Consider the following 55,706-nt stretch of genomic DNA (forward strand, 5'->3'; position numbering starts at 1 on the left):
TGGGGCAGGACGAGGCGCTGTTTCCCCTTCTTACTTCGGTGAACCTGGCCTGCGGATTTCACGCGGGGGACCCTAGGACCATGCTCCGCGCGGTGCGGCTGGCCAAAAGCCACGGCGTCCGCGTGGGGGCGCACCCGGGGTTTCCAGACCTTGTGGGGTTTGGGCGGCGCGACCTGGACGCGAGCCCCGAGGAGGTCTACGCGGACGTGCTCTACCAGATCGGGGCGCTTGCGGCCTTCCTGCGGCTTGAGGGGATGCCGCTCCATCACGTGAAGCCGCACGGGGCGCTCTACCTGCGCATGGCTCGGGATCCCGAGATCGCGCGGGCGGTGGCCCAGGCGGTCAAGGACTACGACCCCGAGCTGCCCCTCGTGCTGCTCGGGGGCACCGCGATGGAGGAGGCGGCGCGCGCGGTGGGGGCGCGGTACGTGCGCGAGGCTTTCCCTGACCGGGCTTACCTCTCAAACGGACAGCTGGCCCCCCGGCGGATGGAGGGGGCGCTGGTGCACGATCCTAAGCGCGCGGCCGAGCGAGCCGTGCAGATGGTGGTGGAGGGGAAGGTCAAGGCGCTTGACGGAGGATGGGTGGAGGTTAAGGCCGAGACCCTCTGCATTCACGGGGACAACCCCGAGTCGGTCGCGATTGCCCGGGCCGTGCGGGAGGCGCTTTTGGCCGCGGGGGTCGAGGTCCGCCCGTTCTAGCCGATGTACCGCGGATTTTACCTGCGCTACGCGGAGCGGATGGACCCGGAGGCAAACGCTCGGGTTCACGCCCTTACCGCGCGGCTCGTAGAGGACCCCCTTCCTGGCGTTACGGACCTCATTCCCGGGTACGGCACGCTCTACGTGGAGTACGATCCCCGCTGCACCCACGTCGCCCGGGTGCGCCGCTGGGTGAAAAGGCACGAGGAGGAGCTTGAGGGCTCCCGCGGTGCGGAGCGGCTGGTGGAGATCCCGGTGCGCTACGACGGGCCGGACCTAAAGGAGGTTGCTCGGCACACCGGCCTCAGCGTCAAGGAGGTTGTCCAGCGCCACAGCGCCCCCACCTACCGCGTTTACGCCGTGGGGTTTGTCCCGGGCTTCCCCTTTATGGGGGAGGTGGACCCCAGGCTCCGCGTGCCGCGCCGCCCGACGCCGCGCCAGGCCGTTCCCGCGCACGCGGTGGGCATCGCCGGCGCGCAAACGGGGGTGTACCCCCTTCGCACCCCCGGTGGGTGGCACCTTCTCGGATATGCCCTGGTTCAGCTGTACGATCCCAAACGCCCCGAGCCTTTTCTCCTTGGGCCGGGGGACCGCGTGCGGTTCGTGCCGCGGGAGGGGGAGGTCCCGCCGGAACCGGAGGCGCTCGAGCTGTGGCCCACCGAACCCGCCCATCCCGTCCTCAGGGTTGAGGAGGAAGGGTTGCTCGACCTGTTGGTGGATCAGGGGCGTTTTTGCGCGGGGCGGTTCGGACTGGCCCGCTCAGGGGCGCTCGACCCGCTCGCCGCCCGCTACGCCAACGCGCTCGTGGGCAACCCCCCGGAGGCGCCCCTCCTCGAGCTCACCCTTAAGGGACCGGTCCTGACTGCGCTGCGGCCGGTCGTGGTGGGGTTTGCCGGGTGGGGGATGGTGCCCGAAGTGCGCAGCGAGCGGGTTCCACCGTGGCAGAGTGTTGCGCTCCGGCCGGGGGACACCCTCCGGTTCGTGCCGACCGGAGAGGGGGTGCGGGGGTACCTGGCCGTGGCCGGGGGCCTTGAGGTCCGGCGGTTTTGGGGGAGCGCGTCGGTGGACCTCAAGGGCAAGATCGGCCGTCCCTTGCGGGCCGGGGACGTGCTGGGCGTGGCGGCACCCCGAGCGGTGCGCGCGGGGTACGCCCTTTGCCCCCCTTTCGTGCCCGAGGATCCGGTGCGGCTCCGCGTTCTGCCGGGGCCCCAGGCCACCCCGGAGGCCTTGGAGGCGCTCACGCGAGGGGTGTTCGAGGTCACAAGCGCCAACCGGATGGGGCTGCGCCTTGGGGGGCCGAGGGTGCCGGGGGGGGAGGTCCTCTCCGAGGCGGCGCCTATCGGCGCGGTTCAGGTTCCGCCCAGCGGGGCACCTATCGTGCTTCTCGCGGACCGGGGAACGCTGGGCGGGTACGCCAAGCCCGCGGTGGTGCACCCGGCGGATCTTCCGAAGGCCGCCCAGGTGCGCCCCGGCCAGCGGGTGCGGTTCGTGCTGGGAACCCCGGGACCGTAGCTTGGCTTCTGGAACCCACCGCGCCCGGGTGGGACCGGGGCCCCTTACCCCACAGCCTTACCTTCCCATCCACGCCGGGACAAATGTCCTATACTGGGCCGCTTCAGGCATCGGGTAGTATGATTCCATAAATCCGAAGGTTTAAAGGCCCTTAGCGCGTCGCCGAGAGAGCTGGAAGGAGCCAGCACATGCTCAAAGGGCGAAGGCGAAACGCGATCGTTAAAGCACTGTTTTATGGTGCTGTATCCGCGTTCGCGGCGTTGCTCTTGGTGATCTTCTCGGGCGCGGCGGTGGGGCGGTTCGACCCCCGGCCGGGCAACCCCGTGCCTCAGCCCGTACCCTTCAGCCACAAGCTGCACGCCGGGGAGCTCGGCCTGGACTGCCGCTACTGCCACGCCGCGGTGGAGCAAGCCGCGTACGCCGGCATCCCCCCCACGGAGACCTGCATGACCTGCCACACCCAGATCAAGACGGACAGCCCGCTCCTCGAGCCGGTCCGCCAAAGCTGGGCAACGGGCGAACCCATCCGCTGGAACCGGGTGGTGCAGGTCCCGGACTTCGTGTACTTCAACCACAGCATCCATGTTCAGAAAGGCGTGGGGTGCGCCACCTGTCACGGCCCGGTGCAGGAAATGGACGTGGTGTACATGGATCCCCAACCGGTCCGGATGGATCCCAACGCCCAACCGTTCCAGATGCTCTTCTGCCTGAACTGCCACCGCGCCCCCGAACGGTTCATCCGGCCCAAGGAAGAAGTCTTCAACATGAGCTACCGGCCTCCCGAAAACCAGCTCGAGCTTGGGACCCGGCTTGTCGAGGCCTACGGCATCCGGAAAGAGGGACTCACGAGCTGCTCGGTCTGCCACCGCTAGGGAGGGGTCCGCATGCACGAGTTTGACGCGCTGCGCAAACGCTTACAACGCAAGAAAGGACGGGCCTTCTGGCGCAGCCTGGAGGAGCTCGCGGAGAGCGAGGCCTTCCAGGACTTCCTCAAGCACGAGTTCCCCCGGCAGTTCTTCCCCTGGGAGGCCAGCCTCGACCGCCGGCGGTTCCTGAAGCTCGCGGGGGCCTCGCTCGCCCTCGCAGGGCTCACCGCCTGCACGCCCCAATCGGCGCGCAAGGTCGTGCCCTACGTCAAGCAACCCCCCGAGATCCTCACCGGAGAAGCCCGGTTCTACGCCACGGTCTTCACTCACGGCGGGTTCGCCGAGGGCCTCCTCGCTAAAAGCCTCGAGGGCCGACCGATCAAGCTCGAGGGCAACCCCGAGCACCCCACCAGCCTCGGGGCGACGAGCGCCTTCGCCCAGGCCTCCCTCCTCACCCTCTACGATCCCGAACGCTCCCAAGAGGTGCGGCACCGGGGCCGGCCCAGCACCTGGGAGGATTTTGAGGCGTACCTAGCGCGCGTGCTCGCGGCGCAGGAGGCTCAAGGCGGGCGCGGCCTTCGCATCCTCACCGAGACGGTCACCTCCCCCACCCTCGCCGCGACGCTCCGGCAGGTGCTCGAACGTTTCCCCGAAGCCCGATGGTACGCCTACGAGCCAGTCAACCACGACAACCTTTACGCGGGCGCGCGCCTCGCGTTCGGGGAGGAGGTCTGGCCGGTCTACCGGGTGCGCGAAGCCCGGGTCATCGTGAGCCTGGACGCGGACCTTCTCTACGCTTTTCCCGGCAGCGTGCGGTACGCACGCGAGTTCGCGGACGGCCGCCGGGTCCGCGCGGGCACGCACGAGATGAACCGCCTCTACGTCGTGGAGAGCGGCCTCACCCTCACCGGCGCGGCGGCGGATCACCGGCTGGCCCTCCGGCCCAGCCAGGTTCAGGCCTTCGCCCTCGAGCTCGCCCGCGCCCTGGGCGTCGTTGAGGGCGGCCCCTTCCTGCTCGAGCACGCCGGGTGGGCCGAGAAGGTCGCGCTGGACCTCGCCGAGCACCGCGGGCAGGGCCTGGTCATCGCCGGACCGCACCAGCCCCCCCTGGTGCACGCCCTCGCGCACGCGATCAACGCCGCCATGGGCAACGCGGGCCGCACGGTGGTGTACCTGGAGCCCATCGAGGCTAACCCCCGGCCGCAGCAGGCGGGCCTCGAGGCCCTGGCGCGCGAGATGGCGGAAGGGCAGGTCGAGGCGCTCTTCATCCTGGGGGGGAACCCCGCCTACACCGCCCCGGCGGATCTGGGCTTCGCCGAACACTTAAAGCGCGTGCCGTTCAGCGTGCACCTGGGGGTGTACCAGGACGAGACCGCGGCCCTGTGCCGCTGGCACCTGCCCGAGGCGCACTACCTCGAGGCCTGGGGGGACGCGCGCGCGCACGACGGCACGGTCTCGATCATCCAGCCGTTGATCGAACCCCTGTACGGCGGGCGGTCGGCCCTGGAGCTCGCCGCGGCCCTCGCGGGGGAGGCGCGGGAGGGGTACGACCTGGTACGGGCCTACTGGCAGGCGGCCTTTACGGAGGGTGGGGGTGGGAATTTTGAGGCCTTCTGGCGGCAGGCCTTGCATGACGGGGTGGTGCCGGGCACCGCAGGCCGCCCCAGACCGGTCGCGCTCCGGTCGGACTGGGCACCCCGCGCCTGGCCGCAGCCTGAGGTGGGCGAGGGCCTCGAGGTCCTCTTCCAGCCAGACCCCACGGTCTGGGACGGGCGGTACGCGGCGAACGCCTGGCTGCAGGAGTTGCCCAAGCCCATCACCAAGCTCACCTGGGACAACGCCGTGCTCATCTCCCCCAAGACCGCGGAGCGGGTGGGGGTGGCCGAGGCGGTGCGGCGGGCCTGGGCGCGGGACGACACGCGCATGCCGTTGGTCCGCCTCACGCTCTCGGGGCGGCACCTTGAGGCGCCGGTCTTCGTGGTGCCCGGCCTGCCCGACGACACGGTCACGGTGCACCTGGGGTACGGGCGTACGCGCGCCGGCGTGGGCAGCAACGCCGGGTTCAATGCCTACGCCCTGCGCACCAGCGCATCCCCCTGGTTCGCGAGCGGCGCGGAACTGGTCCCCGCGAAGGGCACGTACACCCTCGCCACCACGCAGAACCACCACAGCATGGAGGGGCGGGACCTCATCCGGGCAGAGCCCCTGGAGGCCTTCGTAGCGGGGCGGGTGGGGGAGGAATCGCCTATCCCCGAGGCCTCCCTATACCCCGAGTTCGAGTACGAGGGATACGCCTGGGCTATGACGATCGACCTCACCACCTGCATCGGTTGCAACGCGTGCGTTGCGGCCTGCCAGGCGGAGAACAACATCCCTGTGGTGGGCAAGCCCGAGGTTCTGCGGGGACGTGAGATGCACTGGATCCGCATCGATCGGTACTTCGAGGGGGCGCTCGAGACCCCCAGGGTGTACCACCAACCGGTGCCCTGCATGCACTGCGAGCGGGCCCCCTGCGAACCGGTCTGTCCGGTAGGGGCGACGCTGCACGACAGCGAGGGACTGAACGTGATGGTGTACAACCGCTGCATCGGCACCCGGTACTGCTCAAACAACTGCCCCTACAAGGTCCGGCGCTTCAACTTCTTCGATTACGCGAATCGTTTCCTCGCCCCGGAAGGGGAGGTCACGCCCCTCACGCTCCTGATGAACCCTGAGGTGACAGTGCGCAGCCGCGGCGTGATGGAGAAGTGCACCTACTGCACCCAGCGCATCAACGCGGCGCGCATCGCGGCCAAGAAGGAGGGCCGCCGCATCCAGGACGGCGAGGTGGTACCCGCGTGCCAGGCGGCCTGCCCCACCCAGGCGATCGTCTTCGGGGACCTGAACGATCCCCAAAGCCGGGTGCGCGCGCTCAAGGAGCAACCCCATCACTACACGTTTTTGAGCGAGCTCAACACCCAGCCGCGCACCACATACCTGGCGCGCATCCAGAACCCCAATCCCGCCTTGGGGATGGGGGAGGAGGTGGAGGGCTGATGGAACTCCCGTTCAAACCCCGGCCGGCCTCGAGCGCGCCCGACACCCAGGAGGTGCTGATCGAGGGCGAGCACACCTACACCTCGCTGGCCGACAAACTCGCCGCGATCGTCGAGAACAAACCCCCGCCCCAGTGGTACCCGGTCGTGTGGATCGGGTTCCTCGGCTCCCTCCTCCTCCTCACGGCCGCCGTGGTCACCCTCTGGAAAGGTGTCGGGATCTGGGGGCTCAACCAACCAGTCGCCTGGGGGTTCGCCATCATGCACTTCGTCTGGTGGATCGGGATCGGGCACGCGGGCACGCTGATCTCCGCCATCCTGGTCCTGGCACGCCAGGACTGGCGTGACTCCCTGAACCGCATCACCGAGACGATGACCCTCTTCGCCGTGCTCGCGGCAGGCCTCTTCCCCATCCTACACCTGGGCCGCCCCGAGAACTTCTACTGGATCATCCCATACCCGAACAACCTGGGCCTATGGCCGCAGTTCAAAAGCCCCCTGACCTGGGACGTGCTCGCGGTCATGACCTACCTCACGGTCTCCACCCTCTTCCTGTACCTCGGGCTGATCCCCGACCTGGCCCTCCTGCGGGAACGCGCCAGGAACCCGGTGCTGCGGTTCGTGTACGGTGCGCTCTCCCTGGGCTGGACCGGCTCGGCCGTGCACTGGCACCGCTACCGCGCGGCCTACGTCCTCCTCGCAGGCCTCGCCACGCCGCTCGTGATCTCGGTGCACTCGGTGGTCAGTCTGGACTTCGCGTACTCCCTCATCCCCGGCTGGCACCTCACCCTCTTCCCGCCCTTCTTCGCCTCAGGCGCGATCTACTCGGGGTTCGCCATGGCCCTCACCCTGGTCATTCCCTTGCGGGCCTGGTACAAGCTCGAGGACGTCATCACCCCAACGCACCTCGAGTGGATGGCACGGATCCTCCTGGCCGCCGGGCTGGGGGTGACCTACGTGTACGTCTTCGAGTTCTTCACCGGCTGGTACAGCGGGGAGCCCTACGAGCTCGGCCTGATCAAAAACCGCGTCTCCGGTCCGTACGCCCCGTACTTCTGGGCGGAGATGACCGCGAACGTCGCCGTATTGCAGCTCCTTTGGTTCCCCAGGATCCGTAAAAGCGTCTGGGCGCTCTTTGTGATCTCCATCATCGCGAACGTCGGCATGTGGCTCGATCGCTTTGATATCGTGGTGATGAGCCTGAACCGCGACTTCCTGCCCTCGTCCTGGCAGCTGTACTTCCCCACCTTCTGGGACTGGGCGCTTTACATCGGCACCCTGGGGTTCTACCTCTTCGGCCTGGCGCTCTTCGTCCGCTTCTTCCCCCCGATCGCCATCGCCGAGCTGCTGCACCTCCTACACAAGAAGAAGAGACACCACTAAGGAAGGGGTGACCGCGTGGCACGGCTATTCGGTTTGGTCGCGGAGTTCGACGACCCGGAACGGCTCCTCGAGGCTACCCGGCGCGCCCGCGCCGAAGGGTACCAACGCCTCGACGCCCACACCCCATTCCCGGTGGAGGGGCTTGTGGAGGCCTTGGGCCGGCGGGACGAGCGCATCCCCTGGATCGCCTTCGTTGTTGGGATGCTCGGCGCGGCCTTCGGGTTCTGGATGCAGGCCTACATCCAGACGGTGGACTACCCCCTGAACATCGGGGGCAAGCCCCTCCTCGGCTGGCCCGCGTACGTCCCCATCACCTTCGAGATCACGATCCTCTCTATCTCGATCGCGCTCTTCTTCGCTATGCTGCTCATGAACGGCCTGCCCCTGGCCCACCACCCCCTCCGCAACACCCCGGTGTACCCGCGGATCTTCGCGGACCGGTTCGTCCTGGTCGTGGAGGCCACCGACCCCAGGTTCGACCCCGAAGCGACCCGTACGTTCCTCGAGGGCCTCGGAGCCCTTTCCGTCACGGAGGTTCGGGAGGCATGAAGGTCACGCATCGCGCCTTTCTGCTCCTCGTCGCCCTCCTCACCGCGGGTTGCGCGCGGATGTGGACGCAACCCCGCGCCGAGCCGTTCTCCGAGACATACACCCAAGCCCTGCCCCAGGCCCGCCGCCAACCGCCCGCACGCACGGTAGCGCGGGGGGCGCTGGCGCGCGACGCGGCCTTTTACACCGGGATGGATGCGGGCGGGTTCGTGCAGGAGGTACCCCTCCCCATCGCCGCGGCGGACCTCGCGCGGGGCGGGGAGGTGTACCAGGTCTTCTGCGCGGTCTGTCACGGCTCCACGGGTGAAGGAGACGGCATCGTCGTGCAGCGGGGGTTCCCCGCCCCGCCGTCCTTCCGGCAGCCTCGCCTCGAGGCCCAACCCCCGGGGTACTTCTTCTGGGCGGCGACCAACGGGTTCGGTCGCATGTTCAGTTACGCCTCCCGCATCACCCCGGAGGACCGTTGGCGCGTCGCGGCCTACATCAAGCGCTGTATGCACGGCAGGGACCCCGCCTGCCCCTTGGAAGGAGGTCGGGTAAGCCATGGAGCGCGTTAAGGAAGCGCTGCCGATCGGGGCGCCCAAGCGCCTCGCGCTCGGCGTGGGGGTCGTGGGCCTCGTAGCCCTCTTCGCCAGCGGCCTTCTGGGCACTCCCGGCGTGGTTCAGTCCTATCTGTTCGCCTACACCTGGTGGTTCGCCCTCAGCGTGGGGGCGGTGGGCGGGCTGTTGCTGCACCACCTCCTGAAGAGCTTCTGGGGGCGGCCCATCGCGCCGTTCATGGAGGCCTCGGCCCTGACGCTCCCCCTGCTCGCCGCGCTGTTCGTGCCCGTGCTGTTCGGCCTGCAAGAGCTTTACCCTTGGGCACGGCCGGAGGCGGTGGCCGAAGACCCGATCCTCCAGCACAAGGCGGTTTACCTCAACCCCGGCTTCTTCGCGTTGCGCTTCGCCCTGTACTTCGCCCTGTGGATCGGACTCACCACCCTTTTGGTGCGTCTGGGGCGCGCGCACGAACCGAGCCGCGTGCAACGGCGTACCGAGCTCAGCGCGGCCGGGATGGTCCTCTTCGTCTTCACCGCGAGCTTCGCCGCGGTGGACCTGTTGATGTCCCTCGAACCCCACTTCTTCTCGGCCTCGTTCGGGGCGATCTTCGTGGAGGGGCACGTGCTCACCGCGTTGGCCGCGGCCGTGGCGGGAGCAGTACTGCTGGCCCCTAAGCTTCCCGGCTTAAAGTCCCAGCTTACCCCTACGAACCTGCAAAACCTCACCAACCTTCTGCTCGTCTTCCTCACGGTGTGGGCCTACCTGGCCTTCGCGCAGTACCTGATCATCTGGGGCGCGAACCTGCCCGCGGAGGCTATCTACTTCGTGGAGCGCAGCCAGGGGCCCTGGCGCGGGGTCAGCCTGGCCTTGATGGGACTGCAGTTCGCCCTGCCCTTCCTCCTCCTCCTCACCAACCCCCCCAAGCGCACCCCCTGGGTACTGGGGGCCATCGCGGCCTGGCTGGTCCTCATGCGGCTGGTGGACGTCGCCTGGACGGTCGTGCCCTCCCTGGAGCGCGTCGCGGCCCTTACCTGGACCGACCTCCTCGCCTTCCTCGGCGTCGGTGGGCTCTGGAGCTGGTGGTTTCTGGGCCGGCTCGAGGAGCGCATCCAGGCCCACGCCCTGCAGGAGGCCCCTGCCGAGCGCGGGCCGGAAGGGTGAGGGCTAGGCCTGCTGGGGCAGGGGCTCGGCTTCGAGGGTGCGGATCAGCCCCTCGAAGACCTCGAACCCCCCCTGCCAGAACGCCGCATCGCGCACGTCGATCCCTTCCCGCGCGAGCAGCTCGGCCGGAGCGACCGAGCCGCCCGCGGCGAGGATGCGCTCGAGGCGGGGCTTGAAGGCCTCGCCCTCGGCGCGGTACTGGCGGTAAAGCGCGAGCACGAGAAGCTGGCCGAAGGCGTAGGCGTACACGTAGAAGGGCGTGCCGTAGATGTGGGGGATGGAGACCCACTCCCACCTAAACTCCTCGCCGACCTCCACCGCGTCGCCGAACTGAAGGGCGAGGTTCTCGAGGTAGGCCTGGGCGAGGGCTTCGGTGGTCGCGCCTTCGGCGATCATCTCGTGCGCGGTCTGCTCGAACAGGGCGAAGAAGGCCTGGCGTAGGATGGTGGCGTAGTTATCGTCCACCTGGGCGAAGAGGATGTCCCGCCGCACGGCCGGGTCCCGTTCCTCCTCGAGGAGGTAGTCCACGAGGAGCATCTCCCCAAAGGTCGAGGCGGTCTCCGCGAGGGGGAGGGGGGCGTGGAAGGTGAAGATCGAGTGGTGCCCGGCGAGCATGGCGTGGATCGCGTGCCCCAGCTCGTGCGCCATGGTGGAGACGTCCTCCACCCGCCCCTGGTAGTTCAGGAGCACCCAGGGCACGAGGCGCGGGCTGGGGCTCCAGCAGAAGGCCCCGCCCTGCTTGCCCTTGCGTACCTCGCTGTCCACGTGCCCGGCCTCGAAGACCCGCAGGGCGAGCTCGGCAAACCGCGGGTGGAAGCGCTCGAAGGCCACGCGCACCATCTCCACCGCCTCCGCGAAGGGGTAGGTGCGCTTGCTTTCGGAGACCGGGGCGTAGATGTCGTAGCGGCGGAGCCTCTCCATGCCGAGCCAGCGGGCCTTGAGGCGGAAGTACCGCTGGAAGAGGGAGGCGTTCTCCCGGCAGACGGTGAGCAAAGCCTCCACCGCCTCGTCGGGCAGGTCGTTCATCTTGTTGCGCGCCGCGATGGGCGTCTTGAACCCTCGAAGGCGCACGTACTCGTTCCGCCAGTCCTGCACGATGCCCTGGTAGATCTGCCCCAGGATCGGGCCGTCCGCGCCGTACACCCGGTAGAGCTCCCGGTAGGCCGCCGCGCGCACCTCAGGTCGCGCGTCCCGCGCGTACACCATCAGCTCGCCGCGCGTGAGCTCCTTGGTCTCCCCGTCCACCTCGAGCCGGAAGGTGTAGCGGTTGGTGATCGAGTCGTACAGGGTATCCAGCGCCTGCCGTCCGGTCACGTTCTTCAGGTTGATGATCCGTTCCTCCGGCTCGCTCAGGGTGTGCGCCCGGAAAGCGCGCAGGTGCTCGAGCCAGTAGCGGCGCGTGGTCTCGCCTTGCATCAGGCGCGCAGCCGCAGCATCCTCCAGGTTCTTCCACCACAACTCGAAGAACAGGGTGCGGTTCTGGAGTTCCGCGATCCGCTGCCGCACCCGCGCGAGCGCGGCCTGCGCCTCGGGGTCCTGGGTGTCCTCCGCGAAGCGAAGCCCGGCGAGGGCGTAGGCGCTGTGCGCTAGCTCGGTGATGGCCTCGAGCCGGTCCAGGATCTCGCGGAAGCGGGCCTCGGTAAGTTCCGGCCCGAGTTCGTCGCGCACCGCCTCGAAGGCTGTGACGGCCTCGTCCAGGGCCCGTAGCGCCGCGTCGAGGTCGGGGTGTCCGGTGCCGGCCAGCAGGTCGTCCAGTCGCCAGCGGGTCTGTGAGTACGCGCTCATGACCTTGATCATACCGCCCCTGCCGGTCGGGCAGGGGCGGTCGCGCACCGGCTTTTGGGCGGGGTTAGCGCACCGGGTTCTCCGGCCCCCGCCCGCGGTAGGCGTCGATGAAGGCCGCGGCCGCCGCTGGGTCGAAAGACTCGAGGCGCAGGCGTTTGGTCCACGCGGTGAGGACCACGGCCTTCCCAAGCTCCGGCTTGCGCACCACCACCACGCCTGCCCAGGGCTCACCGGCATAGAGGTCGGCCCACGCCCGGAGCAATCGGAGGGCGTCCTCGCCCGGCGCATCGTAGTAGATCACGACGTGGCCGTGCTCGAGGGAGTGCACCAGCGCCTCCGGGCGGCGCTCACGGGTGTAGAACCCGGGCTCTACCGAGCTCGGCCAGTGGCTGCCGGAGGTGGGGAACTCGTCCGGGTACTGGATGCGGCTCCCGGTTGGGGCGTGCCGCTGCCCGTAAGAGGGGAGGTCCTCCACCTGGGCCAGGGCCGCCTGCCCCTGGCGTACGAGCGTGGCGAATTCGGCGGCTACTTGCCGCCCCTGCCACCAGGACCACCCCCCCCACGCCACACCCAAGACCGCCGCAGTCACCAGCAGCACCCCCCACGGGCTGCGTCGGCGCGCACGGTCCGGGACCCGCCGCTTTCCGCTGCCTTCGCGTCGTTTAGACTTGGCCATGCCCTTCCTCCCTCACGCGCTCCAATCCTCGCCCGGTCCTTAAGGGCGCAGTGCCTCCGCGATCGCCTCGAGAAGGGCTTCCTTCTCCCCGTAGCTCGGCCGGAGGAAGACCAGGGTGCAGTTCGTCCAGTCCTGCACCGCGGCGATCTCCAGCCCGTCCGGTTGCTTGAGGTGCGGGTACGCCCCGTACTCCACGTACATGCCGAACCGTTCCGCGACGGCCTCGAGGCGCTCGAGGTTCTCGCGGTTAAAGCGCACCACGTACGGCAGGAGGAACGCGGGTTTGCCGCAGCTCCCGCCGAGGCCCACCATGGGAAAGCCGGCAAGGCTGGGCGGCTGGTACTTGCGCGCGCAGCGCTCGAGGAAGGCCTCCCGGTCGCGCACCCGGTCTTTCGTGGTCTTTAGGCTGGCGACGTAAGCGCCTAGGGATACTGGTTCCGTCGGCATCGTGCACCTCCCTCGCTAGTATAAGCCCTTCCCTCCTGGGGAGGGTTTTAAAGTACTCCACGTAGCGTTCACCGCGGGGAGGCTCTTAAGGAAACCGTGCTTCAAGCTCATCATAGGTGCTCTGTAGGAACGGAGGTTCCCGTCCCATGGGATACCCAGCCGGGTTCCTGCACTTCCCCTCTTTCAGCCCACCCGATCACCGGGTAACCTGGATGGGGTATGGACGCGATCAACCTTGGCCCCTTCCTGATTCCGCTCACCCGGGCATATGTTGCCCTGGCGCTGGCCGGACTGATCCTCGCCGCGGAGGTGCTAGCGCGCACCGTGGATAAAAGGTTCGCCCCTTGGGGATGGAACACGGTACTCCTAGGCCTCGTTGCTGCTCGTCTGGGGTTCGTCCTGAACAACCTTCCGGCTTACGCTCCGGATCCCTTGAGCGTCCTGTACGTCTGGCAAGGTGGATTCTCCCCTCTTTGGGGCATCGCAGGCGGTACAGCGTACACGCTCTGGTTCTTCCGCAAACATTGGTTCCTTTTGCAGTGGGCCCTCGTACCCGCGGGCCTTGCGGGCGTGGTCTGGCTCGCCCTCGGTAGCCTCACCCCCAAGGCCCCGGACTCCGCCGAGACCCTTCCCCCCCTCACGTTTACACGACTGGACGGTACGCAGGTTACGCTCACAGAGTACCTGGGTCAACCGGTGGTTCTGAATCTCTGGGCTACCTGGTGCCCCCCCTGTCTGAGGGAACTTCCCCTCCTGGCCGAGACCGCACAGGCCCGCCCAGAAGTGGCCTTCGTCTTTCTGGATCAGGGAGAAGGCCGCCTTGTGGTTCAGACCTTCCTCGAGGAGAAAGGGTTCGACCTCCCCGAGGTGCTCCTCGATCCCACCAACCAGGCGGGCCGTTACTTCCGCATTATCGGGCTGCCCACCACCCTGTTCTTTAACGCCGAAGGCCAGCTCGTCGCACGGCACGTGGGTGAGCTCTCTCGGGCCGCGCTCCTAGGGTACCTCAACCAGATCACGCGCTAACCGCGCGCGCGAAGTGCTTGAGCACGAACCCCCCCCACGCCAGGGCCAGCCCCGCGAGGACCGCGAAGACCGCGTACCCCAGGGGTTGCGCCCACCCGGGCACGTCCGCGCCCTGCGCGCGTCGGAGCGTTCCGAGCGCCACCACCTCCTGCGGAGCCGCGCCTAAAAGAACGCGCGTGGAGGTCCCAGATACAAAGTCGATCCCGGACCCGTGGCGCAAGTACACTGCGTACACCCCTTCTTCCGCGAAGCGGTACGTGAAGCGAAACCGCCCTCCGCCCTCCGCGCGCAGCACGCGCCGGGCTACGAGCTCTCGCCCCGTCCCGTCAAAACGCACCAAAGCCGCGAACACCTCCTCGGGGGGCGGGTCGGCCAGCACCTCGAGCACGACCTCGCTCTCCGCGCTTACGCCGCGGTAGTTCAAGGCCACCTCGAACGCGCCCGCCACACTCCCGTTACGGGCCGGCTCCTCGTGGGCCCAGACCCCGGCAAAGCCGAGCAGCAGCGCGCCCACCGCAACCGCCCACCTCACGCCGTTCCCTCCAACGGACGCAGCTGGCGCGCGACCCATCCTCCCAACGCGCCCCCCAAGAGGGCCGCTGTGAGCGCGAACGGCCAGGCCGCCCCCAGCACCCAATCCGGCCAGAGCGCCTCCGCGAAGACGGGGTAGCTCGCGGCGAGGGCCGTCCCCCCGACGAATCCGCCGAGGAGCCACGGGGGAAGCCAGCGCGCCAGGAGGTCCGCCACCACCCCGGCCGGGAGCAGCACCGCGATCAAGGGCCGCGAGACCCCCGCCAAGTCCAGCTGGGCGGTCAGCATCAAGCCGCCCGCCAGTGCGGCGCGAAACAGGGTGTACCCCAAAGCCGCCGCGCTCGCCGCGAAAGGCAAGGGCTCCAGCCGCGCCAGCAGCACCAAAACGAAGGCCCCGAGCCCCGCGAGGATCACCGGGTGGTAGACCGGGCTGAAGGCCGGTACCACGTACTCGTACTCCGCGAGGAGCAGGGTGCTCCAGCCCAGGAGCAGCCCCCCAAACCCCACGCTCAGCCAGGCGTACGCCGGCCCCGCCGCCCACCACCGCTCGATCTCGGCCGTGACGAGCCCCCCAAAGCTCGCGAGCCCCAACCCCAACAGGCCGATCAGGTGCATCGGGGCCCACAGCGAGATGTCCGGCCCGAACAGGCGGTGCCACAGATCATCCGCCGGAGCGAAGATCAAAACCAACAGCGCGCCCGCCGCGACCGTGAGGATGCCCGGGTGCAGCGCGCGCCCCGCCACCATCAAATGCCAGGGGGTGCGGCGACGTTCCCGGAACATCCCCACCCCGGCCACCAGGACGCTCGCGAGCATCGCGCCGTAGATCAGATTGTGCGGGGGCGAGAAGAAGGCATCCCGCCCCCGGTCGATGTGCCAAGCGATGTCCCAGTACACGCCGAAAAGCCCCGAAAGCCCCCCCAGCATGAGCCCGGCCAACACCCTCGCGAGGTTCAGGCCGGGCCGCGCCATCCCCCCCGCTCCTAGCGCTCGCCGAGGGCGGCCTCGAGCTTCGGCCGCTGCTCTGCGAAGGTGCCGTAGAAGACCTCCCGGCCGATCACCGTGACCGGCGCGACGCGCACGCCGTACTTCTTCTTGACCATCTCGGCCGTGCGGGGGTCGCTCAGATCCCGTTCCTCATAGGGCACGCCGCGGGATTCGAGCCAGGCCTTGAGGGCCCGGCAGTCCGGGCAGGTGGGGGTGGTGTACACGATTACTTGGGGCTTGCGCTTTCCGAAGAGCATGTCCTCCCCCCTTTCTCACGCAGCGGCGGGTTGGAGCGGCTGGGCCTTAGGCTCATGCGCCAGGGGCGGGCGGAAACCACGCAGGCGCAGGGAGTTCATGAGAACGAAGATGCTGGAGAAGCTCATCGCCGCAGCTGCGAAGATGGGGTTGAGCAGGAGACCAAAGGCAGGGTAGAGCACACCAGCCGCTACGGGAATCAGCGCGGTGTTGTAAGCATAGGCCCAGAAGAAGTTCAGGACGATCGTCCGGAAGGTGCGCTTGGAGAGGGCCACCGCGTTCACGATGCCGCGCAGGTCTCCGGACATCAGGATCACGTCGCCGGCTTCGATGGCGATATCGGTCCCAGTGCCGATGGCGATCCCCACGTCGGCTTGGGCTAGGGCTGGTGCATCGTTGATCCCATCCCCTACGAAGGCGACCTTCTTCCCCTCGGACTGCAGACGCTTGACCTCCTCGGCCTTCTGGTCCGGAAGCACCTCGGCCAGGACCCGCTCGATGCCCACCTGACGGGCAATGGCCTGGGCGGTGCGTTGGTTGTCCCCGGTGAGCATCGCGACCTCGATGCCCATGGCCTTGAGGGCAGCAACCGCTTCCGCGCTACCTTCCTTAAGGGGGTCGGCCACCGCGATCACCGCGAGGAGTTTTCCGTCTACTGCGGCGAAGATCGGGGTCTTGGCTTGGTCGGACAACTCCCCTACCAGAGCCTCGGTACCACTGATGTCGATACCGAGCTTTTTCATGTAACGGTCAGCGCCTACATGAACGGTCCGCCCCTCTACCTCGGCCTTCAGGCCAAACCCAGGAATGGCTTCGAAGGCAGCAACCTCCGGCAGGGTCATCCCGCGGGCCTCGGCGGCCTGGCGGATGGCCTCAGCGATGGGGTGCTCGCTCTTCTGCTCGGCGGCCGCCACCAGGCGAAGGGCTTCCTCTTCGCTAAAGCCGTTAAAGGGCTTGAGGTCGGTGAGTTCTGGACGCCCCTTGGTCAGGGTGCCGGTCTTGTCAAGCACCACGGTCTGCACCTTGCCCAGCATTTCCAACGCGGTACCCTTACGGAACAGGACGCCCATCTCAGCCCCTTTACCGGTGCCGACCATGATGGCTGTCGGTGTGGCCAGGCCCATGGCGCAAGGACAAGCAATGAGCAGCACGCTCACTGCGGTCACAAAAGCGTAGGTCAGCTGCGGGCTCGGCCCGTAAATATACCAGATCGCAAAGGTGAGGGCAGCGATAACGAGCACTACCGGCACGAAGACCCCGGCAATCTTGTCAGCCAGCTGCTGGATCGGAGGCTTCTGGCTCTGGGCCTCCTCCACCATGCGGATAATCTGGCTGAGCACGGTGTCCGCACCCACGCGGGTGGCCTTGAAGACGAAGGATCCAGTCTTGTTAACCGTTCCGCCTACGACTTCGTCACCGGGGTGCTTGGCGACCGGGATCGGCTCACCGGTGATCATCGACTCGTCAACGTACGACTCCCCTTCGGTGACCTCGCCATCCACCGGGATGCGCTCACCGGGACGCACCACCACGAGATCCCCAGGCACCACCGCTTCAACGGGGAGCTCGATCTCCTTCCCGTCGCGCAGGACCCGAGCGGTCTTTGCCTGAAGCTGCATCAGCTTCTTGATGGCCTCCGAGGTCCGCCCCTTGGCTACATGCTCCAGGTACTTTCCGAGCAGGATCAGGGTGATGATCACACCGGCGGCCTCAAAGTACGTGTTGGCCGTGCCCTTTGGGAAGATGCCCGGGACCAGGGTGGCCAGGACCGAGTAGGTGTACGCGGCGCTGGTACCGATCATAACCAGCGAGTTCATGCCGGGGCTTCTGTGTTTCAGCTCCGCCCACCCCACGCGGAAGAAGCGCCACCCCGAGATGAACATCACCGGCGTGACCAGCGCGAACTCGATCCAGCGCCAGACGGTCTTCGGCAGCAGGGCGTGCATCCACTCCTTCAAGAAGAAGCCGTCCGGCGCGTAGGGGGTCATGGCGATGATCACAAGCGGTACGGTGAGCACCGCGGCCAGGGTCAGGTCCCGACGATAGGCCTTGAGTTCCTTCTCCTGGGCCTCATCCTGGGCCTCCGCCCCAGCAGACCCCGTATCCTCAAGGGGCTCGTACCCGGCCTCTTGAATGGCCGCCTTGATCCGGGCTAGGCTGACCATCTCCGGCAGGAAGACCACGGTAGCCTTCTCTGTCGCCAGGTTCACGCTGGCCTCGAGAACGCCGGGGAGCTTCTTAAGGGAACGCTCCACTCGGGAGACGCAGCTCGCACACGTCATGCCCCCCACCCGGATCTCGACCCGTTCCGTGACCGGGGTGTACCCCGCCTCCTGAACCGCCTCAAGGAGCGCCGATAGGTCACCCTGGCCGGGATCAAAGGTCACCGAGACCTTCTCCGTCGCCAGGTTCACGCTGGCCTCGAGGACCCCTTTCTGTTTCTTCAGAGCGCGTTCCACCCGCGCGACGCAGCTCGCGCAGGTCATGCCTTGGACACCGAAGCGGACTTCCTGGGGCATCCTCGCCTCCTTCCCCGCCGAGGAGTGGCTAGCGGTACTTCAGGACCTCCATCAACTCCTCGACGATCGCTTCTACGTCGCCGCGTTCGTGGGCGGTGACCACGTGGTCCTTGAGGTGACTCCGCAGCACCAAGTCCCCCACCCGGTCCAGCGCTCCCTCCACGGCCTTGATCTGTTTGAGAACGTCCACGCAGTAGACCGACTCGTCCTCGAGCATCCGCAGGATGCCCTCGACGTGCCCCTTGATCGAGAGGAGCCGCCGGCGGGCATCCTCGCGGGCCTTGGAATCTAGGTGCAGGGTATGCGTCCGTGCCATCACCCCACCTGGGCCTGGTACCCTTCCTCCTCAACCGCCGCGATGAGCTGGGTGGGTTCGGGACTTCCCTCGACGATGGCCTCGCCGCGCTCGAGGCTGACCTCGACGACCTTCTCCACGCCGGGCACCTTCTCGAGGGCCTTGGTGACCGCCATGACGCAGTGATTGCAGCTCATGCCTTCGATCTTCAGCTTCACCATCTTCGCACCTCCCACCCCCCCTGGGGGGGGACACCTCCAGCCTAGCCCGCCCCCTGCCCCCCTGTCAAGGACCAACCCGCACCCAAAATCAGTGACTCATGTAAAAAAGTCGGTTGACTCAAAACTTGCACTTATGCACCCTGGGGATACCTATGCGCCAGGACCACTTGAAAGGGGCCGCTGGTTTCCCGTCTGATGACGGGTGCCATGACCCAAGCGGCCCTGTCCCTACTTTGGACCCTCCTGGCCCTTTTGCCAAGCCCCCACCTCCAGGAATCCCTCAAGGCCCTGCTCTTGCTCCTCCTCCACGGCCACGGCAAGGCCAGACCCCAGCACAGCCAGGTCAAGTCCCCCTCCGCCCTCTCTCGCTTCCTCAACCGCTACCCCTGGCCCACCCGCGCTCTCATCCGCCTGGCAAGAAAAGAGGCCGAGAAAGCCCTGGACCGGGCCAGAAAGAAAAAAGGCCCCAAGCCCCGTCTCCTGGTGGTCCTGGACCTAGTCACTCTGGAGAAGCGGGGCCGTTTCCAGGCCCTGCCCCTCTCCTTTTTTCACGGCAAGTGGGGACTCCATCTGGTGGTCCTCTACCTCGTCTACGGAGACCTCCGCATCCCTTGGGCCTACCGCCTCTGGCGGGGCAAGGGGGAGAAGGCCCTCTCCCGCCTGGCCCTAAGCCTCCTGGCCTCTCTGCCCCCCTGGATGCGCCGGGCCTTCCGGATACGGGTGGCCGCGGATGCGGCCTTTGGCACCACCGGTTCCTTTTCGGGGTGAAGCGGTTGGGTTTTGAAGCGGTGGTGGGGATGCGGCGGGACCGGAGGCTGCGGGAAGGGGGGAGGCTTGGGGACCTCAGGCGGCAGGGGAGCCGGGTCTACCTTTGGGGGCTTTCCTTCCCGGTCTGGGTGGCCTGGTACCGCTACCCCCTGCCCCAAGGGGGCTGGGAGTGGCGGTACGTGGTGGCCACCTTTCCCGCCACGCCCCGGACGGCGCTCACTTGGGGAAAGAGGCGGTTTGCCATAGAGCACTTCTTCCGCGCCGCGAAAAGCGAGTTCTCCCTGGGGCAGTTTGGGCAGCGGACGGCTTTGGGGGTGCACCGTTTTCTGGTGCTTTCCCTTCTGGCCTACCTGTTGGCCCACTGGGTGGGCATGGAGGGGGAAGGAAGCTGGCGGGAGGCCAGGGAGCGGGCGGCGCGGGTTCTCTTGCCTGAGCTCGTGGTGCAGGTCGCCCTGCGGGAGCTCTATGCCCTGGGTCTCTGGCCGCCGGGGGGAGGGGGTGAAGGTTTATGCGGGATATGCGGGAGGTGCAAGTTTTGAGTTGACCCTTTTATCCTCCCCACCAGGGGCCTCCACCAGCACTCTGGGGAAAGAGTTCCCGTAAGCCTTTCCCAGGGGCTCTTTTCCCCAATCCGCCGATGCCGCATCCGGTAAAGCCCCACCATCAACCAGGATTCCCCCACCTCCAGGCTCCGCAACACCCTCCGCCTGCGCCGCCGCCACAATCGCCCATGCCCTACCTCCGCCACGTTGTTTGTCCAAGGAGGCGGTACCTCGGCCCCCCAAGCCTCCTGCAACCCCTCCCAAGCCCGCACCCAGCCCTCCAAGGCCTTACCCCACCGGGGCAGAAGCTCCTTCCAAAAGAACGCCTCCCTCTCCCCAGGCCCAAGCCCCCGCAGCACCCTCAGACCCTCCCGTATCTCCCCCCACGCCTTCCGGTCCACCTTGGCCCGTACCTCCCGCATCAGGTGGAAAGCGCACCGGGCCCAAAGCAGCCTCCGCCCCAACCAGCCCAACGCCTCCCCTACCTCCTGCGCCCCGTCCGAAACCACCCCCAGCCTTGGAGGTAACCTCCAAAGGAGCTCCCGCACCCGCTCGTAACGCCGCCGATGGCCAAGGTCTCCCCACAGCGGGCAACCCGTCCAAGCCTCAAAGTAAAGGTACCCGTACCCCTTGGGGCCCCGGCCAAAGGCCCATTCATCCACACTCCCCCAGTACACCCGCCCTCGGAGAAGACGGTTCTCCCGCTGAAGGAGCCGTTTGGCCCTGGCCCCCGCGGACCTGAGCCAGCGGAGGCGGGTGGGACGGGTGAGGGGGAAGCCCAGGTTCTTGGCGAGATCGTTTTGGACGCTTTCAGGGGCGCGATGGCTTGCGAGGATGAGGAAGTGCTCCTGGATGGAGATCGCGTACCAGCGGCTTCTAGGGCAGTCCTCCGGGTAGAGAGCTCGTTTCTGGCGCTTGCATTGGGCGCAGCGGATCCGTTTGACTCTGACTTCCTGGATGCCCCGAAAGGTGCGCAGCTTGCGTCTGCGGTAGCCCCCGCTCTCCTCACGGGTGGCTCCGCAGTGGGGACAGGGTACGATGGAGCTCGGGGAGTCCTCAGTCGGCTTCATGGCAGAACCAGACTAAGGGCTCCCCTCTTACTCAACCGAGTTTTTTACATGACCCAAATCAGTCCATGCATCTTTAATCCTACTGACCCACCGGTATAATAAGCCCAATGCTGTGCAAACGACCCGGCGAACTCCCGGAGAACCGAGAGGACGCGTACCGCCCCCACCCCCTGCTGTTCTTCCTAACCTGCGGCGTCACCCTGAACTGGGACGGCCCCCCAGAACCCTCACCCCCCTACGCCGAGCCCCCCTCTCCCCTAGCGCACAAGCTGCGCACCCCGCATCCCGAGGGGGAGGACCTCGCCCTTTAACGCACCCGCACCCGAACCCGGTGGTATCCCGTCGCCCCGTCTGGCAAGGGCCGGCGTGGTGTCGGGTCCTGCACCCGCCCCCCCACCTCGACCGCCCGCACCACCAGCTCGTGCGCACCCGCCGTTCGCGGCACCCAAGGCAACGCCCACAGCTGCCAAGCATACGGGCCCAAGGGCGGTTTCAACACCGCCGGCCCCCAGGTGCGCCCCCCATCGGTCGAGACCTCCACCCGCTCCAAAGGCCGCCCCCCAGCAAACGCGATCCCCGCGATCACGACCTCCTCCCCCACCCCGAGGATCGCCCCGTCCGCCGGCACGTCGATCCGGCTCATGGTGCGCACCACCGCGGTGCGGCTCCACCCTCGTCGGGCCCAAAACCCCACCGCCTCCGTATCCGAAAGCCAGATATGCGTCAGCCACTTGGGCTGCTTCATCCCGTACCGACCGGGAATCAGCACCCGCGTCGGGTACCCGTGACGCCGCTCGAGGTCCTCCCCGTCGATCGCGTACGCGACCATGGCCTCCGCGGGCAGCTCGTCGAGCGGAAGGGACTCCACGTACCCGTCCGGCCGGGACTCGAACACCACCCAGCGCGCCTTGGGCCGCACCCCCGCGCGCTCCAAAAGGGTGCGCAACAACACCCCCCGCCAGCGCGGACTGCCCACCAGCTCCCCCCCCACGGGGTTCGAGATGCAGATCAACGCGTGCACGAACTCCACCGCGGGCAACGCCCGCAACTCCTCCAGCGTCAGGCGCAACGGCCGTTCCACCAGCCCTCCCACCTCGAGGCGGTACGGCCGCCCCCGAAGGTCGGGATCGAAGACCGCTAGGTTCTTCGAGACGTAGTACAGCTCCGCCTGGGGTGTCACCTCCCGGGAAAGCCCCGGGATCCGCTCGAACACGACCCGCTCCTCCCCCCGCGCGCGCTGTCCCCAGGCGAGCCACGCAGGGAGGAGCGCAATCTCCTTGAGGCTCGAGCGGCGTGAGGGATCAAACCGCACTGCTCGAGCCATGCCCCAACGCGCCCACACCCAGAAGGCGGGCGTCAACCCCACCATAGCCCCCCAACCGCCGAAGTACCCGTACCCCAGGGCTGCAAGCCCCACCGCGACCCCGGGCGCGCGGGGGTACAGGAAAAAGAGCGCCGCGTGCCCCAAGAGCCAAAGCCCCAACGTTCCGAGGCCGGCCAGGTTCTTGGCCAGGCTCCCGTACCCGAACACCTCGTGGACCAGGTTAAAGACCGCGGGCACCCCCAACCAGAAGGTGAGGCGGCCGTACATCCCCTCCAAGGGGTACCCCACGCCCAACGCCCGCAAACCCAACCCCATCGTGGCAAGCCCCACCCCGCCGGCCAGAGCCCACCCCCAGCGGCGCCATCCGCCCGCGCGTAGCCGTGCCATGCCCAGCCTCCTCGCTTACCGCTTAGCCTACCCCACGCCTGACCCCACAGCGTGGCCTGCCTTTCACAATTCGCGGGCCGCCCGGCCGGCATCCCTCCCCGTCCGGGTGGGCTTTCCAGGCTCAGGAGCGTCAGCGGCACCCCGCAACGACCGCTGCGGCGCTCGGGGTGAGCCTGCCCGCAGCGGCCCACGTACCCCACTGCGGCGACCCGGCCTCGGAGGCAACGGTCAGCCCTCGGGCTGGATCACACCTCCGGCCAGACCAGCACCGGTTCTCCGGCGTGCAGCCCGTAAAACAGCATCGCCTCCCCCGAAACCAAGAGCTTCGCGCCCGCACCCTCCGCCTCCGCGACCGGCAGGGCCACGGTCTGCTCCCCCCAGCGTACATGCACCCGCTCGAACGCCCCGTAATGCCCGCGCCAGGCCCGCAACAGCAACGGGTCCACCCACACCGCGCGGCCAGCCTGGGGGGACAAGGCCACCACGAGCCGCGCCGTTCGCGGCGTGCGCGGCGTGACCCGCACAAGCCCCAGCCGCGCCAGGTGCCCTAGTGTCACCACCACCCGCTCCAACCCCAGGTTGGTGCGTAACGCCAGATCCATCACCGCCGCCGGCTGCCTCAGGTGCGGGAGGACCGCGAGCTCCTCCGCGCTCAGGGTCAGGTGGCTCGCCCGCGAAGCGTCCGCAAGCCGCACCTGATCAAACGGTCCTACCTGCACCCGCTCATCCAGCCAACGGATCGCCTCGAGCAAGTAGTTGTCTAAACTCTCTGAAAGGCTCGTTACCGGCGCCGCCTGCCCCTCAACGAACCGAAACCGCCCCTCGCGCTGGGTGAGGAGGGCGAACAGCGCCTCCCGCCCGACCTTATCTCCCCACACCGCGTGCACCGGCCGCCCCCGCTCCAAAAAACACGCGCCCCGACCCTCCCGGCTCTGCACCTGGAACGCGCCGGTCTTGCGGCTCGAAGCCAAGAGCTGCAGCAGGTCGATCGGCCCGAGCAGCGTGAAATCCCCCTCCATGGCTTTGCTACACCCCCGCCCGTCGCAACACGCGCTCGAGCGCCCCCACGTACCCCGCCCCGAAGAAGTACACGTGCACCAGCAGGTAGTACACCTGGTAAAAGGGCAGGGCGGCCTCCACCGCCTCCGGGATGGGGTAATGCTCCCGGTAGGCCCGCCAGAACGCCTCGGGAAACCCCCCAAACAGCTGCATCATCGCCAGGTCCACGCCCCGCTCGCCCCACCATACGGAAGGATCCAGGAGGGCCGGCCCGACCGTGCTCATGTGCACGTTCCCGCTCCACAGGTCCCCGTGCAGGAGCACCGGTCCCTCCGCCGGCGGGTCGAAGGCCTCGAGCCACCGCTCCACGCGCCGCCCCACCTCACCCAACTGGCCCCAGGTGGCCTCGAGCAAGGGGTGCACGCGCCGCTCCCGCCAGAACGTCCGCCACGCCCGTTCAAACCCCGCGGGCAGCGGGAAGGTCCCCAAATACACCGTGCGGTCCCACCCGTACGCCGTCCCCCGGTGCTGGTGCAGCCGCGCGAGCATCGCGGCCAGGCCCGGCCAGTCCGGCCGGCCGGGCGGGAGGTACTCGAGCACGATCCCTTCCGCTCCCACCCAGCGCACCCGCGGCACGCGCACCCCAGCCTGGGCGAGCGCCCGCAACCCCGCGGCCTCGGCCGCGAACAGGCCAGGGGGTGGGGCGGGGTGCGTCTTCACCACCCACGCCCCCGCCCGGTACACCCGCCCGATATCCCCGCCCGCCAGGGGTTCGAGCGCTGCGGCGGGAAGCCCCGCCTTAGCCAGCAACGCCTCAGGCCGCATGGACCGTCATCCGCTCGAGCCAGCGTTTCAGGGCCTCCTCCAGCATGAGGTACACCTCCTCAAAGTCGTGGAGGTCGCCGTAGTACGGGTCCGGCACCTCCCCCCCACCCAGCGGTTCGAGGACCAGGTGCAGCTTCGCCTGATGCTCGGGGGGGGCCAGGCGCTTGAGGGTACGGAGGTTCTCCCGGTCCATCGCGAGGATGTAATCGTAGCGCTCGAAGTCCTCGCGCGTGACCTGGCGGGCGGTGTGGGGGAAGGCCGCGCCGTGGCGCTCGAGGACCCGGCGGGTGCGGGGGTCCGCGTCCTCGCCCACGTGGTACGCTCCGGTCCCCGCGGAGTCCACATCGAACCGGTCCTCGAGGCCCCGCTCCTTGAGGAGCTTGCGGAAGATCCCCTCGGCCATGGGGCTGCGGCAGATGTTGCCCAGGCAGACGAACAGGACGCGCACCTTCATGCGCCCCATTCTACCGAGCCGCATCCCTTGAGCGGCATCCGGCGCGCGGCGGGTCACGAAACGCCTTGGCCTCGTCTCTGAAGCCGCGCGTACCCTGGCGACCACGACGGATATAATGGGCGGGATATGTACGAACCGGTCATCGGCCTCGAGGTCCACCTGCACCTCAAGACCCGGAGCAAGATGTTCTGCTCCTGCGCCGCCGAGTACTTCGGCGACGCGCCCAACACGCATACCTGCCCCATCTGCCTGGGCCTGCCTGGGGTGCTGCCCACGATCAACCGGCAGGCCGTGGAGTACGGGATCATGTTCGCCTTGGCGCTCAACTGCCGGGTGGCCGAATGGACCCAGTTCCACCGCAAGAACTACTACTACCCGGACCTCCCCAAGAACTACCAGATCAGCCAGTACGACCGGCCCCTCGGCACGAACGGATGGATCGAGGTGGGGGGGGAACGCGTCCGCATCAAGCGCGTGCACCTGGAGGAGGACGCCGGTAAGTCCACGCACCCCGCGGGCGCGGACTACTCCCTCATCGACCTGAACCGCACCGGCGCTCCCCTCATCGAGATGGTGACCGAGCCGGACCTCACGAGCCCCGAGCAGGCCCGTCGATTCCTGAACCACATCCGCTCGATCGCGCAGACCCTGGGGATCTCGGACGCAAACCCCGAGGAGGGTAAGATGCGCGCCGACGTGAACGTCAGCGTCCGCCCCAAAGGCCAGGAGCTCGGCACCAAGGTCGAGATCAAGAACCTCAACTCCTTCCGGAGCGTGCAGCGCGCGCTGGAGTACGAGATCAAGCGGCAGACCCGGATCCTGAAGGGGGGCGGTGCGGTGAAGCCCGCCACCCTCGGGTGGGACGAGGCCGCGGGACGCACCTACCTGATGCGCACCAAGGAGGCCGAGGCCGACTACCGGTACTTCCCCGAGCCGGACCTCCCCCCCTTGCGGATCACGCGGGAGTGGCTCGAGCAGGTGCGGGCCCGCATGCCGGAGCTGCCCGCCCGGAAGATGGCGCGGTACATCCAGGCGGGCGTGCGCCCCTACGACGCGGAGATCCTCGCCTACTCCCCGAGCCTCTCCGCCTTCTTCGACCGGGCCCTCGAGACCGGGGTTGAGGCCCAGAAGCTCGCGAACTGGTTGAACGCGGACGTGGCCGGGTACCTGAACGAGCGGGGCCTCGAGATCCACCAGACGGGCCTCACGCCGGAGCACCTGGCCCGGCTCGTGCGCCTAGTGGAGGCGGGCACGATCACGGGGCGGGTGGCCAAGCAGCTCCTCCCGGAGGTGATGGAGGGCGCGGACCCCGAGCGGCTCGTGGAGGAGCGGGGCCTCAAGGCCGTGACCGACGAGACCGCCCTGCGCACCCTCGTGGAGGAGGTCATCGCCGCGAACCCCCAGGCGGTGGCCTCGATCCGGTCTGGGAAGCTCCAGGCCATCAACGCCCTGCTGGGCCAGGTGATGCGCAAGACGCGCGGCACCGCCCCGCCGGAGGTGGTGCGCCGGCTGCTCGCCCAAGCGCTCGAGGTGGACGCCTGAGCTGACCATGAGTCAGGAAGCCTGGAACCGCCTCGCTCTCCTCTACGGGCACCAGTACCGCCCGCCCCGAGACGCCTTTTACTGGGGGCCGGGCGTGACCGACGAAGCGCTCGGCCTTCTCGGCGACCTCAAGGGCCGGCGGGTGCTCGACGCGGGGTGCGGCGCGGGGTTCAACACCGTCTGGCTGGCCCGCGCGGGGGCCGAGGCCTACGGGGTGGACTTCTCCGAGGCGCAGCTCGCGTACGCGCTGCGCCTGGCCTTCACCCAGGGGGCGCGCGCGGAGTTCGTGCTGGCCCGGCTCGAGGCCCTGCCCTACCCGGACGCGAGCTTCGACCTGGTGGTCTCGACCTTCGCGCTGCACTACGTGCCCGACCTCGAGGCGGCCTTCCGCGAGGCTCGGCGAGTCCTGAAGCCCTCCGGGCGGTACGTCTTCTCCCTTGATCATCCGGCCCGCGCCATCCACGACGGCCTGCCTTACCTCGAGGAGGGTCCCTTGCGTTGGCGGTGGCGGGCGGAAGGAGTGGAGGTGCCGATGATCTCGTACCACCGCACCCTCGAGACCCTGACCCGCACGCTTCGAGCGGTGGGGCTTCACCTCGAGGGCCTTTACGAACCGAAACCCCAAGGGCCTGACCCGTTCCTCAAGGGCCCTGAGGCGCAGGCTTACCTGGAAGGGCAGGTTCCGTATACGCTGATCATGGAGGCACGCGCATGAAGTACGAAGACGCCGGGGTGAACATCAACCGGAAGGCCAACGCCCTCAAGGCCGCGAGCGAACATATCCGGGCCACGTACACCCCCGAGGTGCTGTGGGGGCTGGGGGCCTTCGGGGGGCTGTTCGATGTCAAGAAACTCAAGGACTACGCGCACCCGGTCCTCGTCGCGAGTACGGACGGGGTGGGCACCAAAACCCTGCTCGCCGCGAAGACCGGGCGGTGGGAGGGAATTGGGTTCGATATCGTAAACCACTCGATCAACGACATCCTCGTCCAAGGCGCCCGTCCTCTCTTCTTCCTGGACTACGTGGCCTCCAGCCGCCTCGAGCCGGAGGTGCTGGGCGCGGTTCTGGACTCCCTCGCCGCGGCCTGCCAGGCCGCGGGCATCCCGCTGCTCGGCGGGGAGACCGCGGAGATGCCCGGCGTGTACCACAAGGGCGGGCTGGACCTGGTGGGCACGATCGTCGGTGTGGTGGAACGCGACCGGATCGTGGACGGCCGCCGCACCCAGAGCGGCGACGTGATCCTCGCGCTGCCCTCCAGCGGCCTGCACACGAACGGGTACTCCCTCGCGCGCAAGGCATTCGAAACCTGGAATCTCTCCGAACCCCTTGATGAGCTGGGGGGGAAAACCCTTGCGGATGCCTTGCTCGAGCCGCACCGAAGCTACCTCGAGCCCGTGACGCGCCTGCTGGAGGCCGGCCTGCCCGTCCACGCCATGGCCCACATCACGGGTGGCGGCGTCGAGGGGAACCTGCCGCGCGTCCTGCCCGAGGGGCTCGGCGCGGTGATCGAAAAGGGCACCTGGCCCGTCCCCCCGATCTTCCCGCTTATCCAACGCGCGGGGCACGTGAGCGAGGCGGAGATGTACCGCGTGTTCAACATGGGGCTTGGCTTCCTGGTGGTCCTCCCGGAAGCCCACGCCGAGGAGGCCCGGCAGGCCCTGGGCGAGGCGTACCCGGTCGGCCGGATCGTGGAAGGGGAAGGGGTCGCGTTCCGTTGATCGAGGTCTGGCTCATCCGGCACGGCGAGACCGCGTGGAACGCGGCGGGCCGCGTCCAAGGCCACGCGGACGTCCCCCTCTCCCCCGCCGGGATCGGGCAGGCCTTCCGCCTCGCCGAGCGCCTCAAGCGCAGCCGCGTCGCCTTCACCACCCTGTTCAGCTCGGACCTGCGGCGCACCCAGGAGACCGCCCAAGCCCTCGCCCTCGCCTTGGGCCTGGGCTCGGCGGTCCGCACCGACCCTCTTTTGCGCGAGATCCACGTGGGCCAGCTCGCGGGCCTCACGCGCGAGGAAATCCACGCACGCTTTCCCGAGTTCGTTCAAGCCGTCACCCGCGATCCCTGGTGCACCCCGCGCCCCGGCGGGGAGAGCATGGCCGAGCTCGCGGGCCGGGTGCGGCGCTTCCTCGAGCAGCTCGAGCCCGGCCGGCACCTGGTCGTCACGCACGGCGGCGTGATCCGTGCCGCGCTCAAGGAGGTCCTTGGCCTAACGGGCGACGCGTGGCGGCGCTTCCACGTGCCGAACACCTCGATCACGCGTCTCGAGCTCACCCGCGGCGAGGCCTTGAGCGTGGGGGACGCGGCGCACCTCGAGGCGTGGGCTGACTGGCTTTCCGACGAGGCGTTGGAGGAGGCGGATGTTCAGCGGTAAGGTCGTGCTCGTCACCGGGGCCGCGCAAGGCATTGGCCGCGCCGTCGCCGAGGCCTTTGCCCGCGAGGGCGCGTGCCTCGCGCTCATGGACCTGCGCCCCGAGGGGGCCGAGGTCGCGCGGGCGTGCGCGGCGTGCTTTGTGCAGGGAGACCTGGCCGTACCGGAGGACCGCGAGCGCTTCGTGCGCGAAGCGGTCCGGCAGTGGGGCGGGGTGGACGTCCTAGTGAACAACGCCGCCACCTCCGCGCCCGGCTCGGTCCTCCGGGTGGGGCTCGAGGCCTGGCGGCGGGTGCTCGAGGTGAACCTCACCGCCCCCATGCACCTCTCGGCCCTCGCGGCGCGGGAGATGCCCGCCGGGAGCGCGATCGTGAACGTGGCCTCGGTGCAGGGCCTGTTCGCGGAACAGGAGAACGCGGCGTACAACGCCTCGAAGGCCGGGCTTATTAACCTGACCCGCTCGATGGCGCTGGACCTCGCGCCTTTGGGGATTCGGGTGAACGCGGTCGCGCCGGGAGCGATCGCCACCCCGGCGGTCCTGGAAGCGATCGACCTTTCCGAGGATCCCGAGCAAACCCGGCGGGACTGGGAGGACCTGCACGCCCTGCGGCGGCTCGGGCGGCCGGAGGAGGTGGCCGAGGCGGTCCTCTTTTTGGCCTCGGAGCGGGCGAGCTTCATCACGGGGGCGGTCTTGCCGGTGGACGGCGGCATGACCGCGAGCTTCATGATGGCCGGACGCCCCGTGTAGACACTAAAGTCCTTTTGGGGTATACTTCCCTTCAACCGACACCCGGTTTCCGGAGAGGGGATGGGCGTATCCCGCCCGCTCCTCGCGTTTTCCTGAAAGGGAATGGCATGCCCCTAGAGATCCGGGGGTTCGACCCCCACACGGCCAGCGAGGCCGCGTTCGCGGCCTTGAACGCGTTTGGAAACCGCGCGCGAGCGGAGCACTACCCGGAGGACCCTCCCCACACCCCGGAGGAACGCGCCCGCATGTGGCGCGCCCTCCCCCCCTACATCGAGCGCCACGCCTGGACGGCCCATCCCTCGAACGCCCCCACGGTCGCCGCGCTGGGCGCGGTGTACGTCCCCCGAACCGAGGACAACCAGCACCTCGCGTGGTTCGAGATCCACGTGATCCCGGAATGGCGCGGCCAAGGGCTCGCCCGTCTCCTCCTCGCCCGCATCGCCGCCACCGCTCAAGCCCAGGCGCGCCGCCTCCTTCTCGCGGATACCGACGCGGACATCCCCGCGGGCGAAGCCTTCATGAGGCGCATCGGCGCGCGCCCCGGCCTCGTGGTCCGCGCCAACCAGCTCGAGCTCGCCGAACTCGACCGGGCGCGGTTACGCCGCTGGCAGGAGCGCGCCCCCCGCGACGTGTTCACGCTCGGCCTTTGGGTCGGGCCGTACCCGGAGGCGGAGCTCGAGGCCATCGCTCGCATGAAAGCCGTCATGAACACCGCGCCGCGGGACGACCTCGAGATCGAGGACCACCACGTCACCGTGGAGGAGTTGCGCCAGGAGGAGGCCGCCCTGCAGCGGCGCGGCGTGGTGCGCTGGACGCTGTACGCGCGGGAGCGCGGCACGGGCGAGATCGCGGGGTACACCGAGGTGTTCTGGGACCCCCTGCACCCCGAAACCCTCCACCAGGGGGACACCGGCGTCTTCCCCCGGTACCGCAACCGGGGCCTGGGTCGCTGGCTCAAAGCCGCGATGCTCGAGCGGATCCTCGCGGAGCACCCCGAGGTGCGGCGCGTCCGCACGGGAAACGCGAACTCCAACGCCCCCATGCTCAAGATCAACTACGCGCTCGGGTTCAAGCCACGCAAGACCTGGACCGAGTGGCAGGTCGCACTCGCGCGGGTGCTCGAGTACCTGGCAGCCCCAAGCTCATGAGTTTGACCGTGCGTTAAAACGCCCGAAGGTACTGGGGCGGCACCGCTTCTTTGAGGCCGTGGCGAGCCGCGAGCCGCAGGGGAAAGTACGGGTCGCGCAGCAGGAGCCGCCCCAAAAGCACCAGGTCTGCGCTCCCCGCCTGAAGAATGGTTTCCGCCTGCTCCCCGGTGGTGATCAGCCCCACGGCGCCCGTCCGGAGGCCCACCCGCTTCCGCACCGCGTCCGCGAAGGGCACCTGGTACCCCGGCGCAACGGGCACCCTCACCCCGGGAACGATGCCGCCGCTCGAGCAGTCCAGCAGATCCACCCCCACCCCCTTTAGCGCCTCGGCGAAGACCACGGTGTCCTCCAGGGTCCAGCCGCCCTCGACCCAGTCGGTGGCGGACACCCGCACCAAGAGGGGAAGCTCCGGAGGGACGACCGCCCGCACCGCCTCCGCCACCATGAGGGGAAAGCGCATGCGGTTTTCCCGGCTCCCGCCGTAGCGGTCCGTCCGCCGGTTGGTCAGGGGGGAGAGGAAGGAGTGGAGCAGGTACCCGTGCGCCATGTGCAGCTCGACCACCTGGAAGCCGGCCCTTAACGCCCGCCGCGCCCCGGCCACGAAGGCCTCGAGGACGCGCGCCATCCCATCCTCGTCCAGCGCTTCCGGGACCGGCGCGTCTTGGCTGAAGGGGATGGGGCTCGGAGCCACCCCCCGCCAGTTCAAGAACCGCCCCCCCTCCCAAGGGCGGCTCGTTCCCGCCTTGCGTCCAGCGTGAGCGAGCTGGATCCCGGGCGCCGCGCCCGCCTCCCGGATCCGCCGCGCCAGCTCGGCAAGGCCCGGCACGTGCTCGTCGGACCACACCCCCAGGTCAAAGGGGCTGATCCGTCCCCGCGGCTCCACCGCCGTGGCCTCCACCACCACGAGCCCCACCCCACCCAACGCCCGCGTGGGGTAGTGCAGGAGGTGCCAGTCCCCCACGAACCCGTCCTCCGAGGCGTACTGGCACATGGGGGACAGGGCCAAGCGGTTCTTAAGCTCGAGGTCGCGTAGCTTCAGCGGGGAGAAGAGGCGCATACCCTTATTATGCCCGTCTCCTACGCGAGCCACCCGTAGAGCAACCCCGGCGGGGCAGCGTAGCGGCCGCTGGGGTCGAGGCTCCACGCGAGCCGCACCAGGTACACCAGAGCCGCCGCGTCCCAGGCCTGGGGGCGGCAAGCGTCCAGGTACGGCACCGGGGGTTCACCCGCCTCGCGCGGGCACCCGCCCACCAGCTCGGGCAGCCTGAGGTCCGGCTGGGAAAAGGCCAGCTCGAACAGGGCTTCCGCGACCCGAAGGGCCTCCCGCCTGAACCCGTAGCGCGCCAGCCCTCCGGCGAAGAGGGCGGTGTCGTGCGGCCAAACCGAGCCGTTATGGTACGAGAGCGGATTGTACCGCACCTCCTTCGCCCCGAGCGTCCGCAGACCCCAGCCGCTCCAGAGCTCCTCGGAGAACAGGGTCGCCACCAGGCGCGGCGCGACCGCTTCGGGCACGATCCCGCACCACAACAGGTGCCCCGGGTCCGAGCTCTTCACCCTAAGGGGCCGCTTCTCCCGGTCGAGGGCCAGGGCGTAGGTGCCCAGGTCCTCGAGCCAAAAACGCGCGTGGAAGGTGCGCTGCAACGCCTCGGCGCGCGCCGTCCAGGCCCGCGCCCGCTCCGGCTCCCCCAGCGCGCGGTAGAACGTGGCGGCCGCGGTGTAGGCCCGGTAGGCGTAGGCCTGCACCTCGCTCACCGCGAGGGGCGGCTCGGCCAGCCGCCCGTCCGCGTGGGACATGGAGTCGTGCGAGTCCTTCCAGGACTGGACGACCAGCCCCCCCTCCCCCTCGCGGGCGAACTCGAGAAGCCCGTCCCCGTCCGCGTCCCCGTAGCGCAGCATCCACTCGAGGGCCGCCTCCCAGTGGGGCCGTAGCGCCCGCACGAGCGCCCAGTCGCGCGTCCAGTGAGCGTACGCCTCGAGCAGGATGATGAACAGGGGGGTGGCGTCCACCGTGCCGTAATACGCGCGGAAGGGCACCCGCCCGGTGCGCGACAACTCCCCCAGCCGCACCTCGTGCAGGATCTTCCCGGGGGCCTCGTCGTTCTCGGGGTTCACGGTCCGCCCCTGGTGGGCCGCGAGGTACCGCAGCACGCCGCGGGCCACCTCCGCCCCCCAGGGCAGGGTCATGTACGCGGTGAGGAGGGCGTCCCGCCCGAAAGCGGCCACGAACCAGGGGATGCCCGCCGCGGGGTACGGCCCGTAGGGGGTCGCCAGAAGCAGGGCCCGGAGGTCGTCCACCGCCCGCTCGAGCACCGCCTGCGCGCGGGGGTCCCGGAGCCGAAGGGGGAAGGCGGCCCGCCACGCCGCGTAGTCCGGAAGGGCCGGCCCAGCCTCCGCCAGGGGGCTTTCGAGCCGGACCTCCAGGGTGATCTCCGCCCGGGCCTTCGGCTCGAGGGGGACGCGCCAGCGCCGTCCCGAGGCCGGCGGGTCCAAGCGGAGGTCCGCGGTGAACTCGAGGCCGTCCTGGGCCCGGTAGCGGAAGCGGAGGTAGTCGGGGCCTTCCTCGCGCCGGGGGTGGCGCTCGAGGCGCGCCCACCCTCGCACCTCGAAGAGGTCCTTGTAGTCCGCTTCGGCCTCGAGGGCGAGCTCCAGGGTGCGCGGCTCGAGGCTGGTGTTCTCCAGCACCAGCCGGTCCCGCCACCCGCCGCGGCGGACCTCGAGGGTGCGCCGCAACCCCACGGCCTGGGTGGGGCCTTCGAGGAGGCCCCAGCGCTGCACGAGCCGGTCCGGTCGGGGCTGGTGGGTGGTGAGGAGCTGGAAGCCGGGCAGGTCGAGGCGGTAGCGGGAGAGGAAACGGGTGTCGTGCCGGTATGCGCCTTCCGCCCCGGTCTCGATCCAGCCCGCCTCGGAGAGAACCAGGTAGGTGTCGTCTTCCTTAAGGGAAAGCATGGTCTTCATTTAAGGTCGGTTTATCCTTTCAGTCCACTGAACGAGACGCCTTCGACGAAGTACCGCTGGAAAACCACGAACAACACGACGATGGGGATCATGGAGAGGAAGGCCCCCGCGAGGATCAACCCCCAGTCCCCGGCCACGCCGTAGGCCTGGCGGAAGGCTAAAAGCCCCACCGGCAGCGTGAACACATCCTGCGGGCTCGTGAGGACCACCAGCGGCCAGAAGAAGCTGTTCCAGGAGCCTTGGAAGGTCAGGATGGTGAGGGCCCCGAGGGCCGGGGTGGAGATGGGCAGCACGACCCGGAAAAAGGTCTGGAAGGGGGTGGCCCCGTCTATCAGCGCGGCCTCCTCGATCTCTTTGGGGATGGACTCGAAGAACTGCTTCATGATGAAGACCGAGCTCGAGCCCACGATCCCCGGCACGATCACGCCCCAGGGGTGGTTGAGGAGGGTTTCCAGCCCAAACAGGCGGGTGAGGCCGAAGATCCCGTCGCGCAACACCAGGTAGTTGGAGATGAAGATCACCTGGAAGGGCACCATCATGCTGAAGAGCATGAAGAGAAAGAGGGCGTGCCGGCCGGGGAAGCGGAGGCGCGCCAGGGCGTACCCGGCCATCGAACCGAAGAGCAGGTTGCCGATCACGGTGAAGAAGGCAATGTAGAAGCTGTTGAGGGTCCAGCGCCAGAACAGGCTCTCCCCCGTGCTGAGGCTCCGGGCCTCGCGGAAGACGCGCACGTAGTTGTGGAACACGTACCCGAGGAAGCCCGGGGTGAGGTTGTCCCAGCTCGCAACGCGCCCGCGCCGCTCGATGCGGTTCGGGGCGAGGGTGGCCTCGACGAACCGCTGGCCGCGCGGCACCTCGAGGTCCGCCGGGAGCCGCTCGATCCTGGGCCCGTCCCCCACGTACCGCACGGTGAAGCGGTAACGCACAAAGGTGCCCGCCTGCCCCCGGTAGGTGCCCGGACGCCGCGCGACCTCCTCGACGGGGCTGACCTCCGCGTAGTCCGCGGCGTAGGGGCCCTCTCGCACCGCGCCGAGGCCCGCGCCGGGCTTGCGCCTCGGGATCCGCACCTCGGGGGGGATCGCCTCCCGGCCCTCGGGCACGAAGTAGGTGACCGTAAACGGGACCTCCGCGCCGGGCGCGAACCCGCCCAGCCACGGGTCGCGCGCCCCGGCTTGGCCGAGCTGCCAGGCCGCCGCCCAGTTTCTGGGGGAGAGTTGCGGGAAGAGGAAGCGGAAGGGCTGCTCGAGGGGGTCGTCCTTGAGGCTGGTGATGAAGGCCACGTACAACGTACCGATGAAGAGCGTGCCGATGAAGAGGAGCGTGCCGTAGATCCACCCCACGCGCGCCCAGCGCCGCCGGGCGAGGAAGACGGGGTCCACCTGCGACGGCGCGGTCATCTAGTACCCCCTTTCCGAGATCCCGAAGCGGCGCTGCAGGAGCACCACCGCCAGCGTGAGGAGCGCGAGGACCAGCGCGGCGCCCGCCCCGAACCCGACCTTGGGCGTGGCCCCGGAAGGGAAGACGCTGTTGTAGACGTAGTAGGCCAGGGTGATGGTGGACTCGAGCGGCGCGGCGTTCCCGATCAGGGCGACCTGGTCGAAGAGCTGGAGGGTGCCGATCAGGCTCATCGTGACCACGAGGAAGATCACTGGCCGCAGGAGGGGGACGGTGATCTTGAAGAACTGCTGCACGGGGGTGGCCCCGTCGATCGCCGCGGCCTCGTAGATCGTTTTGGGGATGTCCTGCAGGCCGGCCAGGAAGATGAGCATGAAAGTGGGGATCGTGGTGTAGATGTTCATGATGATGATCGACCAGAGGGGGATGGGCACCCCGAGCCACTCCCGGCGGGTGTTCAGCCAGACCGTCTTGACCTCGATCCCCTCGCGCGGCGCGAGGACACCGAGGGCGACGAGAAACCAGGTGAGCGCGAGGGCCAGGACCAAGGAGGCGGTGGCGAGGGCCGGGTCGAACAGGTGCACCGGCAGGCCAAGCCGCCGCTCCCAAGCGACCTGTACGAGCTGGAACAGGAGGAAAAGCCCGAGGAAGGTCAGGAGGATGGGCGCGTGGGCCTCGAGCCACCCGAGGGCGTAGTTGAGGAAGCCCCGGCGCTGGAAGACCCAGATGAAGATCAGGGTCGCGGCGGCGCTGGAGAGGATGCTGGGGAGGTAGTAAACGGTGCGGAAAAACGTCACGCCTCGGATTTTGGTGTTCAGGATTGCGGCGAGCACCAGCGCGAGGAAGGTCTGCACGACGGTGACGAAGAACGAGTAGAACAGGGTGTTGCGCAGGGCCCGGAGGAAAAGATCTTCCCGGAACAGCGCGGCGTAGTTCTGAAACCCCACCCACTCGGGAGCGTGGAACAGGTCGTACTGGGTGAAGCTGAAGTACACGGTGCGCAGGAAGGCGTAGAGGAAGAACACCCCCAGCACGGACAAGTAGGGCGCGAGGAAACCCAGGGCGTAGAGGGCTTCCGTTCTTCTGTGCATGCCGGCCTCCAAAAGCCGGGGCCGGACGGCGCGGATGCCGTCCGGCCCGTTCGGCTTACTTATGCCCGGTCAAGCGGTCCAAGCGGTCCTGTGCGTCCGCCAGGGCCTGGTCCACGCTCTTCTCGCCCAGCAACACGGCGGAGAGCGCCTCGTTGATGATGTTCATCCAGTCGGCCCCCAGACCGCGGAACTCGAAGGGGAAGACGTTGCCCTGGCTCGCGCCCTGGAAGACCACGCGGTTGAGCTGGGGCTCCTTGCCCGGACGCTGGAAGTACGGGTTGTTCGCGAGCGCGGCCCGGCTCGGAATGGCGAGGCCCCGCTCGAGCACCCACTGCTGGGCCTCGGGGCTGGTCAACAGCTCGAGGACCTTGAGGGCGGCCTCCTTGTTCTTCGAGCCTTCGTACAGGCTCCAGGAGACGGTGAAGATGAAGTTGCCGCGCTGACCGGTCACCGGGTCCTTGGGGATGAAGGTGGTGCCGTAGTTCAGGTTCGGCGCCTGATCGCGCAAGAACCCGGCGATCCAGGCCCCTTCGATCGCCGCGGCGACCTCCTCGGTGGCGAAGCACCCGCCGGTCCAGCCCTGGCCGAGGTCTTGCGCGAGCACGCCGACCCCGCGATCGACCAGGCCGGTGTACCACTCGAACGCCCGGCGGAAGTTCTCGTCCAGGACGGTGCGGCCGTCCTCGTTAAAGGGTTTCCATCCGGTCGCGAAGGCAAACGCCCCGAACCGGGCGAAGTCCGGGACCACGCAGATCCCGTGCACGTCGCCCAGGCGGTCCACCACGGCCTTCAGCTTGGCCTCGAAAGTCTCCCAAGTGTCGTTCTGGTTGGGGAAGGGAACCCCGGCCTCCTCGAAGAGGTCCTTGTTAAACTCGATCGCCAGGGTGTTGAAGTCCTTGGGGATCCCGTAGAGGTGGCCGTCGAGGGTGAAGGCCTGCACCAGGTTATCCAGGAAGGGCTCGGCGTCCACGCCCAGCGCGTCCAGCGCCGCGACCTTGCCGGACGCAAAAGCCGCCCGGGACCAGAAGATATCCACGTAGAAGAGGTCCGGCGCGGTGCCGGCCGAGAGCGCGTTGAAGATGAACTGCTGGAAGTCCCCCTCGACGGGCTCGTACACCACCTCGATCCCCGTGCCCTCGAGGGCGGGGCGCACCACGTTCTCGAGCACCCCGTTCACGATGGCCACGTCCGTCCCGCCCCACCCCGAGATGCGCACCTGCACCTGAGCCGACGCTAGGCCCAACAGCGCCAGTGCAATCACCAACAACCGTTTCATGCCATACCTCCTTGCCTCTAGCAAGCACGTGCGATACGCCTCGAGCCTATGGGCCGCTAGCCTTGTGGGGTCCTCCGGTTAGGGTTTCACCCCCTTCCGCGCGGTGCTTTGACGCACGACGAGCTGTACCGGAACCCGCTCGCCCCGCGGGCTCCGGCCCTCGAAGGCTTCCCCAAGCAAGCGAACGGCGGTGTGCGCCACCCGCCGAATGTCCTGCCGAACGGTGGTGAGGCCCTCCCCGATCTCGGGTAGGTCGTCGTACCCCACGAGCGAAACGTCCTGCGGCACCTTGAGCCCCAGGTCCTCGAGGGCCGCGCGCGCCCCCACCGCCATCTCGTCGGAAGCCGCGAAGATCGCGGTAAAGCGCAGCCCGCCCTCCCAGGCGCGGCGCAGCGTCCGGTAGGCGGCGAGCACGGAGAACTCCCCGTCCAGCACCAGCTCGCTCCGGAAGGGCACCCCGTAGGCCTCGAGGGCGCGACGGTACCCGGCCAGCCGGTCGCGGCCGGCCTGGTTGTGGAGGTGTCCCGTGAGGTGCAGGATCTCCCGGTGCCCCAGCTCGAGGAGGTGCCGGGTGGCGAGGTACCCGCCCTCCTCGTCGTGCGGCGCCACCCAGAAGACGCCGGGATAGACCCCCACGAGGACGAAGGCCTGGCCGTGCTCTTGCAGGTACTCCAGGCGCGGGTCGTGCTCGTGCGCGCCCAGGAGGATGTAGCCCTTCGCGGGCTCGAGGGGCAGGCCCACGGGGTCCGTAGGCACCTCACGGAGGCGGAATCCTTCCTGCCAGAGGGCGTCCGCGAGGTACTCGTAGAGGAGGGTGAAGTACGGGGTGAGCCGGGGCACGCCGGGGAGTTGCAGCACCCCTACGGTCCGTTCACCCCGTCCAGTGAGCTCGCGGGCTACGGGGTTCGGCACGTACCCTAGGGCGCGCACCACCTCGAGCACCCGAGCGCGGGTCTGGGGGTGTACACCGGGACGCCCGTTGAGCACGCGGCTGACCGTCCCGGTCGAGACCCCGGCCAGCTTGGCTACCTCGCGGATCGTGACCCGTTGCTTGCGCATCCCCACCCCGGATCTTGTAATCGTTTACATCAACACTGTAAACGCTCCGGCCGCATACTGTCAAGCGTTCCAGGAGAACAAGCGCATAGTTTGCACGATAATTTAGGTGTGCTCGTGGAGGGATACGCGCCCCTCATCGGGCCGTATCGCGTCCCGTAAACGTTTACAAATACGGGCCCGCGCGCCCACGCCCAGGGATTGCAATGCACTTGTCCGTAAAACTGAGTATGGTATACTCAAGTTGGGGTGGATGATGTACTACCGGCTGTTCTCGCTCGACGAGGCCCGTAAACTCCTACCCGAACTCCAGCGCGTCCTGCGCCAAATGCAGGAGGCCAAAACTGCCCTTACCCAGCTGCAGGCCCGCCTCAAGCTCACCCGACCCCACACCCCCGAGCGCCGGGCGCTCGAGGAGGAGGCCCGCTTCCTCATCGGCTCCCTCGAGGCCGACAAAGCCTACCTCGACCAGCTCGGGGTGCACCTCAAGGACCTGGACCGCGGCCTGGTGGACTTTCCTGCCCGGCTCGGCGGCCAGGTCGTCTTCCTGTGCTGGCAGCTCGGTGAACCGGACATCACCTACTGGCACCCGCTCACAGGCGGGTACGCGGAGCGCCGGCCCTTGCCGCAGGCCGAGCCCGCCCTCCAACCGGCCCCACCCCCGCGCGCCTCCCCTGACGCCTGCGAGGCGCGCTAAGCCCCCTACCTAGCGTCCCGCCCCCTTCTGGCGCAGCGCCCGCAGCTGCGCCAGATCCTGTTGCACGAGGTCGTCCCGCCCCGCCAGGGATTCCACGTGGTGCTGCAGCTCGTGCAGCAACGTCTCCCAGATCTCCGCCTCCCAGTCGAACGCCGGATCCCCCTCGGCCACCTTCTGGAACGAGCCGTAGTACAGCACGATATGCCGCCCCAGTCCCTCGAACCCCGCGAACACCGAGGGCGGGCCGGGGTCCAGGTACTCCCCGAGCCGCCACACGTCCTGTCCCAAGAGGCCCGGCTCCTCCTTCGCCTCCTCGGCCACGTGCACCCCCTGCAGCTCCCGCTTAAAGACCTCGGGGATCTGCTCCCACAACGCCTCGACGCGCTCGAGGAAGGTCTCGAAATCCATCGCGTTTAGCATAGCGCCACCCCGCGCGGAGCAAAAGTGCAGTAGAATAAATAACTGCACCCGAATTAAAAGGAGGCGAGTGAAGATGTCCCAGTTCATTCTTCGGCTCCATTTACGCCCGGCATTCCTCGTGCTATTCGGTCTGCTACTGGGGTTCGGCAGCAAGACGTCGGCGCAAGAGGTGAACGTGCTGTGTAGCCCCGCCCTCCCCTGGTGCGAGGCCATCGCCCAGGCCTTCGAGGAAGCCACCGGCATCAAGCTGAACTTCGTGCGCCTCAGCTCGGGCGAGGCCCTCGCCCGCATCCGCGCCGAGAAGGAGAACCCCACCTTCGACGTCTGGTTCGGCGGCACGGGCGACCCGCACCTGGTGGCCTTCCAGGAAGGCCTCACCGAGTTCTACAAGCCCTCCATCTGGGAGAGCCTGCGCCCCGAGCTTCGCGAACAGATCGGAGAACGGTACATCCCCTTGTACCTCGGGGTGCTGGGGTTCGGCGTGAACGAAAGCGTCCTCGCGGAACGCGGCGCCCCCATCCCCCGCTGCTGGAAGGACCTGGCGGACCCCGTCTACAAGGGCCTGATCGCCATGCCCAACCCCAACACCTCCGGTACGGCCTACACCACCCTCGCCACCCTCGTGCAGATCTTCGGGGAGGAGGAAGCCTTTGATCTGCTCAAGCAGATCCACCAGAACGTCGCGCAGTACACCCGCTCCGGCGGCGCGCCGGGCCTCCTCGCGGGCCGCGGGGACGTGGGCATCGCGGTGCAGTTCCTGCACGACGTGATCGGGCACATCAAGAGCGGCTTCACCCTCACCACCGTCGTGCCCTGCGAAGGCACCGGGTTCGAGATCGGCGGCCTGAGCCTGATCAAGGGCGCCCCCAACCGGGAGGCCGCCATCCAGTTCATCGAGTGGGCCCTTACCCCCGAAGCGCAGGCCCTCGCCGCAACTGCCAACTCCTTCCAGCTGCCTTCCAACACCAACAGCCCCGTACCCCCGGAATCCCCCCGGCCTGAGGAGGTCAAGCTGATCGACTACGACTTCGCCACCTTCGGCAGCCCCGAGGTGCGCGACCGGCTGGTCGAGCGCTGGAACAACGAGGTCTTCCCGCTCCCGCGCTAGGCCACACCCCCTACGCGCGGAGGCGGGCCACACACCCGCCTCCGCGTTCACGGTGCCCCCAGAGCCCAAGGAGCCTACCGTGGCCGCCCCCAGGGCCCGCTCAAGATCGTGGATCGCCGCGCTGATTGCGGCCAGCGCGCTCCTCGCGCTGCCCTTCGGCCGCTCGGACCGGGCGTTCTGGCCGCTGGAGTACGCCTACGCCCTCTGGAATCTGAACCACCCCCTGTTGTGGCTGCCCCTCGCCGCGGCCCTCGCCGCCCTTATCGCGAGCCTCACCCCCCTCCCCACCCCCCGCCGCGGCACGCTCCTCACCCTTCTGGGCGCCCTGGGCACCGTCTCCGGCGCGGCGTGGCTCGTCGCGAGCGGCACGCCCTTCGGGTTCGGCGCGCTCTTGGGCCTCGCCGCGCTCGTCGTCGTCACCGGCCACGGCCTGAGCGCCTCCGGCCGGGTGCACGGCGACGCCTTCATCGCGAGCAGCATCCTCTTCGCCGCGCTGTTCGTGCTCCTCTTCATCCTGTACCCCCTCTTCACCGTGCTGCGCGAAGCGGTCGTGATCGACGGGGGCTTCACCCTGGCCAAGGTGCGCAAGACCCTCACCAGCCCCCTCTTCCTCCTGGTGGAGAACCCCTACACCCCCCTGAGCGAAGCGCGCATGGTCGCGCTCGCCACCGCCGCCAGCGCCCTCCTCGCCGGCCTCTGGACGGCCCGCACCCGCCCCGGCCCGTTCCGCGTCGCGCTCGCGGCGAGTGCCGGAGGAGTTTTGGGCCTCCTCGCCGGTCTCACGATCTGGGCCAGAGGCGCCCTCCCCACCAGCCTGCTCGTCGCCGCGATCGTCGCCCCCACCTCCACCCTGATCGGCCTGGCGTTCGCGCTGCTCGGTCAGCGAAGCCGCTCGAGGCTCATCCGGCGCGCCCTGGGGGTGGTGGGCCTTCTGCCGATCATCACTCCACCATTCGTGCTGGCCTTCGCGATGATCTTCCTCTTCGGCCGGCGCGGCCTCGTCACCCACCAGCTCCTGGACCTCTCCACCAACGCGATCTTCGGGGTGATCGGCGTCTCCCTCGCGCAGATCCTGGCCTACTCCCCCATCGCGTACCTGGTCCTGCGGGGCACGGTGGAGTCCCTGGACCCGGCCCTGGAGGAGGCCGCGCACACCCTCGGGGCGGGGCGCTGGCACCTGTTCCGCACCGTGACCTGGCCCCTCTTAAAGCCCGGCCTCGCCGCGGCCTTCCTCCTCACGGTCATCGAGTCGCTCGCGGACTTCGGGAACCCGATCATCCTCGGGGGGGACCGCGGGTACCTGGCGACCGAGGTCTTCCTCGCCCTCACCGGCCGTTACGACCCCCACGAGGCCGCCGTGTACGGCACGGTGCTCCTCTTCCTGGTGCTCACCCTCTTCTTCATCCAGCGCGCCTGGCTCGGCCGGACCTCGTTCATCACCGTCACGGGCCGCCCCACAAGCGGGCGCTTCACCCCCCTCCCCCCGCTCCTCGAGGGGGCCCTCCAGGCCGTCTTCCTCGCCTGGGCCGCGCTGGTTTTCGCGCTGTACGGCGCGGTGATCTTCGGGTCGTTCGTCAAGCTCTGGGGCGTGGACAACACCTTCACCCTCCAGCACTACCAGGCCTTCGTGCAGGTCGGCCTGCCCGTGGTGCTCTACACCGCGCGCGTCGCCGCGATCAGCGCGGTGCTCGCCACGCTCGTGGGGTTCATCATCGCCTACCTCATCTCCCGGCAACGCTTCCTGGGCCGGGGCCTGGTCGAGTTCGGCTCGATGCTCTCCTTCGCCACCCCCGGCACGGTGATGGGCGTCGCGTACATCCTGGCTTTTAACACCGGCCCTTGGCTCCTCACCGCGACCCAGACCATCCTGGTGCTCGCCCTCGTCTTCCGCAACATGCCCGTCGCGATCCGCAGCACCATCGCGGGCCTCGCCCAGATCGATCCCAGCCTGGACGAGGCCTCCACCACCCTCCGCGCCAGCTCGAGCACCACCCTGCGCCGCGTGCTCTTCCCTCTCCTCGTCGCGCCCCTCCTCGCCGGGGTCATCTTCGCGTTCGTGCGCGGCATGACCGCGATCAGCCAGGTGATCTTCCTGGTAAGCCCGGGGAACCTGCTCGCCACCGTGCTCCTCCTGGGCTGGGTGGAGTACGGCAACCTGGGCCGCGCCGCCGCGATGGGCACCGTCCTGATCGTCTCAATGCTCCTCGTGATCCTGCTCCTTTTGCGCCTCACGCGCGGTGTCGGCGTGCGCGAGATCGGAGGGGTGCCGTGAAGCTCACCGCCGCCCCCGTACGCCTCGTAGCGGTCGAGAAGCGGTTCGACCGGGTGATCGCGGTGGACCGGGTCAGCCTCGAGATCGAGCCCGGCGCCCTCGTCACCCTTCTCGGCCCCTCCGGGTGCGGCAAAACCACGACCCTGCGCCTCATCGCGGGCCTCGAGCGCCCCAGCGCCGGCCGGATCTTCATCGACGAGGAGGACGTCACCCCCCTGCCCGCGCACCTGCGGGACATCAGCATGGTCTTCCAGAACTACGCCCTCTTCCCCCACATGAACGTCTTTGCAAACGTCGCGTACGGCCTTAAGGTCCAGGGCATGCACGACGCGGAGGTGCGGCGGCGCGTGGGCGAGGCCCTCGAGCTCGTGGGCCTCACCGGCCTGGAACGCCGCGCCCCCGGCGCGCTCTCCGGAGGGCAGCAGCAGCGGGTCGCGCTCGCGCGGGCCCTCGTGCTGAAACCCAAGGTCCTCCTATTCGACGAGCCCCTCTCGAACCTGGACGCCAAGCTCCGCAAGCGCGTGCGGCAGGAGATCCGCGAGCTGCAGCAAAACCTCGGCATCACCGCGGTCTACGTGACGCACGACCAGGAGGAAGCCATGGCGATCAGCGACCGGGTGGTGGTGATGCACGCGGGGCGGATCGAACAGATCGGCACGCCGCATGAGCTGTACACCCGGCCCGCCAATCACTTCGTGGCGGACTTCATCGGCTCCGCGAACTTCCTCGAGGGCACCTACGACGGCCACGCCGTCCAGATCGGGGACCACCGCCACCCCCACCGCCAGGCGATCTCACCGGGCCGCGTCACGGTCATGGTGCGCCCCGAGGCTGTGCGGCTCCACCCGGAGGACGCGGAGGGCCTCGAGGCCAGCGTGCGGGCTGTCGCGTACCTGGGCCAGCGCACCGAGTTGCTGCTGGCCACCCCCGCGGGCCTCGTGGAGGCCGTCCTCCCCGGGGACCACAGCCGCCGCGTGCACCAAGGGGAGGTGGTGCGGCTCACCTTCGACCCGGCGGGGGTGTACCTCCTCGAGCCCCGCACGCCCTAGGCTTCGGGGGCCGGCTCCACCTCCACCGGGTTCGAGTGGAAGGTCGAGCCGCCCCCCATGTCCGTCAGGTGCTCTCCCGTGAGGACGTTGATGGGCTCGCGGTCCGGGGCCCACACCCCCCACCAGGTGCCTTCTAGGACCACCGTCCCGGGCATGGGGGCCTCCGTAACCCGAAGCCGACGGATCACCGCCCCGTGCCGCGAACGGATCCGGACGCGCTGCCCGTCCACCAGGCCGCGCGCCTCGGCGTCCACGGGGTGCATCCACAGCACGGGCTCCCCGCCCTCGGCCGCGACGAGGCGCTCGAGGTGCCCGTACGTGGTGTTCAAGAACGAGTGCGCCGGGGGCGTGAGGAGGATCAAGGGGTACTCTGGTTCGGGCTCGGTCAGGATCACAGGGGGCGGCGGATCAAACGCGATCCGGCCGCTCGGGGTGTTCGCCCCGTCCTTAAACGGCAAAAAGGGCCGCGGCAGGTTGAGGCGCACGAACCCCTCCCGCCGCAAGCGCTCCAGGGTGATCCCCTCGAGCCAGGGGTGGTCCGTGTCGAGCAGGCTCCGCGCCACCCGCTCCGCGTCCCAGTACAGCGTCTCCTCCTCGAGGTCCAGCCGCTTCGCGAGCTCCCGGAAGACCCAGGTGTTCGGCCGGGCTTCGCCCGCCGGCTCGAGGACCGGGTCGTTCCAGGAGAGGTAGTAATGCCCGTACGCAGTGTAGAGGTCCGGGTGCTCGAGGAAGGTCGTGGCGGGAAGCAGGATGTCCGCGTACTGCGCGGTCTCGGTCATGGCCTGCTCGAGGACCACGACGAACAGGTCCTCCCGCATGAGGCCTTTACGCACGCCGTTCGTGTTGGGCGCGACGACGAGCGGGTTCGAGTTAAAGACGAAGAGCACCTGGATGGGGGGGTCGTCCAGGGCGTTCAGGGCGGTGGCGAGCTGGTTCATGTTCACGTGGCGCGCGCGGGGGTTGGGGCGGAGGTACCCTTTGGGCGCGGGAGGGTCCGTCAGGAGGTGCGCGCCCCCCAGCCGCGCGCGGTTTAGGGGGAAGGCCCCGCTCGTGGTGAGGAGCGCCCCGCCCCCCGGGTACTGCCAGGCCCCGATCAGGGCCGGGAGGAGGACCACGGCCCGCAACGCGCTCGCCCCGCCCGGGTGGCGCGTCATCCCGTACCCGACGCGCACGAAGCTTGCCCGGGCGGCCGCGAACTCCCGCGCGAGCCGCCGGATCCGTTCGGCCGGCACGCCCGTCACCCGCTCCGCCCGCTCGGGGGGCCACTCCATGGCCGCCGCGCGGAAGGCCGCCACCCCCTGGGCGGCGCGCTCGAGGTAGGCCCGGTCCTCGAGGCCCTCCGCGAAGATCACGTGCGCGAGGGCGTAGGCGAGGGCGGCGTCCGTGCCGGGCCGGATCTTGATGTGCTCGTCCGCGAAACGGCTGGTCTTGTTCTCGTAGGGATCGATGTGCACGATGTGCGCGCCGTTCTTGCGCGCGGCCTTGAGCTTGGGGGTGAGGTGGCTGTGCGTGGCCAGGCTGTTGATCCCCCAGAGGATCACGAACCGCGCGTGCGGGACGTCCTCGGGGTCCACGCCGTAGCGGGGGCTGCCGTAGGCCGCCTCCCACCCCGCCGCGCCCGCGGTGGCGCAGATCGTCTCGTCGAGTTCCGAAGCGCCGATCGCGCGGAAGAAGGCCAGCGGGTGCTGCTGCTCCACCAGACCCATCGTGCCCGCGTAATGGTACGGCAGAACGGCCTCCCCCCCGTACGCGTCCAGCACCGCCTTGAGCCGCTCGGCAATCGCGTCGAGGGCCTCGTCCCAGGTGATGCGTTCCCACACCCCGCTGCCTTTGGAGCCTTTGCGCCGCATGGGGTGCAGGGGCCTCAAGGGGTGGTGCTGCCGCTCGGGGTACCGGTAGGTCTTCACGCACGCGAACCCCTGGGTGATGGGGTGGTTCGGGTCCCCTTCGACCTTCACCAGCCGGTCCTCCTCCACGGTCACCAGCAGGCTGCACGCGTCCGGGCAGTCCAGCGGGCAGGTCAGGCGGCGCTTCATGGCTGGGATTGTACTCCCTCCCCCCGCAGGGAAAAGGCAACGAACCCCACGAAGCCGCGGCGTATCCTGGGAAGAAGGGGGTGCGGATGACCGCGCTGGCGCTCGCCCTGGTTCTCGCTTCCGCCGTGCTGCACGCGACGTGGAATCTGCTCGCCAAACAAGCCGCGGACGGCGTGCCGTTCGTGTGGCTCGTCGCGGCGGCCTCCACCCTCATCTACGCCCCGGTGGCCGCCCTGGCCTACGCGCACTACCGGCCAGCGCTCGGGGGAATGGCGCTCGTGTTCCTCGGGGGAGCGGCTCTGCTGCACGTGGGGTACTTCCTGATGCTGGACAAGAGCTACCGCAGCGGGGACCTTTTGCTCGTCTATCCCCTGGCGCGGGGCACGGGCCCGCTCCTCGCGAGCGCGGCGGCCATTTGGCTTTTCGGGGAACGCCCCTCCCCCCTCGCGCTCACCGGCGCGGCCCTGATCGGCCTGGGGGCCCTGACCCTCGCCAGCACCCCGGCGGCCTCCCCCACCCGCCCCGGCCGGCGGGCCGTGGGGTACGCCCTGCTGACCGGCACCCTGATCGCGAGCTACACCCTGTGGGACAAGTACGCGGTGAGCGCGCTGCTGCTGCCGCCCCTCTTGTACGACTGGGCCACGAACCTAGGGCGCACCCTGCTCCTCTCCCCCCTGGCGTACCGGCGCTGGGACGGGGTGCGGCGCCTCTGGCGGACGCAGCGCCGAGCGGTGCTGGGGGTGGCCGTCCTGAGCCCCCTGGCGTACATCCTGGTCCTTACCGCCCTGGTCTTCGCGCCCGTGAGCTACGTCGCCCCGGCGCGCGAGGTCAGCATCCTGATCGGCGCCGTGATGGGCGCCCGGCTCCTCGCGGAGCAGCACGGCCCGCGCCGCATCGCCGCCGCGCTCGCGATGTTCGTAGGCATCGCGGCGCTAACCATAGGGTAAACTCACCCCGCAACCGCGCCACAAAGGGTAGAATAAGGGAAATCCCCTCCCGGAACCCCGCACAAGTACGCCTTCCCCTAGACCGGGAAGAACGGAGCCAACCCCATGGGTAAGCGATGGATTTACCCGGTATTCGCGGCCCTCCTCGCGGCCGGCTGCGCGCAACTCCCCCAGATTCTCAACCCCTCCCCAACCGCCCCCCGCATCACCCGGTTCGACGCCACCCCCGGCGCGATCGCCCCCGGCGGCAGCAGCACGCTCAACTGGAGCGTGGAAGGCACCGCCCCCATCACGCTCACCCTCGAGCCCGGCCTCGGGGACGTGACCGGCACGACGAGCGCCGTCGTCACCCCTAACCAGACCACGACCTACACCCTCACCGCCACGAACGCCCAGGGCAGCGCCCAGGCCCAGGTCACGGTCACCGTGGGCGAGACCGCGCTGAACCTAAGCATCGCTGGCCTCCCCGCCGGCCTCGAGGCGTACGTGGCCGTCACGAACCACGCGAACTACATCCGGTGGGTCCGCGCGACCCAAAGCCTCACCGGCCTCGCGCCCGGCACGTACACCGTAGCCGCCGCAACCGTCACGAATAGCGGCACCACGAGCCTCTCGAGCAGCACCACCTACGTCCCCGCCCCCCAAGCCAGACGATCACCCTCAACCCCGGGGAGGTGGGGAACCTCACCGTGCAGTACGCCCCGGCCTCGAGCGGCCTCTACGCCACCCCGCCCGACGTGCCCAACTGCCTCGAGGGCAGCCTGACCGACGAGGCCAAACAGCGCGCTTTGTACACCCTGAACTTCATCCGTGCCCTGGTGGGCCTCCCCCCGGTGGGGTACGACCCCGCGAGCGACCCCATGGTGCAGAAGGCCTCGCTGATGTTCGCGGCGAACAACGCGATCGACCACTTCCCCCCGACCAGCTGGGCGTGCTACACGGCCGAGGGCGCCGAGGGCGCGAAAAAGAGCAACCTCGCGATCAAGAGCAGCAGCGCCCCGATCACGCCGCTGCCGGGGGAGTTCATCGTGCTCTGGGCCGACGACGTGAACGTGAGTAAACTCGGGCACCGGCGCTGGCTGGTGGACCCGTTCCTGAAGCACGTGGCCTTCGGGCTGGTGGACGGCTCCCCCCTCGTGGGCGGCGCGGCCTTCAGCGTGGGTTCAGCCATCCGCGTGATCTACGCCGAGGAGGCGGACATCAGCAACCTCGCCCTGCCTTTCGTGGCCTACCCCCGGGGCGAGTTCCCCACCGCTTTGTTAACGAACGACTGGTTCTTCTCCTTCGGGGTGCTCGCGGACCCGAGCGGCCGCTTCAACAACGGCGACGTGGACTACAGCCAGGCCCAGATCCGCGTCACGGACCCGAGCGGCGCGGCGCTCAGCGTGACCGAGGTCAGCTTCACCGACCCGAACCCCACGAGCGTCATGGGCCTTCCCAACCACCTCCAGTGGAAGGTCCCGGGCCTCCAGGACGGCGTGACCTACACCGTCACGATCACCAACGTCCGGGTGAACGGCACACCGCAGGACTTTAGTTACACCGTGCACCTGCGCTAGGCGCGGCCCGCGGCACCGAAAGCAGCGCGAGCCCCACCACGAGAGCGGCCACCCCCACGCTCGCCGCGAAGTCCAGTCCCACGAAGGGCGGATACACCCCTCCCGCGAGCGCCCCCCCCAGGTAGTAGGCCGACACGTACGCGCCGCTCACCCCGCTCCCCCACCGGCCCGCCAGCCCCCCGGCCACCCCTTGCGCGGCGAACACCCCAAAGAGCACCAGGGCAAACCCCGCGAACACCCCCACCCCTCCCTGCGCGAGCATCCCTCCCAATCCCACAAGCACCACCCCGAGCGCCGCGTAGAGCGCCCGAGCCTCCCCAACCCGTTCCGCGAACACGCCGGCCGCGCTCGAGCCCAGAATTCCCGCGAGGTACGCGAGGTACACGAGCCCGATCCGCCCCTGGGAGAACCCCAGGGCCTCCAGGCGGTAAGGCAAGAGGTTCGCGACGAAGAGGTTCACGAACAACAAACTCGTCCCGATCGCGAGCAAAGGCCAGGCCGCGGGGGTGTAGCGGGGCGGCTCGAGCGCCACGCGCTCTTTTCCCACCAGGAAGAACGGCGCGAGGAAGAGGGCGGGCAGGCTCACAAGCGCCAACGCCCAGCGCTCCCCCAGCCCCTCGGCCAGCACCCCCGCGAGCACCCGGCCGAGGGTACCGCCGACCGCGTTCCCCGCGACCAGCAGCCCGGCCATCACGCGCGCCCGCTCCGGGAACAGACGCACCACAAGCGCGAACGCCAAGCCCGGCACCGCGGCAAGGCACGCGCCTTGAAGAAAGCGCAGCAGCACCCACGCCCCCAGGCTCGGCGCGACCGCCCCCAGCACCCCAAACACCCCCACGCCAAACACCCCACCGCCCAGCACCCACCCCGCCGAAAGCCGCAGGCGCGGCACGAGCGGCGAGAAAAGGACCAGCGCGACGAGCGGGCCCGCCATGCCCCACCCCGCCGCGCCCGGCGGCACGGCGAACGCCCGCTCCAGCCCCGGCAACAGCGGCTGCGGAGCGTACAACGCCGCGAAGATCACCACCCCCGAGGCGACCAAGGCCCACCGCATACCCTTACTCTAAAGCGCCTCCCGCAAAGCGGGAGCGGCCCAGCGGGTAGGCTATAGGGGGATGGTTTTGCTGCGCGTCGCGCTGCCCCTACCCCTCGAGCCCATGTCGTACCTCCCGCCCCTCGGGGACGGAAGGCCGGAGGTGCTCGGGCGCCGCGTCGCGGTGCCCTGGCGGGGCCAGGTCCGGGTGGGTCTCGTGGTCGGGGTGGAGGACGACCCCCCCCACGCCTACGCCCTGCGCCACGCGATCGGGTACCTGGACGAGGCCCCGTTCCTGGACGCGGCGGGCCTCGAGTTCCTCCACCAGGCCGCGCGCTACCTGTTCGCTCCGCTCGGCCAGGTGCTCGCGGACCTCGTGCCCTTCCTGGAGGGGGCGCTCGAGCACCGCGTGCGCCTCGTGCCGGGCACGGACCCGAGCGCCCTGCCCGGCGGCCTGGAGGCCCTCACGCGCTGGCAGCCGGCCCACGGGTTTGATCCCAAGCTCCTGGACCTCCTGCGCGAGGGGGGGGTACTCGAGGAGGAGGTGCGGGAGCGCCGCCCCACCCGCACGGTCCTGGTCCCCGTGCGAAAACCTTCGCCCGGCCTGAGTGTCAAGGCCCGCGGGGCCCTCGAGGCGTTGTGGGCCCTGGGCGAGGCGGAAAGCCAAGCGGCCCTCGCGCGCATCGCGGGGGTCAGCTCGAGCGTGGTGCGGCGGCTGGTGCAGGAAGGGTACGCGGCGTACCGGGAGGTGCCCCTCGAGCTCGAACCGCCCGAGCCTCCCGCCCGGCCGATCGAGCCTCTCGTCCCGCCGGAGGCGCCGCGCCGCGTCAACGGGGGGCGCTTCGAGCAGCGCCTCGCGGTCCTGGCGGGCCTTGTGCAGGAGGCGCCCGCGCTGGTGCTGTTCCCGGAAACCCACCTGCTCAAACGCGCCCTGGCCTACTTCCCCCAGGCCCTGCCGTTTCACGGGGAGCTCCCCCCCGAGCTGCGCCGCAAGCTCTGGCGCGAGGCGCGGGACCGAAGCGTGTTCGGCACCTACCAGGCCCTCCTCCTCCCCGGGGCCTTCCGCCGCGTGGTGGTGGTGGAGGAAGCTTCGGACAGCTACAAGCTCACGAGCGGCAGCCGCGCGCACGTAGCGCGGCTCGCCGAGCTTCGCGCCCAAGGGTTGGGGGTCGAGCTCGTCTACCTTTCGATGGTGCCCGCGGTGGAGGCCCTCGCAGGCCCGGCCCTCACCCTGCGCCCCCCCGCCCCCCGGGTGCACGCGATCGACCTCCGCAAGGAGCGCGGCTGGCCCCTCACCGGCCGGGCCGTCGCCCTGCTCAAGCAGGTCGCGGTGCGCGGGCGTCAAGCGATCCTCCTCTCCGCGCGGCGCGGGTACGCCGCGGTGCTGCGCTGCCGGGCGTGCGGCTGGAACCCCACCTGCCCCAACTGCGCCCTGCCCCTCAGGCTGCACCGACCCGGCAAGCAAGGGCGGCTCGTCTGCCACCAGTGCGGGCACACCGCCCCCGCCCCGCCCCTTTGCCCCGCGTGCGGCGCGGAGGTGTTCGGCCTGTCCGGCCCCGGGGTGGAGTGGCTCGCCGAGGCTGCGGTGAAGGCCGTCCCGGAACTCGCGGTCTACCAGTACAGCCGCGAGCGCAAGGACGACCTCACCCCCCTCCTCGAGGGCCGCCCCGGCGTGGTGGTGGGCACCACCGCCGTGCTCCGCGCTCCCGTCCTTCCCGAGCTCGCCCTGGTCCTCCTGCCGTACGCGGACGGGTTCGTGCTCGAGGCGGACTACCGCGCGATCGAGCGGTTCCACCAGCTCGCCTGGCACCTCGCGGACCTCCACCCCACCCGCCGGCCCCTCCTGGCCTTCCAGACCTTCGAGCCCGACCACCCGGTCCTCGAGGCGCTGCGGGAGGGGGACCTGGAGCGCGTTCCTCAGGGCGAGCTCCGGCTGCGCGAGCTGCTCGGCTACCCCCCGGCACGGCGGATGGTGAAGCTCGAGGTGAGCCACCCCAAGGAGGCCACGGCCCGCGCGGCGGCGCAGGAGCTCGCCCAGGCCCTCACGCCCCGGGCGCGGCCGGAGGAGGTGCTGGGCCCCGCGCCGGCCCCGGTGCCGCGCGTGAAGGGCCGGTACGTGTTCCATATCCTGCTGCGCGCCGAGAGCACGGACCGTCTGCACGCCCTTTTGGCGGACCTACCCCACCCGCGGGGGGCCCGCCTCCGGCTGGACCCGGATCCCTTGGGGTTCGTGGGGCTGCTGGAGGACTAACCGCCCTCCACAGCGCTCGCTCGGTCCAAAAGGGCCCGCTCCTCCGGCGTCAAGCGGAGGTTGGCGGCCGCAGCGTTGGCCTTGGCCTGCCGGGGGTTCTTGGCCCCGGGAATGGGCAGCGCCCCCTGGGCGATCACCCAGGCCAGGGCCACCTGGGACGGAGCGACCCGCCGCTGCTCGGCCACGGTCTTCAGGGCGGAAAGGACCGCGTCCAGCCGGGGGTGGTTCCGGTAGCGGTTCCGGTACCCTCCGGGCGGGCGTTCCCGGGTGTACTTCCCCGTCAACCACCCCATGGCCAGGGGGCTGTACGCCATGAGCCGGATCCCTTCCTGCTCCATCAGGCGCTTCAACCCCGTAACCTCCGGGGTGCGGTGCAGGAGGTGGTACTCCACCTGGTTGGCGAGGAGGGGCACCCCGTGCCGGGACAAGACGGCGAGCGCCGCCTCGAGGTGCGCCTCCGTGGCGTTCGAGAGCCCCACGCCCCGCACGAGCCCTGCTTCGTAGGCCTCCACCATGGCCTCCACCCAGAACGCTACGCTCCGGGGCGGCCAGGGCCAGTGCAACAGGTACAGGTCCAACGCCTCCACCCGAAGCCGCTTCAGGCTCCGCTTGAGGGCCTGGATCAGGTCCTTGCGGCGTACACGCCAGGGGTAAGGGAAGAATTTACTGACCAAAAAGGGCTTTGCCCGCCCCTCGAGAAACTCCCCCAGCAGCCGTTCCGCCCGCCCGAGGCCGTAGATCTCCGCGGTGTCCACCAGGCGCACCCCAGCCTTTAGGCTCTCCTCCAGGGCTCCCTTAAGGTCCTCCGGCCCGTACCCTTGGCCGTACCCCCAAAACACCCGGTCCCCCCACTGCCAGGTGCCCAAGCCGATCACGTGTTCGGAAAGCGCAGGCATCCCCTTTATTTTGTACCGCGTCCATCCTGGGGCCGTCGCCTCGAGGGCGGAACCCGGTAGAATAGCCCCGGTATGGAGCGGACCTTCTGCATGATCAAACCCGACGGCGTGCGGCGCGGCCTTACCGGCGAGATCCTCGCCCGCCTCGAGAAGAAAGGCTTCCGGATCGTGGCCCTGAAGAAGATGCGCATCCCCCGCGAGCTCGCGGAGCGCCACTACGCCGAGCACAAGGAGAAACCCTTCTTCCCCGGCCTGGTCGAGTTCATCACCTCCGGCCCCGTGGTGGCCATGGTCCTCGAGGGGCCCGGCGTGATCGCGGAGCTCCGCAAGCTCATGGGCGCCACCAACCCCGCGGACGCCCTGCCCGGTACGATCCGCGGGGACTACGCCACCACCATCGACGAGAACGTGATCCACGGCTCGGCCACCCCGGAGGACGCCGAGCGCGAGATCCGCTTGTTCTTCCGCGAGGACGAGATCGTAGGCTAAGCGCTCACCAGGAGCGCGCCCCGGCCTTAGGGCCGGGGCGTTTTTAGAGAACGGCGGGGCCGGCCTACCAGGCCAAGGCAAGGCCGTCCGCGCGCGGCTCGCTCGCCGCGACGAGGGCCTCACCCTGCCGCAGGATGACCTGCCCCTTACCGAACAGCCCGCCCTCCACGCTCACGCGCACCGCGTGCCCCCGGTCCACAAGGCCCCGCGCCACGTGGGGCGGCACGCCCGGCTCGAGGAGCACCTCCCGCCCGCGCACGAACTGCCAGCGCGGCGCGTCCAGGGCCGCCTGGGGGTTCAGGCGGTAGTCCGCGAGGTTCACCACCACCTGCACGTGCCCTTGGGGTTGCATCGGCCCGCCCATCACCCCGAAGGGGCCGAGCGGCCGGCCGTCTTGGGTCAGGAAACCGGGGATGATCGTGTGGAAGGGGCGTTTCCGGGGGCCTACCCGGTTGGGGTGGCCCGGCTCGAGGACGAACCCCGCGCCGCGGTTGTGCAGGGCGATGCCCGTTCCGGGCACGAGGATCCCGGAGCCGAACCCCATGTAGTTCGACTGGATGAGACTCACCATCACCTCGCCGTCCGCCGCGGCCAGGTAGACCGTCCCACCCTGGGGCAGGCCGGGCTCGGCGAGGGGCAGGGCCGTCTCGCCGATTAAGGCCGCGCGCGCTTTGGCGTAGGCAGGGTCCAGCATCGCCTCGGGCGTAACCTCCATAAAGCGCGGGTCGGCCACGTGCCGGTACGCGTCCGCGAAGGCCAGCTTCATGGCCTCGATCTGGAGGTGGTAGCTCTCGACGGACTCGCGGGGGTAGCGCTCGAGCTCGAAGGTCTCGAGGATGTTGAGCGCCGCGAGGGCCGCGACGCCCTGGCCGTTCGGAGGAAGTTCCCAGACCTCGAGGTCGCGGTAGGTGGTGCGGATCGGGGCCACCCAGTCCGCGCGGTGCGCGGCGAGGTCCTCGCGGGTGAGGAGCCCGCCCGTGTCCGCGGCGAAGGCCGCGATGCGCTCGGCGAGGGCTCCGGTGTAGAAGCTCTCTCCGCCCGTCCGGGCGATCTCGCGGAGGGTCGCGGCGTGGGCGGGGCTCTGCCAGACCTCGCCCGGCCTGGGGGCCCGCCCTTGGGGGAAGAAGACCTCCTTGAACGCCGCGTACTCCGGCCCCTCTAGGGGAAGGAAGACCTCCGCCGCGCGCCGCCAGGCCCGCGCGGTCTCGGGCGAGACGGGGTACCCCGCCTCCGCGTAACGGATCGCGGGGTCGAAGAGGCGTTCGAACGGCAGCTTCCCCCAGCGTTCCCACAGGGCGCGCCAGGCCGCGACCTGGCCGGGCACGGTCACGCTCGCCCAGCCCCGCTTGGGCATCTCGCGCATGCCCTCGAAGCGTTGGGGCTCGAGGGCGGCGGGGCTGTGGCCGGAGGCGTTCAGGCCGTGGAGCTGACCGTCCCAGACCAGGGCGAAGGCGTCGCCGCCGATGCCGTTGGATGTGGGTTCGACCACGGTGAGGGCGATGGCCATGGCCACGGCCGCGTCCACCGCGCTGCCGCCGGCCAAGAGCATCTCCATCCCGGCCAGGGCCGCGAGCGGCTGGCTCGTGGCGACCGCGCCGCGCCGCCCCAGCACCACGCGCCGGGCCGAGGGGTAGGGGTAGTGGGTCAGGTCGGGGTTCATCATCGCATCACCAGTCCAATCATGCCGCCGGCCAGGATCAACCAGCCGGGGTGGATGTTGTAAAACGCGGTCAGCACGAAGGCGCCCAGGGCGAGCGCCACCAGAACCACGGTCTGGCCGCTCCCCGCGGGGCTTGCGAAGGCCTTGGGCGCGAACTCGTACACGACCAGAAACAACAGGGCCACCACGACCGGCCGCACGCCCGTGAGGAAGCGCTCCACGTACGGGGCGTCCTTGTAGCGCAGGTACAGCGTCGCGAGGAGGAGCATGGCGACGGCGCTCGGCAGGATGATGCCCGTCGTGGCCACGGCGGCCCCGAGCCACCCGGCCACCCGGTACCCGGTGTACGCGGCCATCTTGGTGGCGATGGGGCCGGGTAGGGAGTTCCCGAAGGCGAACCCATCGAGGAACTCCTCCGCCGTCAGCCAGTGGTGCACCTCGACCACCTCCTCCTGGATCAAGGGGATCATCGAGGGGCCGCCGCCAAACCCCAGCAGCCCCACCCGCGCGAACGCCCAGAACAGCTCGAGCAACACCACAACCGATCGCCTCCCGCTCAGGTTTCCTTCGGGTCGAGCGCGTCTCTGAGCCCGTCACCGAACAGGTTGAAGGCCAGCACCGTCAAAAAGATCGCGAGCCCGGGCCATACCGCCATCCAGGGGGCCTGCCCCAGGAAGTTCTTGGCCACGTTGAGCATGCTCCCCCAGCTGGGGGCGGGGGGTTGTTGTCCCAGCCCCAAAAAGGAGAGGCTGGACTCCGCGATGATCGCCACCGCGATGGAGAGCGTGGCCTGCACCAATAGGGGGGAGAAGGCGTTAGGGAGGACGTGACGCAGCATGATGCGCAGGTCCGAA

General features: G+C 69.2%; 51 protein-coding genes and 2 pseudogenes (2 of these 53 cut by a window edge). 27 read left to right on the forward strand and 26 right to left on the reverse strand.

What is annotated here, in order from left to right:
• The 8 genes from MARKY_RS11000 to MARKY_RS11035 all read left to right on the forward strand — a co-directional run.
• A protein-coding gene (locus tag MARKY_RS11000) for a LamB/YcsF family protein (RefSeq protein ID WP_013704952.1) crosses the window boundary here: on the forward strand, window positions 1–701 show its 3' portion. The gene continues 52 nt to the left of window position 1, outside the view; 701 of the gene's 753 nt are visible here — the last part of the coding sequence; its start codon lies beyond the left edge, outside the window; it ends in the stop codon at window positions 699–701.
• Window positions 702–704: 3 nt separating this feature from the next.
• Complete coding sequence (gene pxpB, locus MARKY_RS11005; RefSeq protein ID WP_013704953.1) at window positions 705–2,213, forward strand: 5-oxoprolinase subunit PxpB; 1,509 nt, start codon at window positions 705–707, stop codon at window positions 2,211–2,213.
• A gap of 188 nt (window positions 2,214–2,401) precedes the next feature.
• Window positions 2,402–3,085, forward strand: a complete 684-nt coding sequence (locus MARKY_RS11010) for a cytochrome c3 family protein (protein ID WP_013704954.1) — start codon at window positions 2,402–2,404, stop codon at window positions 3,083–3,085.
• A 12-nt stretch (window positions 3,086–3,097) separates the two neighbouring features.
• The gene (locus tag MARKY_RS11015; RefSeq protein ID WP_013704955.1) at window positions 3,098–6,115 is read left to right on the forward strand and encodes a TAT-variant-translocated molybdopterin oxidoreductase; all 3,018 of its coding nucleotides are present in this window, start codon (window positions 3,098–3,100) and stop codon (window positions 6,113–6,115) included.
• Complete coding sequence (nrfD, locus tag MARKY_RS11020; protein ID WP_013704956.1) at window positions 6,115–7,497, forward strand: NrfD/PsrC family molybdoenzyme membrane anchor subunit; 1,383 nt, start codon at window positions 6,115–6,117, stop codon at window positions 7,495–7,497. The genes MARKY_RS11015 and nrfD overlap by 1 nt, the downstream gene beginning before the upstream one ends.
• 15 nt (window positions 7,498–7,512) lie before the next feature.
• Window positions 7,513–8,046: a DUF3341 domain-containing protein gene (locus MARKY_RS11025; protein WP_013704957.1), complete on the forward strand. Its 534-nt coding sequence runs from the start codon at window positions 7,513–7,515 to the stop codon at window positions 8,044–8,046.
• Window positions 8,043–8,603: a c-type cytochrome gene (locus tag MARKY_RS11030; protein WP_013704958.1), complete on the forward strand. Its 561-nt coding sequence runs from the start codon at window positions 8,043–8,045 to the stop codon at window positions 8,601–8,603. Before MARKY_RS11025 ends, MARKY_RS11030 begins: the two co-directional genes overlap by 4 nt.
• Entirely contained in the window at window positions 8,590–9,747 is a 1,158-nt protein-coding gene (locus tag MARKY_RS11035; RefSeq protein WP_013704959.1) for a hypothetical protein, read from the forward strand. The genes MARKY_RS11030 and MARKY_RS11035 overlap by 14 nt, the downstream gene beginning before the upstream one ends.
• Window positions 9,748–9,750: 3 nt before the next feature.
• Here the strand turns inward: MARKY_RS11035 and MARKY_RS11040 are convergent, their stop codons facing one another.
• From MARKY_RS11040 to MARKY_RS11050, 3 genes are all read right to left on the reverse strand, one after another.
• Window positions 9,751–11,532 carry a M3 family oligoendopeptidase gene (locus MARKY_RS11040; RefSeq protein WP_041658091.1) on the reverse strand — a complete coding sequence of 594 codons (1,782 nt, stop codon included), beginning with the start codon at window positions 11,530–11,532 and terminating at the stop codon, window positions 9,751–9,753.
• A 64-nt stretch (window positions 11,533–11,596) separates the two neighbouring features.
• Window positions 11,597–12,208, reverse strand: a complete 612-nt coding sequence (locus MARKY_RS11045; RefSeq protein WP_013704961.1) for a thioredoxin-like domain-containing protein — start codon at window positions 12,206–12,208, stop codon at window positions 11,597–11,599.
• A gap of 39 nt (window positions 12,209–12,247) precedes the next feature.
• The gene (locus MARKY_RS11050; RefSeq protein ID WP_013704962.1) at window positions 12,248–12,655 is read right to left on the reverse strand and encodes a hypothetical protein; all 408 of its coding nucleotides are present in this window, start codon (window positions 12,653–12,655) and stop codon (window positions 12,248–12,250) included.
• A 219-nt stretch (window positions 12,656–12,874) separates the two neighbouring features.
• Here MARKY_RS11050 and MARKY_RS11055 point away from each other — a divergent pair, with 219 nt between their 5' ends.
• Window positions 12,875–13,681: a TlpA disulfide reductase family protein gene (locus MARKY_RS11055; RefSeq protein WP_013704963.1), complete on the forward strand. Its 807-nt coding sequence runs from the start codon at window positions 12,875–12,877 to the stop codon at window positions 13,679–13,681.
• On the opposite strand, the gene MARKY_RS11060 is transcribed toward MARKY_RS11055, so the two are convergent.
• Genes MARKY_RS11060 through MARKY_RS11085 form a run of 6 tightly spaced genes read right to left on the reverse strand, consistent with a single transcriptional unit; the run spans window position 13,671 to window position 18,489 of the window.
• Complete coding sequence (locus tag MARKY_RS11060; protein ID WP_013704964.1) at window positions 13,671–14,213, reverse strand: hypothetical protein; 543 nt, start codon at window positions 14,211–14,213, stop codon at window positions 13,671–13,673. The two genes, MARKY_RS11055 and MARKY_RS11060, sit on opposite strands and share 11 nt — an antisense overlap.
• Entirely contained in the window at window positions 14,210–15,184 is a 975-nt protein-coding gene (locus MARKY_RS11065; RefSeq protein ID WP_013704965.1) for a hypothetical protein, read from the reverse strand. The genes MARKY_RS11060 and MARKY_RS11065 overlap by 4 nt, the downstream gene beginning before the upstream one ends.
• Window positions 15,185–15,195: 11 nt before the next feature.
• Complete coding sequence (locus MARKY_RS11070; protein ID WP_013704966.1) at window positions 15,196–15,456, reverse strand: glutaredoxin family protein; 261 nt, start codon at window positions 15,454–15,456, stop codon at window positions 15,196–15,198.
• Window positions 15,457–15,471: 15 nt separating this feature from the next.
• A complete protein-coding gene (locus MARKY_RS11075; protein WP_013704967.1) occupies window positions 15,472–17,973 on the reverse strand; it encodes a heavy metal translocating P-type ATPase in 2,502 nt (833 codons plus the stop codon).
• 28 nt (window positions 17,974–18,001) lie between these two features.
• Window positions 18,002–18,289 (reverse strand): metal-sensitive transcriptional regulator, encoded by a 288-nt coding sequence (locus MARKY_RS11080; protein ID WP_013704968.1) that lies wholly within the window; start codon window positions 18,287–18,289, stop codon window positions 18,002–18,004.
• Window positions 18,289–18,489 (reverse strand): CopZ family metallochaperone, encoded by a 201-nt coding sequence (locus MARKY_RS11085; protein ID WP_013704969.1) that lies wholly within the window; start codon window positions 18,487–18,489, stop codon window positions 18,289–18,291. Before MARKY_RS11085 ends, MARKY_RS11080 begins: the two co-directional genes overlap by 1 nt.
• A 207-nt stretch (window positions 18,490–18,696) precedes the next feature.
• Between MARKY_RS11085 and MARKY_RS11090 the strand changes: the two are divergent.
• Window positions 18,697–19,796 (forward strand): annotated as a pseudogene (locus MARKY_RS11090) (transposase).
• A gap of 1,180 nt (window positions 19,797–20,976) precedes the next feature.
• The gene (locus MARKY_RS11095; RefSeq protein WP_013704970.1) at window positions 20,977–21,180 is read left to right on the forward strand and encodes a hypothetical protein; all 204 of its coding nucleotides are present in this window, start codon (window positions 20,977–20,979) and stop codon (window positions 21,178–21,180) included.
• On the opposite strand, the gene MARKY_RS11100 is transcribed toward MARKY_RS11095, so the two are convergent.
• The 4 genes from MARKY_RS11100 to MARKY_RS11115 all read right to left on the reverse strand — a co-directional run bounded on the left by MARKY_RS11100 (window position 21,177) and on the right by MARKY_RS11115 (window position 24,867).
• Window positions 21,177–22,580 (reverse strand): molybdopterin-dependent oxidoreductase, encoded by a 1,404-nt coding sequence (locus MARKY_RS11100; protein WP_013704971.1) that lies wholly within the window; start codon window positions 22,578–22,580, stop codon window positions 21,177–21,179. The genes MARKY_RS11095 and MARKY_RS11100 overlap by 4 nt on opposite strands.
• Window positions 22,581–22,825: 245 nt before the next feature.
• A complete protein-coding gene (locus tag MARKY_RS11105) occupies window positions 22,826–23,599 on the reverse strand; it encodes a DUF4388 domain-containing protein (protein ID WP_013704972.1) in 774 nt (257 codons plus the stop codon).
• A gap of 7 nt (window positions 23,600–23,606) precedes the next feature.
• Entirely contained in the window at window positions 23,607–24,404 is a 798-nt protein-coding gene (locus MARKY_RS11110; protein WP_013704973.1) for a fructosamine kinase family protein, read from the reverse strand.
• Complete coding sequence (locus tag MARKY_RS11115; RefSeq protein ID WP_013704974.1) at window positions 24,394–24,867, reverse strand: low molecular weight protein-tyrosine-phosphatase; 474 nt, start codon at window positions 24,865–24,867, stop codon at window positions 24,394–24,396. The genes MARKY_RS11110 and MARKY_RS11115 overlap by 11 nt, the downstream gene beginning before the upstream one ends.
• 117 nt (window positions 24,868–24,984) lie before the next feature.
• On the opposite strand from MARKY_RS11115, the gene gatB reads away from it, so the two are divergent.
• The 7 genes and pseudogenes from gatB to MARKY_RS12330 all read left to right on the forward strand — a co-directional run bounded on the left by gatB (window position 24,985) and on the right by MARKY_RS12330 (window position 30,662).
• Window positions 24,985–26,400, forward strand: coding sequence for an Asp-tRNA(Asn)/Glu-tRNA(Gln) amidotransferase subunit GatB (gatB, locus tag MARKY_RS11120; protein ID WP_013704975.1), 1,416 nt, complete (start codon window positions 24,985–24,987; stop codon window positions 26,398–26,400).
• 7 nt (window positions 26,401–26,407) lie between these two features.
• Complete coding sequence (locus tag MARKY_RS11125) at window positions 26,408–27,115, forward strand: class I SAM-dependent methyltransferase (protein WP_013704976.1); 708 nt, start codon at window positions 26,408–26,410, stop codon at window positions 27,113–27,115.
• Window positions 27,112–28,119: a phosphoribosylformylglycinamidine cyclo-ligase gene (gene purM, locus MARKY_RS11130; protein ID WP_013704977.1), complete on the forward strand. Its 1,008-nt coding sequence runs from the start codon at window positions 27,112–27,114 to the stop codon at window positions 28,117–28,119. Before MARKY_RS11125 ends, purM begins: the two co-directional genes overlap by 4 nt.
• Complete coding sequence (locus tag MARKY_RS11135) at window positions 28,116–28,769, forward strand: histidine phosphatase family protein (RefSeq protein WP_013704978.1); 654 nt, start codon at window positions 28,116–28,118, stop codon at window positions 28,767–28,769. Before purM ends, MARKY_RS11135 begins: the two co-directional genes overlap by 4 nt.
• Window positions 28,756–29,514 carry an SDR family NAD(P)-dependent oxidoreductase gene (locus MARKY_RS11140; RefSeq protein ID WP_013704979.1) on the forward strand — a complete coding sequence of 253 codons (759 nt, stop codon included), beginning with the start codon at window positions 28,756–28,758 and terminating at the stop codon, window positions 29,512–29,514. The genes MARKY_RS11135 and MARKY_RS11140 overlap by 14 nt, the downstream gene beginning before the upstream one ends.
• Before the next feature lie 245 nt (window positions 29,515–29,759).
• Window positions 29,760–30,026 (forward strand): annotated as a pseudogene (locus MARKY_RS12325) (GNAT family N-acetyltransferase); the annotation flags it as partial.
• Window positions 30,027–30,032: 6 nt separating this feature from the next.
• Window positions 30,033–30,662: a GNAT family N-acetyltransferase gene (locus MARKY_RS12330; protein ID WP_425357346.1), complete on the forward strand. Its 630-nt coding sequence runs from the start codon at window positions 30,033–30,035 to the stop codon at window positions 30,660–30,662.
• 13 nt (window positions 30,663–30,675) lie between these two features.
• Here MARKY_RS12330 and MARKY_RS11150 read toward each other — a convergent pair whose 3' ends face one another.
• From MARKY_RS11150 to MARKY_RS11175, 6 genes are all read right to left on the reverse strand, one after another.
• On the reverse strand, window positions 30,676–31,719 hold the full coding sequence (locus tag MARKY_RS11150; RefSeq protein ID WP_013704981.1) for an NADH:flavin oxidoreductase/NADH oxidase: 1,044 nt from the start codon (window positions 31,717–31,719) through the stop codon (window positions 30,676–30,678).
• 20 nt (window positions 31,720–31,739) lie between these two features.
• On the reverse strand, window positions 31,740–33,608 hold the full coding sequence (locus MARKY_RS11155) for an amylo-alpha-1,6-glucosidase (protein ID WP_041658093.1): 1,869 nt from the start codon (window positions 33,606–33,608) through the stop codon (window positions 31,740–31,742).
• A 20-nt stretch (window positions 33,609–33,628) separates the two neighbouring features.
• Window positions 33,629–35,014 (reverse strand): carbohydrate ABC transporter permease, encoded by a 1,386-nt coding sequence (locus tag MARKY_RS11160; RefSeq protein ID WP_013704983.1) that lies wholly within the window; start codon window positions 35,012–35,014, stop codon window positions 33,629–33,631.
• Window positions 35,015–36,103 (reverse strand): carbohydrate ABC transporter permease, encoded by a 1,089-nt coding sequence (locus MARKY_RS11165; RefSeq protein WP_013704984.1) that lies wholly within the window; start codon window positions 36,101–36,103, stop codon window positions 35,015–35,017.
• Between the two features lie 55 nt (window positions 36,104–36,158).
• Entirely contained in the window at window positions 36,159–37,379 is a 1,221-nt protein-coding gene (locus MARKY_RS11170) for an ABC transporter substrate-binding protein (protein WP_013704985.1), read from the reverse strand.
• Between the two features lie 78 nt (window positions 37,380–37,457).
• Complete coding sequence (locus MARKY_RS11175; protein WP_013704986.1) at window positions 37,458–38,438, reverse strand: LacI family DNA-binding transcriptional regulator; 981 nt, start codon at window positions 38,436–38,438, stop codon at window positions 37,458–37,460.
• A 253-nt stretch (window positions 38,439–38,691) separates the two neighbouring features.
• Between MARKY_RS11175 and MARKY_RS11180 the strand changes: the two genes are divergently transcribed.
• The gene (locus tag MARKY_RS11180; RefSeq protein WP_052297221.1) at window positions 38,692–39,132 is read left to right on the forward strand and encodes a DUF2203 family protein; all 441 of its coding nucleotides are present in this window, start codon (window positions 38,692–38,694) and stop codon (window positions 39,130–39,132) included.
• 9 nt (window positions 39,133–39,141) lie between these two features.
• Here the strand turns inward: MARKY_RS11180 and MARKY_RS11185 are convergent, their stop codons facing one another.
• On the reverse strand, window positions 39,142–39,540 hold the full coding sequence (locus MARKY_RS11185) for a metallopeptidase family protein (RefSeq protein WP_041658094.1): 399 nt from the start codon (window positions 39,538–39,540) through the stop codon (window positions 39,142–39,144).
• Window positions 39,541–39,721: 181 nt separating this feature from the next.
• Between MARKY_RS11185 and MARKY_RS11190 the strand changes: the two genes are divergently transcribed.
• The 3 genes from MARKY_RS11190 (at window position 39,722) to MARKY_RS11200 (ending at window position 43,981) form a co-directional block, all read left to right on the forward strand.
• Window positions 39,722–40,660 (forward strand): ABC transporter substrate-binding protein, encoded by a 939-nt coding sequence (locus MARKY_RS11190; protein ID WP_245526780.1) that lies wholly within the window; start codon window positions 39,722–39,724, stop codon window positions 40,658–40,660.
• A gap of 79 nt (window positions 40,661–40,739) precedes the next feature.
• On the forward strand, window positions 40,740–42,932 hold the full coding sequence (locus MARKY_RS11195) for an ABC transporter permease (RefSeq protein WP_013704990.1): 2,193 nt from the start codon (window positions 40,740–40,742) through the stop codon (window positions 42,930–42,932).
• The gene (locus MARKY_RS11200) at window positions 42,929–43,981 is read left to right on the forward strand and encodes an ABC transporter ATP-binding protein (protein ID WP_013704991.1); all 1,053 of its coding nucleotides are present in this window, start codon (window positions 42,929–42,931) and stop codon (window positions 43,979–43,981) included. Before MARKY_RS11195 ends, MARKY_RS11200 begins: the two co-directional genes overlap by 4 nt.
• Here MARKY_RS11200 and MARKY_RS11205 read toward each other — a convergent pair.
• Window positions 43,978–46,017, reverse strand: coding sequence for a molybdopterin-containing oxidoreductase family protein (locus MARKY_RS11205; protein ID WP_013704992.1), 2,040 nt, complete (start codon window positions 46,015–46,017; stop codon window positions 43,978–43,980). The two genes, MARKY_RS11200 and MARKY_RS11205, sit on opposite strands and share 4 nt — an antisense overlap.
• An 86-nt stretch (window positions 46,018–46,103) precedes the next feature.
• On the opposite strand from MARKY_RS11205, the gene MARKY_RS11210 reads away from it, so the two are divergent.
• From MARKY_RS11210 to MARKY_RS11220, 3 genes are all read left to right on the forward strand, one after another.
• The gene (locus MARKY_RS11210) at window positions 46,104–46,964 is read left to right on the forward strand and encodes a DMT family transporter (RefSeq protein WP_013704993.1); all 861 of its coding nucleotides are present in this window, start codon (window positions 46,104–46,106) and stop codon (window positions 46,962–46,964) included.
• A 105-nt stretch (window positions 46,965–47,069) separates the two neighbouring features.
• Window positions 47,070–47,729: a hypothetical protein gene (locus MARKY_RS11215; protein ID WP_013704994.1), complete on the forward strand. Its 660-nt coding sequence runs from the start codon at window positions 47,070–47,072 to the stop codon at window positions 47,727–47,729.
• The gene (locus MARKY_RS11220) at window positions 47,639–48,523 is read left to right on the forward strand and encodes a CAP domain-containing protein (RefSeq protein ID WP_041658097.1); all 885 of its coding nucleotides are present in this window, start codon (window positions 47,639–47,641) and stop codon (window positions 48,521–48,523) included. The genes MARKY_RS11215 and MARKY_RS11220 overlap by 91 nt, the downstream gene beginning before the upstream one ends.
• On the opposite strand, the gene MARKY_RS11225 is transcribed toward MARKY_RS11220, so the two are convergent.
• Window positions 48,498–49,577 (reverse strand): MFS transporter, encoded by a 1,080-nt coding sequence (locus tag MARKY_RS11225; protein WP_013704996.1) that lies wholly within the window; start codon window positions 49,575–49,577, stop codon window positions 48,498–48,500. The genes MARKY_RS11220 and MARKY_RS11225 overlap by 26 nt on opposite strands.
• Before the next feature lie 61 nt (window positions 49,578–49,638).
• Here MARKY_RS11225 and MARKY_RS11230 point away from each other — a divergent pair, with 61 nt between their 5' ends.
• A complete protein-coding gene (locus MARKY_RS11230) occupies window positions 49,639–51,807 on the forward strand; it encodes a primosomal protein N' family DNA-binding protein (RefSeq protein ID WP_013704997.1) in 2,169 nt (722 codons plus the stop codon).
• Here the strand turns inward: MARKY_RS11230 and MARKY_RS11235 are convergent.
• A complete protein-coding gene (locus tag MARKY_RS11235) occupies window positions 51,804–52,703 on the reverse strand; it encodes an aldo/keto reductase (RefSeq protein WP_013704998.1) in 900 nt (299 codons plus the stop codon). The two genes, MARKY_RS11230 and MARKY_RS11235, sit on opposite strands and share 4 nt — an antisense overlap.
• Window positions 52,704–52,775: 72 nt before the next feature.
• Here MARKY_RS11235 and ndk point away from each other — a divergent pair, with 72 nt between their 5' ends.
• Window positions 52,776–53,192 (forward strand): nucleoside-diphosphate kinase, encoded by a 417-nt coding sequence (gene ndk / locus MARKY_RS11240; protein WP_013704999.1) that lies wholly within the window; start codon window positions 52,776–52,778, stop codon window positions 53,190–53,192.
• Window positions 53,193–53,256: 64 nt separating this feature from the next.
• Here ndk and MARKY_RS11245 read toward each other — a convergent pair whose 3' ends face one another.
• The 3 genes in view from MARKY_RS11245 to nikC are tightly spaced (at most 17 nt apart) and all read right to left on the reverse strand, a layout consistent with a single transcriptional unit that may run on beyond the window.
• Window positions 53,257–54,855 (reverse strand): gamma-glutamyltransferase family protein, encoded by a 1,599-nt coding sequence (locus tag MARKY_RS11245; RefSeq protein WP_013705000.1) that lies wholly within the window; start codon window positions 54,853–54,855, stop codon window positions 53,257–53,259.
• Complete coding sequence (locus MARKY_RS11250) at window positions 54,852–55,391, reverse strand: chromate transporter (RefSeq protein ID WP_013705001.1); 540 nt, start codon at window positions 55,389–55,391, stop codon at window positions 54,852–54,854. Before MARKY_RS11250 ends, MARKY_RS11245 begins: the two co-directional genes overlap by 4 nt.
• A gap of 17 nt (window positions 55,392–55,408) precedes the next feature.
• On the reverse strand, window positions 55,409–55,706 hold the final stretch of the coding sequence (gene nikC / locus MARKY_RS11255; protein WP_013705002.1) for a nickel transporter permease. It continues 575 nt past the right edge of the window; only the last 298 of its 873 coding nucleotides appear in the window; its start codon lies off the right edge, out of view; its stop codon occupies window positions 55,409–55,411.

Source organism: Marinithermus hydrothermalis DSM 14884 (assembly GCF_000195335.1).
GTDB lineage: Bacteria > Deinococcota > Deinococci > Deinococcales > Marinithermaceae > Marinithermus > Marinithermus hydrothermalis.

Bases quoted from the DNA above. Each gene is read 5' to 3' on its own strand.
- pxpB (WP_013704953.1), top strand. From the start codon at position 705: ATGTACCGCGGATTTTACCTGCGCTACGCGGAGCGGATGGACCCGGAG.
- MARKY_RS11010 (WP_013704954.1), top strand. From the start codon at position 2,402: ATGCTCAAAGGGCGAAGGCGAAACGCGATCGTTAAAGCACTGTTTTAT.
- MARKY_RS11015 (WP_013704955.1), top strand. From the start codon at position 3,098: ATGCACGAGTTTGACGCGCTGCGCAAACGCTTACAACGCAAGAAAGGA.
- nrfD (WP_013704956.1), top strand. From the start codon at position 6,115: ATGGAACTCCCGTTCAAACCCCGGCCGGCCTCGAGCGCGCCCGACACC.
- MARKY_RS11030 (WP_013704958.1), top strand. From the start codon at position 8,043: ATGAAGGTCACGCATCGCGCCTTTCTGCTCCTCGTCGCCCTCCTCACC.
- MARKY_RS11035 (WP_013704959.1), top strand. From the start codon at position 8,590: ATGGAGCGCGTTAAGGAAGCGCTGCCGATCGGGGCGCCCAAGCGCCTC.
- MARKY_RS11040 (WP_041658091.1), bottom strand. From the start codon at position 11,532: ATGAGCGCGTACTCACAGACCCGCTGGCGACTGGACGACCTGCTGGCC.
- MARKY_RS11045 (WP_013704961.1), bottom strand. From the start codon at position 12,208: ATGGCCAAGTCTAAACGACGCGAAGGCAGCGGAAAGCGGCGGGTCCCG.
- MARKY_RS11050 (WP_013704962.1), bottom strand. From the start codon at position 12,655: ATGCCGACGGAACCAGTATCCCTAGGCGCTTACGTCGCCAGCCTAAAG.
- MARKY_RS11055 (WP_013704963.1), top strand. From the start codon at position 12,875: ATGGACGCGATCAACCTTGGCCCCTTCCTGATTCCGCTCACCCGGGCA.
- MARKY_RS11065 (WP_013704965.1), bottom strand. From the start codon at position 15,184: ATGGCGCGGCCCGGCCTGAACCTCGCGAGGGTGTTGGCCGGGCTCATG.
- MARKY_RS11070 (WP_013704966.1), bottom strand. From the start codon at position 15,456: ATGCTCTTCGGAAAGCGCAAGCCCCAAGTAATCGTGTACACCACCCCC.
- MARKY_RS11075 (WP_013704967.1), bottom strand. From the start codon at position 17,973: ATGCCCCAGGAAGTCCGCTTCGGTGTCCAAGGCATGACCTGCGCGAGC.
- MARKY_RS11080 (WP_013704968.1), bottom strand. From the start codon at position 18,289: ATGGCACGGACGCATACCCTGCACCTAGATTCCAAGGCCCGCGAGGAT.
- MARKY_RS11085 (WP_013704969.1), bottom strand. From the start codon at position 18,489: ATGGTGAAGCTGAAGATCGAAGGCATGAGCTGCAATCACTGCGTCATG.
- MARKY_RS11095 (WP_013704970.1), top strand. From the start codon at position 20,977: ATGCTGTGCAAACGACCCGGCGAACTCCCGGAGAACCGAGAGGACGCG.
- MARKY_RS11100 (WP_013704971.1), bottom strand. From the start codon at position 22,580: ATGGCACGGCTACGCGCGGGCGGATGGCGCCGCTGGGGGTGGGCTCTG.
- MARKY_RS11105 (WP_013704972.1), bottom strand. From the start codon at position 23,599: ATGGAGGGGGATTTCACGCTGCTCGGGCCGATCGACCTGCTGCAGCTC.
- MARKY_RS11110 (WP_013704973.1), bottom strand. From the start codon at position 24,404: ATGCGGCCTGAGGCGTTGCTGGCTAAGGCGGGGCTTCCCGCCGCAGCG.
- MARKY_RS11115 (WP_013704974.1), bottom strand. From the start codon at position 24,867: ATGGGGCGCATGAAGGTGCGCGTCCTGTTCGTCTGCCTGGGCAACATC.
- gatB (WP_013704975.1), top strand. From the start codon at position 24,985: ATGTACGAACCGGTCATCGGCCTCGAGGTCCACCTGCACCTCAAGACC.
- MARKY_RS11125 (WP_013704976.1), top strand. From the start codon at position 26,408: ATGAGTCAGGAAGCCTGGAACCGCCTCGCTCTCCTCTACGGGCACCAG.
- purM (WP_013704977.1), top strand. From the start codon at position 27,112: ATGAAGTACGAAGACGCCGGGGTGAACATCAACCGGAAGGCCAACGCC.
- MARKY_RS11140 (WP_013704979.1), top strand. From the start codon at position 28,756: ATGTTCAGCGGTAAGGTCGTGCTCGTCACCGGGGCCGCGCAAGGCATT.
- MARKY_RS12330 (WP_425357346.1), top strand. From the start codon at position 30,033: ATGAGGCGCATCGGCGCGCGCCCCGGCCTCGTGGTCCGCGCCAACCAG.
- MARKY_RS11150 (WP_013704981.1), bottom strand. From the start codon at position 31,719: ATGCGCCTCTTCTCCCCGCTGAAGCTACGCGACCTCGAGCTTAAGAAC.
- MARKY_RS11155 (WP_041658093.1), bottom strand. From the start codon at position 33,608: ATGCTTTCCCTTAAGGAAGACGACACCTACCTGGTTCTCTCCGAGGCG.
- MARKY_RS11160 (WP_013704983.1), bottom strand. From the start codon at position 35,014: ATGACCGCGCCGTCGCAGGTGGACCCCGTCTTCCTCGCCCGGCGGCGC.
- MARKY_RS11165 (WP_013704984.1), bottom strand. From the start codon at position 36,103: ATGCACAGAAGAACGGAAGCCCTCTACGCCCTGGGTTTCCTCGCGCCC.
- MARKY_RS11170 (WP_013704985.1), bottom strand. From the start codon at position 37,379: ATGAAACGGTTGTTGGTGATTGCACTGGCGCTGTTGGGCCTAGCGTCG.
- MARKY_RS11175 (WP_013704986.1), bottom strand. From the start codon at position 38,438: ATGCGCAAGCAACGGGTCACGATCCGCGAGGTAGCCAAGCTGGCCGGG.
- MARKY_RS11180 (WP_052297221.1), top strand. From the start codon at position 38,692: ATGTACTACCGGCTGTTCTCGCTCGACGAGGCCCGTAAACTCCTACCC.
- MARKY_RS11185 (WP_041658094.1), bottom strand. From the start codon at position 39,540: ATGGATTTCGAGACCTTCCTCGAGCGCGTCGAGGCGTTGTGGGAGCAG.
- MARKY_RS11205 (WP_013704992.1), bottom strand. From the start codon at position 46,017: ATGAAGCGCCGCCTGACCTGCCCGCTGGACTGCCCGGACGCGTGCAGC.
- MARKY_RS11210 (WP_013704993.1), top strand. From the start codon at position 46,104: ATGACCGCGCTGGCGCTCGCCCTGGTTCTCGCTTCCGCCGTGCTGCAC.
- MARKY_RS11215 (WP_013704994.1), top strand. From the start codon at position 47,070: ATGGGTAAGCGATGGATTTACCCGGTATTCGCGGCCCTCCTCGCGGCC.
- MARKY_RS11225 (WP_013704996.1), bottom strand. From the start codon at position 49,577: ATGCGGTGGGCCTTGGTCGCCTCGGGGGTGGTGATCTTCGCGGCGTTG.
- MARKY_RS11230 (WP_013704997.1), top strand. From the start codon at position 49,639: ATGGTTTTGCTGCGCGTCGCGCTGCCCCTACCCCTCGAGCCCATGTCG.
- MARKY_RS11235 (WP_013704998.1), bottom strand. From the start codon at position 52,703: ATGCCTGCGCTTTCCGAACACGTGATCGGCTTGGGCACCTGGCAGTGG.
- ndk (WP_013704999.1), top strand. From the start codon at position 52,776: ATGGAGCGGACCTTCTGCATGATCAAACCCGACGGCGTGCGGCGCGGC.
- MARKY_RS11245 (WP_013705000.1), bottom strand. From the start codon at position 54,855: ATGATGAACCCCGACCTGACCCACTACCCCTACCCCTCGGCCCGGCGC.